The sequence below is a fragment of the Actinophytocola algeriensis genome (genome assembly GCF_014203735.1).
Classification (GTDB): Bacteria; Actinomycetota; Actinomycetes; order Mycobacteriales; family Pseudonocardiaceae; genus Actinophytocola; species Actinophytocola algeriensis.
In genome coordinates this window covers 55,247-110,169 of the sequence record NZ_JACHJQ010000003.1, presented here as the reverse complement: position 1 = coordinate 110,169, position 54,923 = coordinate 55,247, and the positions used below count along the sequence as shown (strand labels likewise).

General features: G+C 69.3%; 60 protein-coding genes and 2 tRNA genes (2 of these 62 running past the window's edge). 28 read left to right on the top strand and 34 right to left on the bottom strand.

Annotated features, from left to right (window positions below; genetic code table 11):
• Positions 1 to 356 carry the 3' portion of a methylated-DNA--[protein]-cysteine S-methyltransferase gene (locus tag FHR82_RS12825; protein WP_184810611.1) on the top strand. The gene continues 130 nt to the left of window position 1, outside the view, so the window shows 356 of its 486 coding nt (coding positions 131-486); the start codon falls outside the window, past its left edge; it ends in the stop codon at positions 354 to 356.
• Between the two features lie 220 nt (positions 357 to 576).
• On the opposite strand, the gene FHR82_RS12820 is transcribed toward FHR82_RS12825, so the two are convergent.
• Positions 577 to 1,107: a bacterial proteasome activator family protein gene (locus FHR82_RS12820; protein ID WP_184811485.1), complete on the bottom strand. Its 531-nt coding sequence runs from the start codon at positions 1,105 to 1,107 to the stop codon at positions 577 to 579.
• 76 nt (positions 1,108 to 1,183) lie between these two features.
• On the opposite strand from FHR82_RS12820, the gene FHR82_RS12815 reads away from it, so the two are divergent.
• Complete coding sequence (locus tag FHR82_RS12815) at positions 1,184 to 2,392, top strand: cysteine desulfurase-like protein (RefSeq protein WP_184810610.1); 1,209 nt, start codon at positions 1,184 to 1,186, stop codon at positions 2,390 to 2,392.
• A gap of 32 nt (positions 2,393 to 2,424) precedes the next feature.
• On the opposite strand, the gene FHR82_RS12810 is transcribed toward FHR82_RS12815, so the two are convergent.
• Positions 2,425 to 3,408 carry an NAD(P)H-quinone oxidoreductase gene (locus FHR82_RS12810; RefSeq protein WP_184810609.1) on the bottom strand — a complete coding sequence of 328 codons (984 nt, stop codon included), beginning with the start codon at positions 3,406 to 3,408 and terminating at the stop codon, positions 2,425 to 2,427.
• A 147-nt stretch (positions 3,409 to 3,555) separates the two neighbouring features.
• On the opposite strand from FHR82_RS12810, the gene FHR82_RS12805 reads away from it, so the two are divergent.
• Together FHR82_RS12805 and FHR82_RS12800 are read left to right on the top strand one after the other, a co-directional pair.
• Positions 3,556 to 5,106 (top strand): M28 family metallopeptidase, encoded by a 1,551-nt coding sequence (locus FHR82_RS12805; protein WP_184810608.1) that lies wholly within the window; start codon positions 3,556 to 3,558, stop codon positions 5,104 to 5,106.
• 473 nt (positions 5,107 to 5,579) lie between these two features.
• A tRNA-Ser gene (locus tag FHR82_RS12800) sits at positions 5,580 to 5,664 on the top strand.
• Positions 5,665 to 5,816: 152 nt separating this feature from the next.
• On the opposite strand, the gene FHR82_RS12795 is transcribed toward FHR82_RS12800, so the two are convergent.
• The 3 genes from FHR82_RS12795 to FHR82_RS47385 form a co-directional block, all read right to left on the bottom strand.
• Complete coding sequence (locus FHR82_RS12795; RefSeq protein WP_184810607.1) at positions 5,817 to 6,797, bottom strand: hypothetical protein; 981 nt, start codon at positions 6,795 to 6,797, stop codon at positions 5,817 to 5,819.
• A 79-nt stretch (positions 6,798 to 6,876) separates the two neighbouring features.
• Entirely contained in the window at positions 6,877 to 7,284 is a 408-nt protein-coding gene (locus FHR82_RS46010; protein ID WP_311771046.1) for a tyrosine-type recombinase/integrase, read from the bottom strand.
• Between the two features lie 421 nt (positions 7,285 to 7,705).
• Positions 7,706 to 7,927: an excalibur calcium-binding domain-containing protein gene (locus FHR82_RS47385; RefSeq protein ID WP_311771132.1), complete on the bottom strand. Its 222-nt coding sequence runs from the start codon at positions 7,925 to 7,927 to the stop codon at positions 7,706 to 7,708.
• A 31-nt stretch (positions 7,928 to 7,958) separates the two neighbouring features.
• Here FHR82_RS47385 and FHR82_RS47380 point away from each other — a divergent pair, with 31 nt between their 5' ends.
• The gene (locus FHR82_RS47380) at positions 7,959 to 8,138 is read left to right on the top strand and encodes a hypothetical protein (RefSeq protein WP_311771146.1); all 180 of its coding nucleotides are present in this window, start codon (positions 7,959 to 7,961) and stop codon (positions 8,136 to 8,138) included.
• Positions 8,139 to 8,897: 759 nt separating this feature from the next.
• On the opposite strand, the gene FHR82_RS12780 is transcribed toward FHR82_RS47380, so the two are convergent.
• The gene (locus FHR82_RS12780; RefSeq protein WP_225944010.1) at positions 8,898 to 9,560 is read right to left on the bottom strand and encodes an SRPBCC domain-containing protein; all 663 of its coding nucleotides are present in this window, start codon (positions 9,558 to 9,560) and stop codon (positions 8,898 to 8,900) included.
• Position 9,561: 1 nt separating this feature from the next.
• Positions 9,562 to 9,969: an ArsR/SmtB family transcription factor gene (locus FHR82_RS12775; protein WP_184810604.1), complete on the bottom strand. Its 408-nt coding sequence runs from the start codon at positions 9,967 to 9,969 to the stop codon at positions 9,562 to 9,564.
• A 532-nt stretch (positions 9,970 to 10,501) separates the two neighbouring features.
• On the opposite strand from FHR82_RS12775, the gene FHR82_RS12770 reads away from it, so the two are divergent.
• The 3 genes from FHR82_RS12770 (at position 10,502) to FHR82_RS12760 (ending at position 13,347) form a co-directional block, all read left to right on the top strand.
• The gene (locus FHR82_RS12770) at positions 10,502 to 11,071 is read left to right on the top strand and encodes an RNA polymerase sigma factor (protein ID WP_184811483.1); all 570 of its coding nucleotides are present in this window, start codon (positions 10,502 to 10,504) and stop codon (positions 11,069 to 11,071) included.
• Position 11,072: 1 nt separating this feature from the next.
• Positions 11,073 to 11,897, top strand: coding sequence for a CU044_5270 family protein (locus FHR82_RS12765; protein ID WP_225944909.1), 825 nt, complete (start codon positions 11,073 to 11,075; stop codon positions 11,895 to 11,897).
• A 223-nt stretch (positions 11,898 to 12,120) separates the two neighbouring features.
• Positions 12,121 to 13,347, top strand: coding sequence for a PQQ-dependent sugar dehydrogenase (locus FHR82_RS12760; RefSeq protein ID WP_184810602.1), 1,227 nt, complete (start codon positions 12,121 to 12,123; stop codon positions 13,345 to 13,347).
• 9 nt (positions 13,348 to 13,356) lie between these two features.
• Here FHR82_RS12760 and FHR82_RS12755 read toward each other — a convergent pair whose 3' ends face one another.
• Positions 13,357 to 13,626, bottom strand: coding sequence for a hypothetical protein (locus FHR82_RS12755; protein ID WP_184810601.1), 270 nt, complete (start codon positions 13,624 to 13,626; stop codon positions 13,357 to 13,359).
• Between the two features lie 209 nt (positions 13,627 to 13,835).
• On the opposite strand from FHR82_RS12755, the gene helR reads away from it, so the two are divergent.
• Positions 13,836 to 16,013 carry an RNA polymerase recycling motor ATPase HelR gene (gene helR, locus FHR82_RS12750; protein ID WP_184810600.1) on the top strand — a complete coding sequence of 726 codons (2,178 nt, stop codon included), beginning with the start codon at positions 13,836 to 13,838 and terminating at the stop codon, positions 16,011 to 16,013.
• Between the two features lie 124 nt (positions 16,014 to 16,137).
• Here the strand turns inward: helR and FHR82_RS12745 are convergent, their stop codons facing one another.
• Positions 16,138 to 16,569, bottom strand: coding sequence for a MarR family winged helix-turn-helix transcriptional regulator (locus FHR82_RS12745; RefSeq protein ID WP_225944908.1), 432 nt, complete (start codon positions 16,567 to 16,569; stop codon positions 16,138 to 16,140).
• 156 nt (positions 16,570 to 16,725) lie between these two features.
• Between FHR82_RS12745 and FHR82_RS12740 the strand changes: the two genes are divergently transcribed.
• Positions 16,726 to 18,426 carry a bifunctional metallophosphatase/5'-nucleotidase gene (locus tag FHR82_RS12740; protein WP_184810598.1) on the top strand — a complete coding sequence of 567 codons (1,701 nt, stop codon included), beginning with the start codon at positions 16,726 to 16,728 and terminating at the stop codon, positions 18,424 to 18,426.
• A 53-nt stretch (positions 18,427 to 18,479) separates the two neighbouring features.
• Here the strand turns inward: FHR82_RS12740 and FHR82_RS12735 are convergent, their stop codons facing one another.
• Positions 18,480 to 19,205 carry a class I SAM-dependent DNA methyltransferase gene (locus tag FHR82_RS12735; RefSeq protein WP_184810597.1) on the bottom strand — a complete coding sequence of 242 codons (726 nt, stop codon included), beginning with the start codon at positions 19,203 to 19,205 and terminating at the stop codon, positions 18,480 to 18,482.
• A 254-nt stretch (positions 19,206 to 19,459) separates the two neighbouring features.
• Between FHR82_RS12735 and FHR82_RS12730 the strand changes: the two genes are divergently transcribed.
• Entirely contained in the window at positions 19,460 to 20,032 is a 573-nt protein-coding gene (locus tag FHR82_RS12730) for an RNA polymerase sigma factor (RefSeq protein WP_184810596.1), read from the top strand.
• Between the two features lie 73 nt (positions 20,033 to 20,105).
• On the top strand, positions 20,106 to 21,134 hold the full coding sequence (locus tag FHR82_RS12725; protein WP_184810595.1) for a hypothetical protein: 1,029 nt from the start codon (positions 20,106 to 20,108) through the stop codon (positions 21,132 to 21,134).
• 4 nt (positions 21,135 to 21,138) lie between these two features.
• On the opposite strand, the gene FHR82_RS12720 is transcribed toward FHR82_RS12725, so the two are convergent.
• Positions 21,139 to 21,609 (bottom strand): helix-turn-helix domain-containing protein, encoded by a 471-nt coding sequence (locus FHR82_RS12720; RefSeq protein WP_184810594.1) that lies wholly within the window; start codon positions 21,607 to 21,609, stop codon positions 21,139 to 21,141.
• Positions 21,610 to 21,765: 156 nt separating this feature from the next.
• On the opposite strand from FHR82_RS12720, the gene FHR82_RS12715 reads away from it, so the two are divergent.
• Together FHR82_RS12715 and FHR82_RS12710 are read left to right on the top strand one after the other, a co-directional pair.
• Complete coding sequence (locus tag FHR82_RS12715; RefSeq protein WP_311771044.1) at positions 21,766 to 23,214, top strand: FAD-binding protein; 1,449 nt, start codon at positions 21,766 to 21,768, stop codon at positions 23,212 to 23,214.
• Between the two features lie 43 nt (positions 23,215 to 23,257).
• Positions 23,258 to 23,333 (top strand) — tRNA-Lys (locus FHR82_RS12710).
• A gap of 64 nt (positions 23,334 to 23,397) precedes the next feature.
• On the opposite strand, the gene FHR82_RS12705 is transcribed toward FHR82_RS12710, so the two are convergent.
• The 16 genes from FHR82_RS12705 to FHR82_RS12630 form a co-directional block, all read right to left on the bottom strand.
• Complete coding sequence (locus FHR82_RS12705; protein ID WP_184810593.1) at positions 23,398 to 24,576, bottom strand: tyrosine-type recombinase/integrase; 1,179 nt, start codon at positions 24,574 to 24,576, stop codon at positions 23,398 to 23,400.
• Positions 24,576 to 24,761 (bottom strand): helix-turn-helix transcriptional regulator, encoded by a 186-nt coding sequence (locus FHR82_RS12700; protein ID WP_184810592.1) that lies wholly within the window; start codon positions 24,759 to 24,761, stop codon positions 24,576 to 24,578. Before FHR82_RS12700 ends, FHR82_RS12705 begins: the two co-directional genes overlap by 1 nt.
• Positions 24,758 to 26,107 carry a replication initiator gene (locus FHR82_RS12695; protein WP_184810591.1) on the bottom strand — a complete coding sequence of 450 codons (1,350 nt, stop codon included), beginning with the start codon at positions 26,105 to 26,107 and terminating at the stop codon, positions 24,758 to 24,760. The genes FHR82_RS12700 and FHR82_RS12695 overlap by 4 nt, the downstream gene beginning before the upstream one ends.
• Before the next feature lie 85 nt (positions 26,108 to 26,192).
• The gene (locus FHR82_RS12690; RefSeq protein WP_184810590.1) at positions 26,193 to 26,810 is read right to left on the bottom strand and encodes a DUF2637 domain-containing protein; all 618 of its coding nucleotides are present in this window, start codon (positions 26,808 to 26,810) and stop codon (positions 26,193 to 26,195) included.
• 21 nt (positions 26,811 to 26,831) lie between these two features.
• Positions 26,832 to 27,116, bottom strand: a complete 285-nt coding sequence (locus FHR82_RS12685; RefSeq protein WP_184810589.1) for a hypothetical protein — start codon at positions 27,114 to 27,116, stop codon at positions 26,832 to 26,834.
• Between the two features lie 4 nt (positions 27,117 to 27,120).
• Positions 27,121 to 27,318: a hypothetical protein gene (locus FHR82_RS12680; RefSeq protein ID WP_184810588.1), complete on the bottom strand. Its 198-nt coding sequence runs from the start codon at positions 27,316 to 27,318 to the stop codon at positions 27,121 to 27,123.
• A 3-nt stretch (positions 27,319 to 27,321) separates the two neighbouring features.
• The gene (locus FHR82_RS12675; protein ID WP_184810587.1) at positions 27,322 to 27,723 is read right to left on the bottom strand and encodes a hypothetical protein; all 402 of its coding nucleotides are present in this window, start codon (positions 27,721 to 27,723) and stop codon (positions 27,322 to 27,324) included.
• Positions 27,723 to 27,935 (bottom strand): hypothetical protein, encoded by a 213-nt coding sequence (locus FHR82_RS12670; RefSeq protein ID WP_184810586.1) that lies wholly within the window; start codon positions 27,933 to 27,935, stop codon positions 27,723 to 27,725. The genes FHR82_RS12675 and FHR82_RS12670 overlap by 1 nt, the downstream gene beginning before the upstream one ends.
• Complete coding sequence (locus FHR82_RS12665; protein WP_184810585.1) at positions 27,935 to 28,090, bottom strand: hypothetical protein; 156 nt, start codon at positions 28,088 to 28,090, stop codon at positions 27,935 to 27,937. The genes FHR82_RS12670 and FHR82_RS12665 overlap by 1 nt, the downstream gene beginning before the upstream one ends.
• Before the next feature lies 1 nt (position 28,091).
• Positions 28,092 to 29,480, bottom strand: coding sequence for an FtsK/SpoIIIE domain-containing protein (locus tag FHR82_RS12660; RefSeq protein WP_311771043.1), 1,389 nt, complete (start codon positions 29,478 to 29,480; stop codon positions 28,092 to 28,094).
• 91 nt (positions 29,481 to 29,571) lie between these two features.
• Positions 29,572 to 29,775: a hypothetical protein gene (locus tag FHR82_RS12655; RefSeq protein WP_184810583.1), complete on the bottom strand. Its 204-nt coding sequence runs from the start codon at positions 29,773 to 29,775 to the stop codon at positions 29,572 to 29,574.
• Positions 29,775 to 30,038 carry a hypothetical protein gene (locus FHR82_RS12650; RefSeq protein WP_184810582.1) on the bottom strand — a complete coding sequence of 88 codons (264 nt, stop codon included), beginning with the start codon at positions 30,036 to 30,038 and terminating at the stop codon, positions 29,775 to 29,777. The genes FHR82_RS12655 and FHR82_RS12650 overlap by 1 nt, the downstream gene beginning before the upstream one ends.
• A complete protein-coding gene (locus tag FHR82_RS12645) occupies positions 30,039 to 30,224 on the bottom strand; it encodes a hypothetical protein (protein ID WP_184810581.1) in 186 nt (61 codons plus the stop codon). It lies immediately after the preceding gene.
• Positions 30,224 to 30,403: a hypothetical protein gene (locus tag FHR82_RS12640; protein WP_184810580.1), complete on the bottom strand. Its 180-nt coding sequence runs from the start codon at positions 30,401 to 30,403 to the stop codon at positions 30,224 to 30,226. Before FHR82_RS12640 ends, FHR82_RS12645 begins: the two co-directional genes overlap by 1 nt.
• A 216-nt stretch (positions 30,404 to 30,619) precedes the next feature.
• Positions 30,620 to 30,973, bottom strand: a complete 354-nt coding sequence (locus tag FHR82_RS12635) for a hypothetical protein (protein WP_184810579.1) — start codon at positions 30,971 to 30,973, stop codon at positions 30,620 to 30,622.
• Positions 30,974 to 31,107: 134 nt separating this feature from the next.
• A complete protein-coding gene (locus FHR82_RS12630; protein WP_311771042.1) occupies positions 31,108 to 31,878 on the bottom strand; it encodes a GntR family transcriptional regulator in 771 nt (256 codons plus the stop codon).
• Between the two features lie 180 nt (positions 31,879 to 32,058).
• Between FHR82_RS12630 and FHR82_RS12625 the strand changes: the two genes are divergently transcribed.
• The 4 genes from FHR82_RS12625 (at position 32,059) to FHR82_RS12610 (ending at position 35,515) form a co-directional block, all read left to right on the top strand.
• Positions 32,059 to 32,673, top strand: coding sequence for a YdcF family protein (locus FHR82_RS12625; protein ID WP_184811480.1), 615 nt, complete (start codon positions 32,059 to 32,061; stop codon positions 32,671 to 32,673).
• Positions 32,674 to 32,693: 20 nt separating this feature from the next.
• Entirely contained in the window at positions 32,694 to 33,233 is a 540-nt protein-coding gene (locus FHR82_RS12620; RefSeq protein ID WP_184810578.1) for a GNAT family N-acetyltransferase, read from the top strand.
• Between the two features lie 317 nt (positions 33,234 to 33,550).
• Positions 33,551 to 34,183: a Uma2 family endonuclease gene (locus FHR82_RS12615; protein WP_184810577.1), complete on the top strand. Its 633-nt coding sequence runs from the start codon at positions 33,551 to 33,553 to the stop codon at positions 34,181 to 34,183.
• A 660-nt stretch (positions 34,184 to 34,843) separates the two neighbouring features.
• Positions 34,844 to 35,515 carry a YdcF family protein gene (locus tag FHR82_RS12610; protein ID WP_376706419.1) on the top strand — a complete coding sequence of 224 codons (672 nt, stop codon included), beginning with the start codon at positions 34,844 to 34,846 and terminating at the stop codon, positions 35,513 to 35,515.
• Positions 35,516 to 35,634: 119 nt separating this feature from the next.
• On the opposite strand, the gene FHR82_RS12605 is transcribed toward FHR82_RS12610, so the two are convergent.
• From FHR82_RS12605 to FHR82_RS12590, 4 genes are all read right to left on the bottom strand, one after another.
• The gene (locus tag FHR82_RS12605) at positions 35,635 to 35,850 is read right to left on the bottom strand and encodes a hypothetical protein (RefSeq protein ID WP_184810576.1); all 216 of its coding nucleotides are present in this window, start codon (positions 35,848 to 35,850) and stop codon (positions 35,635 to 35,637) included.
• A complete protein-coding gene (locus FHR82_RS12600; RefSeq protein ID WP_184810575.1) occupies positions 35,847 to 38,108 on the bottom strand; it encodes an N-6 DNA methylase in 2,262 nt (753 codons plus the stop codon). The genes FHR82_RS12605 and FHR82_RS12600 overlap by 4 nt, the downstream gene beginning before the upstream one ends.
• A gap of 219 nt (positions 38,109 to 38,327) precedes the next feature.
• Positions 38,328 to 39,152, bottom strand: coding sequence for an MBL fold metallo-hydrolase (locus FHR82_RS12595; protein ID WP_184810574.1), 825 nt, complete (start codon positions 39,150 to 39,152; stop codon positions 38,328 to 38,330).
• Positions 39,153 to 39,165: 13 nt separating this feature from the next.
• Positions 39,166 to 40,020, bottom strand: a complete 855-nt coding sequence (locus tag FHR82_RS12590; RefSeq protein WP_184810573.1) for a LysR family transcriptional regulator — start codon at positions 40,018 to 40,020, stop codon at positions 39,166 to 39,168.
• A 69-nt stretch (positions 40,021 to 40,089) separates the two neighbouring features.
• Between FHR82_RS12590 and FHR82_RS12585 the strand changes: the two genes are divergently transcribed.
• On the top strand, positions 40,090 to 40,593 hold the full coding sequence (locus FHR82_RS12585) for a hypothetical protein (protein ID WP_184810572.1): 504 nt from the start codon (positions 40,090 to 40,092) through the stop codon (positions 40,591 to 40,593).
• Here FHR82_RS12585 and FHR82_RS12580 read toward each other — a convergent pair.
• Complete coding sequence (locus FHR82_RS12580; RefSeq protein WP_184810571.1) at positions 40,577 to 41,170, bottom strand: TetR/AcrR family transcriptional regulator; 594 nt, start codon at positions 41,168 to 41,170, stop codon at positions 40,577 to 40,579. The two genes, FHR82_RS12585 and FHR82_RS12580, sit on opposite strands and share 17 nt — an antisense overlap.
• Before the next feature lie 44 nt (positions 41,171 to 41,214).
• On the opposite strand from FHR82_RS12580, the gene FHR82_RS12575 reads away from it, so the two are divergent.
• The 5 genes from FHR82_RS12575 (at position 41,215) to FHR82_RS12555 (ending at position 46,250) form a co-directional block, all read left to right on the top strand.
• Positions 41,215 to 41,763 (top strand): GNAT family N-acetyltransferase, encoded by a 549-nt coding sequence (locus tag FHR82_RS12575; RefSeq protein WP_184810570.1) that lies wholly within the window; start codon positions 41,215 to 41,217, stop codon positions 41,761 to 41,763.
• Between the two features lie 76 nt (positions 41,764 to 41,839).
• Positions 41,840 to 43,180 (top strand): GH1 family beta-glucosidase, encoded by a 1,341-nt coding sequence (locus FHR82_RS12570; RefSeq protein WP_184810569.1) that lies wholly within the window; start codon positions 41,840 to 41,842, stop codon positions 43,178 to 43,180.
• On the top strand, positions 43,177 to 44,382 hold the full coding sequence (locus FHR82_RS12565) for an MFS transporter (RefSeq protein ID WP_311771039.1): 1,206 nt from the start codon (positions 43,177 to 43,179) through the stop codon (positions 44,380 to 44,382). The genes FHR82_RS12570 and FHR82_RS12565 overlap by 4 nt, the downstream gene beginning before the upstream one ends.
• Before the next feature lie 48 nt (positions 44,383 to 44,430).
• Entirely contained in the window at positions 44,431 to 45,999 is a 1,569-nt protein-coding gene (locus FHR82_RS12560) for a class I SAM-dependent methyltransferase (protein WP_184810567.1), read from the top strand.
• On the top strand, positions 45,996 to 46,250 hold the full coding sequence (locus FHR82_RS12555) for a DUF6752 domain-containing protein (RefSeq protein ID WP_221463768.1): 255 nt from the start codon (positions 45,996 to 45,998) through the stop codon (positions 46,248 to 46,250). Before FHR82_RS12560 ends, FHR82_RS12555 begins: the two co-directional genes overlap by 4 nt.
• 6 nt (positions 46,251 to 46,256) lie before the next feature.
• Here FHR82_RS12555 and FHR82_RS12550 read toward each other — a convergent pair whose 3' ends face one another.
• On the bottom strand, positions 46,257 to 46,661 hold the full coding sequence (locus tag FHR82_RS12550) for a VOC family protein (RefSeq protein ID WP_184810566.1): 405 nt from the start codon (positions 46,659 to 46,661) through the stop codon (positions 46,257 to 46,259).
• A gap of 165 nt (positions 46,662 to 46,826) precedes the next feature.
• Between FHR82_RS12550 and FHR82_RS12545 the strand changes: the two genes are divergently transcribed.
• The 4 genes from FHR82_RS12545 to FHR82_RS12530 all read left to right on the top strand — a co-directional run bounded on the left by FHR82_RS12545 (position 46,827) and on the right by FHR82_RS12530 (position 54,700).
• Entirely contained in the window at positions 46,827 to 47,099 is a 273-nt protein-coding gene (locus FHR82_RS12545; RefSeq protein ID WP_184810565.1) for a GlsB/YeaQ/YmgE family stress response membrane protein, read from the top strand.
• 102 nt (positions 47,100 to 47,201) lie between these two features.
• Complete coding sequence (locus FHR82_RS12540) at positions 47,202 to 47,780, top strand: hypothetical protein (protein ID WP_184810564.1); 579 nt, start codon at positions 47,202 to 47,204, stop codon at positions 47,778 to 47,780.
• 12 nt (positions 47,781 to 47,792) lie between these two features.
• Complete coding sequence (locus FHR82_RS12535; protein WP_184810563.1) at positions 47,793 to 49,790, top strand: SPFH domain-containing protein; 1,998 nt, start codon at positions 47,793 to 47,795, stop codon at positions 49,788 to 49,790.
• Positions 49,787 to 54,700, top strand: coding sequence for a DNA repair ATPase (locus FHR82_RS12530; RefSeq protein WP_311771038.1), 4,914 nt, complete (start codon positions 49,787 to 49,789; stop codon positions 54,698 to 54,700). Before FHR82_RS12535 ends, FHR82_RS12530 begins: the two co-directional genes overlap by 4 nt.
• 64 nt (positions 54,701 to 54,764) lie before the next feature.
• Here FHR82_RS12530 and FHR82_RS12525 read toward each other — a convergent pair whose 3' ends face one another.
• On the bottom strand, positions 54,765 to 54,923 hold the 3' portion of the coding sequence (locus FHR82_RS12525; protein ID WP_225944009.1) for a cytochrome P450. Its footprint extends 975 nt past the window's final position; 159 of the gene's 1,134 nt are visible here — the last part of the coding sequence; the start codon falls outside the window, past its right edge; its stop codon occupies positions 54,765 to 54,767.

Here is a 54,923-nt window from a genome sequence, read left to right as displayed (position 1 = left end):
ACGACCGCCACACCCACGACGTGATCGAGCAGCTGACCGCGTACTTCGACGGCGGCCTGACGGACTTCGACGTGCCACTCGCCATGCACGGCACGGAGTTCCAGCGTCGCGTGTGGACAGAGCTGACGACGATCCCGTACGGCGAGACCACCACCTACGGCGAGCTGGCCGAACGCCTCGGCAGGCCGAGCGCGGCCCGCGCGGTCGGCCTCGCGAACGGCAAGAACCCGATCAGCATCATCGTCCCGTGCCACCGCGTCGTCGGCTCGACCGGCAGCCTCACCGGCTACGGCGGCGGGCTGCCCCGCAAGCGTTACCTGCTGTCGTTCGAGAAGGGCACGCCGGTCCTCCTGTAGCCACCGGAGGCGCGGTGCGCGTGGATGTACAGCCGCGCACCGTGCGCTGGAGGTCCGCGCCGAGCGCGTCCAGGTCCGGGCAGAGCCTGGCACTGGCGTTCAGGAAGACCATGGGGCGAGCGCCGACCCCTAGGTACGACGGCTGGTCGCGGTCCGGCCCGGCCACGACGGTAAGCCCGGCGCACGGGACCGGTCCCCGGCAGAGACGTCAGGGGTGGCGTCAGAGGTACTGACCGGTACCCCGGATGCCCGGCCCTTCCTGCACGTCGCCACCCGAGCCCGGCGGGAGGCCGCGGCGCATCTGCTCCAGCTGCACCCGCGCGGCCATCTGCTGCGCGAACAGGGCGGTCTGGATGCCGTGGAAGAGCCCCTCCAGCCAGCCGACGAGCTGGGCCTGCGCGATCCGCAGCTCGGCGTCCGACGGGGTGTTCTCCTCGGTGAACGGCAGCGACAGCCGCTCCAGCTCCTCCTGGAGCTCCGGCGCGAGCCCGTCCTCCAATTCGGAGATGGACCGCATGTGGATCTCCCGCAAACGATTGCGGGACGCCTCGTCCAGCGGTGCCGCCCGGACTTCCTCCAGCAGCTGCTTGATCATCGTGCCGATACGCATGACCTTGGCAGGCTGTTCCACCATGTCGCCGACCGACTCGGCGTTCTCGCCGTCCGCCAGCGTGGCGGCGCCGACGGGCGCACCGTCGGGGCCCATCACGACCACGTGCTGCGGCTGCTCGTTCTCCTGGCCAGGGTTCATCTGCACGAGTCCGAGGGTAGCCGTCACGAGCACCCCCCAAACGAGCCCCCCGCGTGGCTCCGTACGGTGTTGAGCCATGGCGTTCGACGTCGCTGCGATTCGGGGCTGGTTCCCCGCGTTGGGTGATGGCTGGATCCACCTGGACGCCCCAGCGGGTATGCAGGTGCCGGAGCAGGTCGCCACCGCCGTCTCCACCGCGCTGCGCGCGCCCGTGTCGGGGCCGGGTGGCGTGTTCCCCGCCTCCCAGCGCGCGGAGGCCATCGTCGACGCCGCCCGCCGCGCCATCGCCGACCTGGCCGGCTGCGACCCGGCCGGCGTCGTGCTCGGGCCGAACCCCGCGGTGCTGCTGCAGCGGCTCGCGGAGGCCGTCGGCGGGGGCTGGGTCATCGGCGACGAGGTGACCGTGTCCCGGCTCGACCACCAGCAGAACATCGCGCCGTGGCTGCGGGTCGCGCAACGCGCGGGCGCGACCGTGCGGTGGGCCGAGATCGACATCGAAACGTGCGAGTTGCCCGCGTGGCAGTACGAGAGCCTGATCACGCACCGCACGAAGGTCGTGGCCGTGACCGCCGCGTCCGGGGTCGTCGGCACCCGCCCGGACCTGAACAAGATCACCGCGCTCGCGAAGGAGACCGGGTCGCTGGTCGTGGTCGACGCCTCGTCGGCGGCGCCGTTCGTGCCGCTGGACATCAAGGCCATGGGGGCCGACGTGATCGCGGTGAACGCGACCGCGTGGGGCGGGCCCTCGGTCGGCGCGCTCGCGTTCGCCGACCCGTCGCTGCTGGACCGGCTGCCGGCGTGCGCGCTGGGCCCCAACCAGACGGGGCCGGGGCGGATGGAGCTGGGGCAGCACGCGTATCCGCTGCTCGCGGGCCTGGTCGCGTCCGTGGACTACCTCGCGAGCCTCGACGACGCCGCCACCGGCAGCCGCCGCGACCGCCTGCGGACCTCCGTCGGTTCCGCCAAGTCCTACCAGGCGGGCATGCTCGGCAAGCTGATCTCCGAGCTGCGCGGCCTGCTGCACGTGACGGTCATCGGCGACGCCATGCGCCGCATCCCGGCGCTCGCGTTCACGGTCACCGACGTCAAGGCGTCCACCGCGATCGTGCACCTGGCCGACCGCGGCATCTGCGCGTTCGCCGACGACGTGCCGAGCGGCGTGTTCGCCGCGCTCGGGGTGTCCGAGGTCGGCGGCGCGGTGCGCGTCGGTCTCGCGCACTACACGACGTCGGCGGAGATCGACGCGCTCGTCGAGGCCGTCGCCGCGCTGACATCGATCAGCTAGCCGATCAGCCGGTGCCGGTCAGCCGGCGCCGGTCAGCCGGGCATCTTCAGCACGAGCTTGCCGAGGATGCCACCCTCCTCGAGCTTGCGGTGCGCCTCGCCGGCCTGCTCGACCGGCAGCACCTCGTGCGTGATCGGCTTGACCTCGCCCGCGTCGATCAGCGGCCACAGCTTCTCGACCAGCTCCTGGCAGATCGCGGTCTTCTCGGCGACCGGCCGGTAGCGCAGGGACGTCGCGGTGACCGTGCCGTTCTTCGCCAGCAGCTTGCCGATGTTCAGCTCGCCCTTCACCCCGCCCTGCATGCCGATGACGACGAGCCTGCCCAGCCGCGCGAGCACGTCGACGTTGCGGGGCAGGTACTTCGCGCCCATGTTGTCGAGCACCACGTCCGCACCGCGGCCGTCGGTGGCTTCCTTGACCGCCTCGACGAAGTCCTGCTCGCGGTAGTTGACGAGGATCTCCGCGCCCAGCTCGGCACACCGCTCGAGCCGCGCCGCGGAACCCGCGGTCACGGCGACCCGCGCACCGACCGCCTTCGCGACCTGGATCGCGTGCGTGCCGATGCCACCAGCGCCGCCGTGCACGAGCAGCGTCTCGCCCGCGGTCAGCCCGGCCACCATCACCACGTTCGACCACACCGTGGCCGCGACCTCGGGCAGCCCCGCCGCGGTCACTACGTCCACAGTGGACGGAAGGGGCATGACCTGTCCGGCGGGCACCACGACCTTCGTCGCGTAACCGCCGCCCGCGAGCAGCGCGCACACCTGGGCCCCGACCTCCACCCCGGTCACGCCGTCACCGAGCGCGGCGACCGTGCCGGCGCACTCCAGGCCCGGCACGTCCGTCACCCCGCGCGGTGGCGCGTAGTTGCCTTGCCGCTGCAGCAGATCGGCGCGGTTGACGGCGGTGGCGGCGACGTCCAGGACGACCTCGCCTGGGCCAGGCCGCGGATCGGGTTGCTCCGTCCAGGCCAAGACTTCCGGACCGCCCGGTTGCGTGATCGTGATCGCGTGCATACAAGAACGGTAAACGGTCGTGCATAACAGTCCGTGTGCAGGGCTTGACCAGTGCGGAGTTCCCGACAAAGCTGCGCACGCCGGGCGTGGCGATCGAGATCGGGACGATCCGCCCCGGTGTCTGAGCCTAAGACGAGAGGAACCTTCATGCCGTCCGCAAAGACGACACTCCGCGCCGGGGTCGCGTTACTCGCGGCCGCGACCGGCGTCGGTCTCGCAGCCGTGCCCGCAGCGGCAGGTCCAGCGGCGCTGCCCGCCGTGCCCGATGGGCCAGCACTGGCCCGCCAGCTGGTCAACAAGGTCAAGGTGTCGAACACCAACCGCCACCTGATCGCACTGCAGCGCCTCGCCGACCGCAACGGCGGCAACCGTGGTGCGGGCACCGACGGCCACGCCGCGTCAGCCGAGTACATCGCCACGAAGCTCGAGGCGGCCGGGTACACGGTCGAGCGGCAGGAGTTCCCGTTCGTTTACGACGAGACCCGCGGTGCGTCGCTCACCGTGGCCGGGACCGCATTCCCCATCATTCGGATGAGCTACAGCGAGTCGACGCCCGCAGGCGGCGTCACGAGCACGCTGCACGTGGTGCCGCCGGACGCGACCCCGGGCTGCGAGGTGACCGACTACGCGGGCGCCGAGGGCAAGGTCGCGCTGATCAGCCGCGGCGCGTGCACGTTCGGCGCGAAGGCCGCCGCCGCCGGTGAGGCAGGCGCCGTCGCCGTGGTCATGTACAACAACACTCCCGGTGCCCTGAACGGCACGCTCGGTGAGCCGCTGCCCGGCAGCGCGCCCGCCGGTGGCGTCACGCAGGCCGAGGGCCAGGCCCTGGCGGCGCAGCACGGCGCCGAGGTCAGCATCGACCTGCAGGGCTTCATGGAGGACCGCGTCTCGTACAACGTCATCGCGGAGACCCAGACCGGCCGCCACAACAACGTCGTCATGGCAGGCGCGCACCTGGACAGCGTCGCCGACGGCCCCGGCATCAATGACAACGGCACCGGTTCCGCGGCGCTGCTGGAGACCGCGCTGCAGCTCGGCGGCTCCCCGAAGGTCAACAACGCGGTGCGCTTCGCGTGGTGGAGTGCCGAGGAGCTCGGCCTCATCGGGTCGGAGTACTACGTGAACAGCCTCGACTTCGAGGAGCAGCTGAACGTCGCGCTGTACCTGAACTTCGACATGATCGGCTCGCCGAACGCGGGCTACTTCGTGTACGACGGCGACGACTCCGACGGTGTCGGCTCGGGTGCTGGCCCGTACGGCTCGGCCCAGATCGAGCAGGCCTTCGTCGACTACTTCGACTACACCGGCGTCCCGCTCGAGGGCAAGGACTTCGACGGCCGCTCCGACTACGGTGAGTTCATCCTCAACGGCATCCCCGCGGGTGGTCTCTTCACCGGTGCGGAGGTCGTGAAGACCGAGGACCAGGCCAACAAGTGGGGCGGCATCGCGGGCGAGGCCTTCGACAAGTGCTACCACCAGGCCTGCGACAACCTGGGCAACGTCGATCGGGTGGCCCTGGACCGCAACTCGGACGCCATCGCCTTCGTGCTCGGCTCCTACGCCATCAGCACCGAGGACATCAACGGCGTCCCGCCGCGCAGCGCCCGCGCCAAGACCCGTGCCGCCGCCGCCCGCGCCGCGGCCGCGTCGGTGGCAACCGCGGAGCCGGACGACCACCACCACGGCGTCCTGATCTGAGTTCTCGCGCAAGAAGGGGCCGCACCCACATGGGTGCGGCCCCTTTGTCGAAGTTCAGTGATGGCCCGAAGCACCCGGACTGGCGTGGACCCTCTCCGGACAACCCGGGAAAGCTGCCCTGACGGAGGGGTCAACATCGTCGAGGCGCGCGGGAGGTGCGTTGTGCGCATTCGAACGCCCGAACCCCGGCGCTGCTCCGCAATCACGACCGAGCCGATGCTGTCGGCTCACCCGCGGGGTCGCAGCGAGCTGCGGACCACCACGCCCGTAACCTGCATTACCACGGCACCACCTGCCCTTTCCCAGCGGGCCTACTCGGCCGGCCGTGTCTCCAGCATGCACCCGTGTGCCCCGCGTCACAACCCCAGTCGAGGCCCCTGAACTGGTGAAACTGTCAGTCACTGTCCGAAGCGGACAGTGACCGGGCAAGTCCTCGAAACCGGGCCGCGCGGGCCCGCTACCCTGCTGTGCAGGGAGGCGTGGCAGAGCGGCCGAATGCACCTGTCTTGAAAACAGGAGTCCTTCACGGGACCGGGGGTTCAAATCCCTCCGCCTCCGCTCTCTGACCAGCGGATACAGGTAGATGCTGAGCTGTGGGTGCGCCGCAGTCTCATTCGCAGTCTCATTCGCGACCTCGTCACGCTGACTTGCGGCTGGGTGAACGGCAGCGTTAGGTGCGTCCGCACCTGACCGCCAGGTCTGCGGTTTGATCAGTTAGTCGACTGTCCGGTGAGCCATCGCTGCATGTACACGTCGATGGCCTGCCGGCGTCGCTTGCTCGCGTGTACGGCCGACTCGGGAGTGTGCCCGTAGAACCGTGCGTACGCTTCCGTGACGATGATGGACGCGTCGATCGCGGTCATCACTGCTGCTCCGATGCCGGGAACATCCGGCCCCAGTTCCAACTCCAGGTCCAAGGGCGACGAGACAACAGCCGAACCGAGCGTGGTTGGGTTGCTGTGTACGACGCCTGAAGTGGACCTGTATGAGGCCGGTCTCTCAGGAAAGTGTTTGGCCATCATGGTCGTAAAGTTTGGTTTGTAGGGTTCGCGCTGAACCGGGTCGCCGATCTCAAGTCGCGTGGGTTTATCGCTTGCATTATATGTAATTCTGATGCCCGCCGATTCAATCATGCGCAGAACGACATCTCGGTGTTTGCTGGCAGAATCGAGTGTTATCGGAAGATCGGGCCTAGCCGCCATAACTTCACGTGTTTCAGTAACCTTCGCGTCAGCGTCGGCCAGAAGAGGCGCGGCGGCACGTAATAGGCGAGCCTCGTAGCTTGCGCTTTCGTCCAGTAGGTGGGCAATTCGTGCTGCGCCCTCGCAGGCGACTCGGGTGAGCGTCTGATGGCTGTATAAGGCGATAGAGTCAGCGTTTAGTATGTGAGTGATTGCCCAGAGATGATCCATTACGTTGACAATTGTCAGCCTGGACATGCTCATTGCCTGCTGCCATAGCCGTCGTCGGTGGGCGCGCTGCGAGTGCTGTGGAGCGTTCTTCCAGTTCTGCGACTCTCGGAGATAGTGACAGCCTGCTTGTGGAGCCGACGCATACTCCTCGACATGGTGCTTAAGGTCTTCGAGTTCGTTTGTCAGGGCCATGCACGATTTGACCGCTAGAGTCGGCTTTACCGCATCGGAGTGGCTTGGAGTAGCTGGCATATTCGGATAATAGGCGTTGCGGTCCATGGCGGTGGCCGATGGAGCCGCAGGAACGGCGGGCGTTGGGTGACGTGGCCGTCGCCGTAACCCGCCGAACCTGCGTCCTCTATTTAGTTCCCCACAACAGCGTGTTGACCTGCGATGCGCTGCTGTTCTGGATGGTCGTCGTGACGTGTGAGTACCGCTTGGCGATCTTCGAGTTGGACCAGCCCATGATGTCCATGACGGCCGGTAGTGGCACGCCGAGCAGCAGTAGGACGGTCGCAGCCGTGTGCCGGGCATCGTGCAGGCGCGCGTCTCGGACATCGGCCTCCGCCAGGAGGGCCTTCCACTCGTTGTGGTCGGAGCGAGGGGCGAGTGGCTTCCCGTTGGGCTGTGTGAACATGAAGTCGCTCTCGTACCACAGGTCACCTGCGAGTTCCCGCTCGTCGGCCTGCGTGGCCTCGTGCTCCATGAGCAGGTCGAATAGCTGATCGGGCAGTCGAATGCCGCGGCGGCCTGCTCGCGACTTCACGTCGACGTCAACGACGCCGCCCAGCCGCTGCGGGCAGTACCTGGCGTGCCTCGTGCAGTCAGGCGGGCACACAGGCGGACACGCCTTCTTGTGCGTCCGGCACGTCGGGCGGCACGGCTTGACCTTGTGATGGCCAGCCGCGCACACCACTGGGTCCAGGCACCCGTGCCGGTAGGTGCTCTGTGACCCCAGCGAGTGTCGTGTCCGATCAGGACATGGCGTGTCACCGAGCGGGTTGCTCAAGCGTGTCGTACCAACCCGAGTCGACGTCTACGTCGTTCACGCCGCCCTGGTTGAGAGCCACATCAGGGCGATCAGCGCCAGTGTGGCCACGAGCAGACCTCTAACCCAGTAGCCCAACCGGGTCAGCCAGAAGCGCACTTCGCTCATGCCCTGGTTTCAGCCTTCATGACCTTGTCCCTTATGTCGCTTCGCAGGCAGTGCCATCGCCGTCTCGGTCCAGGCCGGCGCGGTAGCCGGGCTCTCCGCGGTGGAGAGGGGCGGCGCCTGCCGCTCGGGCCGCGTCGCAGTTCTTGTAGTAGGCGTCGGCGGGTTCCGCTGGTGGCGGCTCGGCAGGGGGAGGCGGTTCGACAGGCGGGGGTTGGACCGGTGGCGGTTTGGGTGCTGGCGGCTGGACGGGCACGACGGGTTCGGTCGGCGGCGAGGGTGGTGGTGTGGTGGTTGTCGTCGTTGTGGTGGTCGTGGGCGCTGGCGTGGTCGTCGTGGTGGATTCGGGTGTGCTCGGGCTGGTGCCGGATTCGTTGTCACCGCACGCGGTCAGTGTGGCGAGGAGAACAGCGGCCAGCAGTGCGCGCTTCATGCTGGTGACTCGCCACGCCATGCTGTCTCGTTAACGGCTGTCCAGTTGTTGTCATGGGTTTGACGAACCTCGATGGCCCGCGCCGCGCCCACCTCCGACGAGAGGGTCTCAATCGGGGTCTCATTCAGCCTTGTTCAGACCGGTTCGGCAGAGACCGTTAGAACCTTCTGACCTGCGGATTCGTACCTATCCGGACACCTCTGACCGGGGTTGCGTGGATCTTGGAAACAGGAGTCCTTCACGGGACCGGGGGTTCAAATCCCTCCGCCTCCGCAGCTGTGACCAGGCAAACGTGGGTTACCAGAACAAGTGAACCGTCCCGCGGTTCGTGAGGGTCTCATTTGAGCCCTTGCTTGCGCGCCTGCCAGCGAACAGGCCGGTGAGTACTTCGCGATTCTCGCTGGCCTCGAAGAACCGGCGCAGTCGACGAGTTGACGTCATTGCGGTGCGGCGCAGCAGCGTTCCGCGCTCGCCGAGGTCCGAGTTCACCAGAGGGCGTGGCGCTGCACCGACTTGAAGCCACCGAGACCAACGACTTCTATGAGTTGATTGTCGGGCGACACCGCAAGTCCTCCACGATCATCGCCAGCCGCCGGGGAACCGCTCGAGATTCTGACCATGATGGCCGATCCGCTGCTGGCACAGTCGGCGATGGACCGGCTGTAATCGGTCGCCTACGAACTCGTCGTCGAGGACGAGTCCTACCGGAAGGGGCAGAAGCCACGGATCGGCAAACCAGCCCACTCAGATTGACGGTGCCACGCCCTCGGCGTCCTGTTCGTCGCCAGGGGATTCACCGAACATCACCTCGATCCGCCAAGTCCGGCGCGTAGAACTTCGTCGTGGCCTCGACCGCGGCCGCGACCTGTTCCGGGGGGCCACCGGCGGCGAGATGAGCCTGGCCCCACGCTGCGGCGCTGCGCCGGCTGAACTCGCGCCCCTCGGGCGACTTCTCGAACTCGGCCAGGTCCACGATCTCGTCGCCGGCCAGGAACCGGGTCAACGCGAGCAGACCCCAGTCCCAGCCGACACCGCCGGCGCCGGGACCGTACGTCGGGAAGGAGGGCTCGCCGACGACCGCCGCGTGGATCAGCGCGAACTCGGTGTCGCCGGTCGCACCCTGGGTCAGGCGCACCTCGACCTCGCTCGTGCCGGGCCAGGCGTCGGCATCCGGGCCGTAAAGCCAGGACACCTTCAGCCGCCGCGGTCGCTCGCACCGGAGGATCTCGCCGTGCTCACCACCCTCCAATTCGAACTTCCCGCCCGGCCGGAGATCCCCGGTGACCGGCTTCAACCAGCGGCGCAGCCGCTCGGCGCTGGTGATGGCGTCCCAGACGTCTTCGATCTCCGCGTCGTATCGGCGCCGGAGCTCCACCGTGTACGCCTCGCCGGCTGGAACGCTGCCCTCGCCCATCACCCGGTGCACGGCGGCCAGCTCGTCCAGTACGTCCTTCATGTCATGTCCTCTCGGTGGGTGGATCGGTCCTGCCCGGATCGGTGCTGAACCCGGCCGGTGGGGCGAGCGCCCCACCGGCCCGGATCCGGCGTGCACGTCGGCCTCGGGCCAGCTCGGTGCCGAGGGCGTCGAGGCGTTGTTCCCAAAACCGGCGGAACCGGTCCAGCCACGCGTCGACCTCGCGCAGCGGCGCGGGCTCAACTGCGTAGAACCGGTGGGTGCCCTCGGCCCGGACCGACGCGAACCCGCTGTCGCGCAGCACGCGCAGATGCTGGGAGACAGCGGGCTGGGAGATTCCGAACTCGGCCCGAATGACGTCCGTGACCGCCCCGGAGGCCTGCTCGCCGTCGGCCAGCAGTTCCAGAATGCGTCGGCGCACGGGGTCGCCGAGAACGTCAAACGCGTGCACGACGAGAGAACGTACCGGCTTAGACTTATATAAGTCAACGCTATAATTCAGTGGTGAGTCGGGTTCTGCGAAGAGTCCGGGGCGAACTGGGTCAGCTACCGCCGGCGCTCCTGGGCCTACGACGCCGAGCCGCTCGGTGGCCCGGCGGACGATCCTGGCCCGGCTCTGGGCCTCGCCCTGAGCAGGAACCGCTGCGGTCGGTGTGAAGCGGCACGAGTCGCGGCTCCGCGACGGGAGGACCGTCAGCGGGCCAGTCGAGGCGCAGCACCGTTCGCCGCAGCGCCGCCCGTCACCGTGGCGGATCGCGGCCACGCCGACCCGGCGGGAGATGGCCGCGATGAGGCACATAGGCCTGTTCGGCGCACTCCGGTGCAGGCGCACGGTTCAGCGTGAGGGATTCGACGGCGTCCTGTTCTTGAACGAGGACCGGTTCATTTCTGAAATTGCCACATCGAACATCGGATGCCGTGTGAACTCGTTTCCTGTCGGTCGCGAATAGCGGGTGACCCTGCTGCCTGCGGAAGAGGAGCTCATGCCCCCACCCGACGAGGACGACGCGGCGATCATCAGGCGGTCGCTGCGGGAGCCCGAGCGGTTCGCGGCGATCTTTGATCGGCATGCCCCCCACATCATGCGCTACCTGGCACACCGGGTGGGGCGGCAGGTTGCCGACGACCTGGTTGCGGAGACCTTCCTGGTGGCGTTCGGCATCAGAGGGAAGTACGACCTCGACCGGCCGGACGCTCGGCCCTGGCTGTACGGCATCGCCACGAATCTGGTGCGGCGCCGGCAGCGGGAGGATGGGCGGGAGTACCGGCTGCGCGCCGCGATCGTGCCCGAGCCGGACGCCGATGGGCACGCCGATCGGGTCGCCGAGCAGGTGACAGCCGCGGCGATGAACCAGTTGCTGGGTGCGGCGCTCGTGGAACTGTCGAGCGGTGACCGCGACGTCCTGCTCCTCGTCGCCTGGGAGGGCCTCACCTACGACGAGGTCGCGCAGGCTCTCGACATCCCCGTCGGCACCGTCCGCTCTCGTCTCAATCGCGCTCGCAGGCAGACCCGCGCCGCGCTCACCGCAAAGGAGTCCGTCAACCGTGGATGAGATGACCCTGCTCGGGAACGTGGTCGACCAGACCCCGCTGCCGACGGCGACCGACCTCGCCCCGGCCCGGCAGCGGCTGATGGCCGCCCTGACAGCCGAGCAACCGAGGAAGAGCAGGAAAAGGCTGATCCTCTCTGGTGCCACCGTCGTCGGGCTCGCCGCCGCCATCACGGGAGTCGTCGCGTTCGGTGGTTTCGGGGTCGCGCCGCCCGAGGCCGATGCCGTGGAGTTCCTCCACCGGGCCGCCGACGTCGTCCGCGAACTACCCGCCACTCCTCCTCGGCCCGACCAGTTCGTCTATACCCGCGGCGAAACGACCGACGGTGCACGCGAAGCCTGGCTCTCGGCCGACGGTGAGCACGACGGGATGATCCGGGCACAGGGCGAGGACACCCCGCTGCCCGGCTGCAAGGACGGTCGCCGGCGGGTCATGCGCGGCGACGTGGACATGGGCATGACCGAGCCCTGCGACGTGTGGCCCGCCTACCGCCGCCTGCCGACCGATACCGCCGGGATGCGTGCGTACCTGGAGGGCACGCCGAACGACTTCGACATCCTGCTCCACTTCGCGATCCAGGAGACCTATGTGTCGCCCCAGGCGATGGCCGCGTTGTTCGAGGTCATGGCTGACTTCCCCGGTCTGGAGATCGTCGAGGACGCCACCGATGGTGCCGGACGGCACGGGGTCGGCCTCACCTGGGCACAGCCCGCCGACCAGAACGAGGTGACCCTGGTCTTCGACCAGGAGACCCATGTCTTCCTGGGGACCGAGGACACCGCTGTCTTCGTGCACGCGATCGTGGACGCCGTCGGGCAGCGGCCGTAAGCGCTGGACGGCCGGGTGGGGTCGTGAAGTGACGACGGCAGACGGGGCGCTCCCCATGCATGGGAGCGCTCCCAGCTCTGGTGTCGAACGTGGTCGGGTTCTTGTCGGTTTGTCAACAAATACTCGATCTCTGTCCTTCGAAGGCTGGATGTTGGCGGAAACTCGCGCTACGGTTGGGAGCGCTCCCAGATCGTCTCCCGCCCTGCCCCGAGGAGTCGAAAACATGTCGCGACGGCGTTGGCGTCCGGTCACCATGTTGGCCGGCCTGCTCGTTCTGGCCCTGTCCGCACTCTTGCTGCCATCGGTGATGGCGGGCGGGACCCCCGCAGCGGGCGCTCCCCATGCCCGCTCGGTGCCGCTCACCGAGTTGACCGTGGTCACCGAACAGGTGGCGTCCGGCCTACGGCGGCCGATCGCGATCACCGGGCTGCCGGACGGCCGGATGCTGATCGCGGAGAAGAACGGCACCGTCCGCGCCTACCACCCCGACACCGGGCTGGCGGCCGAGCCGGTGCTCGACCTGACCGACCGGATCGACACGTCGAACAACGAGCGCGGCCTCCTCGGCATCACGCCTGCGCCGAACTTCAGGCGGACCGGGATTCTCTACGTGGCCTACACGAGCCTGCCTGCCGGCGCGCTGACCCTGGCGCGCGTGCCCATCGGCGCTCCTGAGCGGGAGCAGGTGCTGCTCACCCAGGCACACGCCGACTACGGCAACCACAACGGCGGACAGGTGGCGTTCGGCCGCGACGGCTACCTCTACTGGTCCCTCGGCGACGGCGGCCACGCGAACGACCCGTTCAAGGCCGGCCAGGACCTCGGCACCCTGCTCGGCAAGATCGTGCGGATCGACGTCAACCGCACCTGCGGGACGCAGCCGTACTGCGTGCCCAGTGGCAACCCGTTCGTCGGCGTGGCGGGTGCGCGGCCGGAGATCTGGCTCTACGGGCTGCGCAACCCGTGGCGGTTCTCCGTCGACCCGGTGGACGGCTCGCTGTGGATCGGTGACGTCGGCCAGGGCCTGGTCGAGGAGGTCAACCACATCCGCCCGTGGCAGGGCGGGGCGAACCTCGGCTGGTCGTGCCGGGAGGGCACCCCGGTGTTCGACCAGCAGCAATGCCGGGCGGGCATGCGGTACACCGACCCGGTCTTCGAGTACGAACATTTCCTCACGGAGAACTGCTCGGTGACCGGCGGCGTGGTGTACCGGGGGTCCGTGACCCCGGAGGCGTGGGGGACCTACATCGCGAGCGACTACTGCTCGACCCTCGCGTTCGCCGTGCGGCCCAAGCCCCGCGGCGGCTACGAGACCGCCACGATCGGCAGGTTCCCCACCCAGCCGACCGCGATCGGCACCGACGCGCGCGGCGAGCTGTACGTGCTCAGCGACCTCCCGGGATGGCTGAGCAAGGTGCGGTTCGAGCGGGTCCAGCCTGCGAACCGCTGACGGTGGTACTCACGCCCGACGGCCGATCCGCTGGTACGCGGTGACGCCGTCGGGCAGTTCCCTGACCTTCTCGTACCGGTGCTCGCCCGCCGAGTCGAGCCACACCGTGCCGTCCGCCTGCCACATGTCCGACAGCCCGTAGTGGCGGTCGCACCACTCGCGCCGCACCGACATCACCGGCGGCGCGTCCACCGCGAAACGGCGGCCCTGCTCGTCGAAGTCGATGATCGGTTGGCCGACCTTCTCCGCGGCCCACGCACGTGCCTCAGCAGGGAACATCGCTGCCTCCTCGGGTGTCCTGTCCATCGAAGGTAGGTCCCGTTCGCGGGGACCACCAAGGGGACGAGACGAGGTAGACAGCCCACCGGAACAGCGCTCGAAAGCGTGCTGACTTGACAGCCGGTGGACAATAAAAAATCGGCGTGCTCTTCAGAAACCAACGAAGAACTCACCGAACCTGGAATCAGATTAAACGCTGTGAGGGGCCTGTGTCAAGTCAGGGGTACGAAGAGGAACTGCGGTCCGAGCAGAGCTACGTGGCCGGGCTCTACGAGCGGCTCGACGCCGAGCGGATACGGGCGAAAGACCAGTTCAAGGCCGCCTTGCGGTACGACGGCGGCACGCCGATGGACCGGGACGACAAGGTCCGGTCGACGGCGCGGGAGGTGCGGCGGCTGGACGTCGCGGACCACGGGTTGTGTTTCGGGCGGCTGGACGCCATTTCGGGGGAGCATTCCTACGTCGGGCGCATCGGGCTTTTCGACGAGGAGAACGACTTCGAACCCGTTCTGCTCGACTGGCGGGCGCCTGCCGCGCGGCCGTTCTACACCGCCACCGGGGCCACCCCGGAGGGCATGCGCAGGCGGCGGCAGTTCCTGACCCGCGGGCGCCGGGTGGTCGAGTTCACCGACGAGGTGTTCGGGCGGCCCAGTGACGACGTGCACGGGGACACGGCGCTGCTGGCGGCCGTCAACGCGCCCCGCGGCGAGGGGATGCGGGACATCGTCGCGACGATCCAGTCCGAGCAGGACGAGATCATCCGGCTCGAGCACCCCGGGGTGCTCGTGATCGAGGGCGGTCCCGGCACCGGGAAGACCGTCGTGGCGCTGCACCGCGTCGCGTATCTGCTGTACACGCAGCGTGAGCGGATGGAACGGCACGGCGTGCTCGTGGTCGGGCCGAACCCGGCGTTCATCAACCACATCAGCCGGGTGTTGCCGTCGCTGGGTGAGTCCGACGTCGTGTTCATGACACCCGGGGAGCTCGTGCCCGGCCTGCGCGCGACCGCCGAGGACGGTGAGGAAGCCGCGCGGCTCAAGGGGTCGCTGAAGATGCTGGACATCCTCAAGGCGGCGATCGCCGACCGGCAGCTGTTGCCGGAGCAGCCGGTGGAGATCGGGCTGCGGGAGGCGCCGCTGCGGATCGACGCCGCGACCGCGGAGTGGGCTCGTGACGAGGCGCGGACGAGCGGGCTGCCGCACAACGAGGCGCGGGCGACGTTCACCGAGATCATCACGTACGTGCTCACCGAACGGGCGCTCGGCCGGATCGGTCGCGGCTGGCTGACCAGGGACGACAAGGAGGCCTGGGAGCAGCTGCGGGTGGAGCTGGTCAAGGAGCTGGCGGAGGACGAGCTCTTCACCGCGACCATCGACCGGCTCTGGCCGGTCCTCACGCCGGAGACGCTGCTGGCGTCGCTGTACGAGTCGCCGGAACGGCTGACGGCGGCGGGCGGTGACCCCGTGCTGCTGCGTGCCGACGGCGCCGCCTGGACGGTGTCGGACGTGCCGCTGCTGGACGAGCTGGTGGACCTGCTGGGCCCGGACAAGCCGGCCGACGACACGGCGGAGCGGGAGCGGAAGGCGCAGGCCGAGTACGCGGCCAGGGTGCTCGACAGCATGATCGGCCGCGCGGACTCGATGGACGACGAGGACCACCTGTACGCCACGGACCTCCTCTACGCCGAGGACCTGGCTGACCGGTTCGTCGAGGTCGACACGCGTGACCTCGCGGAACGCGCCGCCGCGGACCGGGACTGGACCTACCGGCACGTCGTGGTCGACGAGGCGCAGGAACTGTCCGAAATGGACTGGCGGGTGCTGATGCGGCGCTGCCCCGGCCGGTCGTTCACGGTGGTCGGGGACCTGGCCCAGCGGCGGTCACCGGCGGGCGCGACCTCGTGGGGTCAGATGCTGGAGCGGTACGTGCCGGGTCGCTGGGTGTACCGGTCGCTGACCGTGAACTACCGCACCCCGGCGGAGATCATGTCCGTCGCGGCCGCGCTGCTCGCCGAGTTCGCCCCGGACGTCCAGCCGCCGGAGTCGGTCCGCGCGAACGGTGTCGCACCGTGGGCGCGGAAGGTCACCGAGGACGAACTGCCCGCGGCCATCGAGGAGTTCGTGCGGGACGAGGCGGATCGCGAAGGCACCAGTGTCGTGATCGGACCGCCCGGAGTGCCGGGCACGGTGACCGCGTCGGAGACGAAGGGCCTGGAGTTCGACGCCGTCCTGGTCGTCGACCCGGAACGCATCCTCGCCGACGGCCCGCGCGGCGCGGCCGAGCTGTACGTCGCGCTCACCCGCGCCACCCAGCGCCTCGGCGTCCTGCACCAGGGTGCGCTGCCGAGCGCGCTGACCGGCCTGGCCGAAACGCAGGTCACGCGGTGACGGAGAGCGGCCGGTCCTGACCTCCCGGGACCGGCCGCGATGCCGACGGCCCGCGATACCCGGACGACGGGGACAGGCCGCTTGGATCTTTGTGCGAAGTCACTTCTAAGCCCGGGGAGGCGGACTAGTGCTCCGGGTGTCCCAGGTGGTCCAGCACGCGTTCGAAGATCTCGGCCAGTGCCGTCTGGTCGCCTGCCGTCAGCAGGTCGACCAGGTGGGCACGCACGCCGGCCACGTGCGTCGGCGCGGTCTCCCGTAGCCGGGCGCGGCCGGCCTCGGTGATCTCGGCGAACACGCCGCGCGCGTCGTCGCCGCATTCGACCCGCCGCACCAGGCCCGCGGTCTCCATGCGGCCGATCTGGTGGGAGAGCCTGCTCTTCGACGACGCGACCTCACCGGCCAGCTGCGCCATCCGCATCTGCCCACCGTCTTGTTCGGACAGTCGGACCAGTACCTCGTAGTCCGCGAGGGCCAGCCCGTGGCGGTCCTGCAGCTCCCGGTTGAGTTGCTTCCGCAACAGTTCACTGGCGATCACGTACGCGCGCCAGGCCCGCATCTCGCCGTCGTCCAGCCAGCGCGGGTCTTCTGCAGTCGCGGTCACATCCACCAGGTTAGATCCTCCTCCCTTCGGGGCTGGCAAACACCGGCTGCTTTGTGCAGACTGCCCACCGCACGCGCCCGACGGGGACATCGGGCGCCTGGACGGAGGATCATGAGGGCACTCACCAAGCTGACCGTCGCGGGGGCGGTGGCGCTCACGTGCGCCGGACTGGCCGCCGCGCCGGTGGCCGCCGCGCCGAGCTCCACCACGGACGTCCGGCTCATCACGTTCAACGACTTCCACGGCAACCTGCAGCCGCCGGCCGGCTCGTCGGGCCGGGTCACGCTGCCCGACGGCTCCACGGTCGACGCGGGCGGTGCCGCCTACCTGGCCACGCACGTCAAGCGGTTGCGCGGCGAGGTCAGGAACTCCGTCGTGTTGTCGGCGGGTGACAACGTCGGTGCGTCACCGCTCGACTCCGCCCTGTTCCACGACGAGCCGACCATGGCGCTGCTCAACGAGCTCGGCGTGCGGGCCTCGACGATCGGCAACCACGAGCTGGACGAGGGCTACCAGGAACTGCTGCGCATGCAGCTCGGCGGCTGCCACCCCACCGACGGCTGCCAGTTCCGCGACAGCTACCCGGGTGCGAAGTTCCCGATCCTCGGCGGCAACGTCTTCTTCGACAACGGCGTCAACGCCGCGCTGCCGTTCACCGTCACGGTTTCCGGTGGCGTGCCCATCGGCATCATCGGTGTCACGCTGAAGGACCTGCCGCTCGTCGTCACGCCGGAGGCCGTCGAGGGCCTGGAGTTCGGCGACGAGGTCGAGGCGATCGACAAGTCGTCGCGGTTCCTGGACCTGCTGGGCATCAAGACGCAGGTCGTGCTCGTCCACCAGGGCGACAACACCGAGGGCGGCGGCCCGGACGACTGCAAGACGGTGCCCGGCGCGGCCACCGAGATCGCGCGGGCCGCGTCGCCGTCGGTCGACGTCGTGTTCACCGGCCACAGCCACCAGCAGTACAACTGCACGGTCACCGACCCGGCGGGCAAGCCGCGCACGCTCATCCAGGGCGCGTCGTTCGGCAGGCTGCTTTCCGTGGTGGACCTGAAGATCGACAAGCGGACGCGGGACGTCGTGCGGGAGTCGACCAAGGCGCACAACGAGATCGTCACCAGGACCGTCACGCCGGACCCGAAGGTGGCCGCGCTGGTCGACGAGGCCAAGACGAAGGCGGCGCCGATCGCGAACGAGCAGGTCGGCACGATCACCGCGGACCTGGTGCGCGCGGCGCCCGCGTCCGGTGAGTCCCCGCTCGGCGACGTGATCGCCGACGCGCAGCTCAGTGCGACCGAGTCGAACGACGCGCAGCTCGCGATCACCAACCCCGGCGGCATCCGCACCGACCTCACCTACGCGGGTTCCTCGGCGGGCGAGGGCGACGGGGTCGTCACCTACGGCGAGGCGTTCGCGGTGCAGCCGTTCAGCAACATCATGCAGACGATGACGCTGACCGGTGCGCAGCTGAAGACCGTGCTGGAGCAGCAGTGGCAGCCGCAGCCGGACGGCTCGGTCCAGGTGCGGATCCTGCAGATCTCGTCGACGTTGCACTACTCGTGGTCGCGGTCCGCGGCGGTCGGGTCGAAGGTCTCGGACATCACCGTCGCGGGTGAGCCGGTCACCGACGACGCCACCTACCGCGTGTCGGTGAACAACTTCCTCGCCGCGGGCGGTGACGGGTTCGCCGAGTTCGCGAACGGCACCGACATCGCGGGTGGCCCGGTCGACCTGGACGCGTTCACGGCGTACCTGGCCGCGAACCCGGGCATCGCGCCTCCGGCGGCGGACCGGATCACGGTCCTGCCCTGACGTACTGACACACGAACGTGGCCCGCGGTGCAGACGCGGGCCACGTTCGTGTGTCAGGGCTTGCGGTAGACCGACACGTGCAGCTCGGACTTCGGGCCGAACGGCGTGCCTTTCCAGTCACCCCAGCGGTCTTCACGCTCCAGGCCCGCCAGCTGGGCCATGAGGTCCATCTCGTGGTGGGTGACGGTGCGGCCCCCCATCGGGTAGAACCGGGTGCCCTCCGTGCCGATGATCATCCACGTGCCGGTGTAGTTGCCGGTCACCGGATCGGTGGTGCCGCCGGAGAGCGTGACCTGGTCGGCCTCCACCTTCACCACCGAGAGCTTCCCCTGGTCCTGCGATGGCGGCTTCACCACCACGGTCTCGAGCACGAACCGCCCGCCCGGCCGCAGGTGCCGTGCCGCGTTGCGGAACAGTTCGACCTGTTCCTCCTGCGTCTCGAGGATGAAGATCGAGTTGAAGGCGATGAACGCGACCGCGAACTCGCGCTCCAGCGACACCGTCGCCATGTCGGCCTCGACCACCGTCACCGCGGCCGACTTCTCCGTCAGCTTCGCCAGCATCTCCGGCGAGATGTCCACCCCGGTCACGTCGACACCGCGCTCGGCCAGCGGGACCGCGAGCCGTCCCGTCCCCACCCCGAACTCCAGCGCGGGCCCGTCGGACGCGAAGCCGGCCAGCGCCGCCACCGCGCCCTCGTCGTCCATCAGGCCCTTGTGCCACTCGTCGTAGTTCTCCGCCCAGCGCGCCCCGTACAGGCGCGGATCGAATGTCGCCATGGGTCGAATTCTTCCGGAGAACCGTTGGCGCGCAAAGGATTCGGCCCAGGACGAAACACCCGAGGCGGTGCCGTCGAGCCGGGGGATCCAGGCCTGTCCGGGCGGCTCCGCCGGGGTCGGCCCGTCCGGCGACGTCCGCGTACCGCGCTCCGTTACACCCGGGTTGATAACGGTTTGAGCGTCGATTTCGCCTGGTCCGCGTTGCTAGGCTGCAGCAGTTTTCACATGACTGGGGAATTGGGGTGTGAGATCTCGTGAGCTCACGCGTTCTCCCTGATGACACGGCTGAGCCGGACTCGGAGCGCGGGACGACCGAGACCCGGACGAGGTCGTTCGAGCAGGTGTACCGCGACCACGCAGCGCGCGTGTTCCGGTACTGCCTCTCGCAGGTGAGCAACCGGGGCGACGCGGAGGACCTGGCGGCGGACGTGTTCGCCGCGGCGTTCCACGCCTACGCGGGCGCCGACGTGCCACTGGAGGCCGAGCCGGCCTGGCTGTTGCGCATCGCGCGCAACGCCGTGATCGACCACCGGCGCAAGCACTCCAGGCGGTCGGCGCTGGTGGCGCGTTTCTTCGGCGGCGTGACGGAGGCCGACCCGAAGGTCAACGTGGAAGGAGAGGTCGTGATGCGGGACGAGGTGCGCCAGGCACTCGCCGCCATGGCCCACCTCTCCGACAAGGACCGCACGATCCTCGGCCTGCGGATCGCGGCGGGCCTCACGTACGCCGAGGTCGGCGCGGTCGTCGGCCTGTCCGACCACGCGGCGACGATGGCGTGCAAACGGGCACTCGCCCGGCTCCAGCGGCACCTGGGGGTGTCGTTGTGAGCGGAGCCCGCGGAACGAACCGGAACGCGCGGGGCGACCGCGCGCGGCATCCTCGAGCCTGCGAGGGGGAGCCGTGAGCAGAGAGATCGACGAGAAGGAGCTGCGGACACTCTTCGCCGAGATCGAGGCGCCGCCCGGACTGGACGAGTGGCGTGAACGCATCGCCGACGTGCACGTGGAGGAACACGGGTCCGACGAGGGCGGTGTCGTCACCCAGCTGCGGCCCCGCCCCAGGAAGAGGCACTCACTGGCCACCGCGGCCGCGGTGATCGCGGTCGTGGGCCTCGGCGGTGCGGTCGTCATGAGCAGGCTCCTCACCGACGCGCCGCCCACCGACCCCACGATGATCATCGACGGCCCGGGTAAGACGAGCAGCTCACCGACATCCGAACCGGACACCTCCGGGACGTCGACCACGCCGCCGGGCACCCCGGCCGGTCCCGAGCCGTCCTGGGGCCCGCTGACCGGCGACCCCGCCGTCTCGAACACCGGCGTCCCGAGGGGCGCGACGCTGCGCGACCACCAGGGCGACCTGCGCATCACGACCGCCGGGCAGGTGGTCGAGGACCTGCGCGTCAGCGGCGCGGTGATCGTCGAGGCGCCGGGCGTGACGCTGCGCCGCGTGGTCGTCGTCGCCCCGTCCGGCGTGCCCGCGCTTGTGCAGCTCGCCGGCGACCTGACCGTTGTGGACAGTGAGTTCGTCGGTGGCGCAGCGCTCACACAGCGCGCGAGCGGGCTCGTCGTGCGGCGCAGCACGGTCGACTCCGGCGCGGTGCTCACGAGCGGCGCCGAGGTGTACGACAGCTACTTCGCCGAGTCGGACGTGCGGGTGTCGGCCGGTGCCAGCGGGGTTGTGCTGCGCCACAACGTGGTGGGCCGCGTGTCGATGTCCGACCTGGACGGTCCGATCAGGAACGTGACCGTCCAGGACAGCCTGCTCACCCAGGTGAACGCACCGACCGGGCCGGGGTCGGCGGGCATCCACGTGCTGGCCAACCGGTTCCTCGGCGGTGCCCCCAGCACCGGGTGGCACCCGTCTGCCGCCGACTACCGGTGGTCGGGCAACGTGTTCGAGGACACCGGCGCGCCCGCGGGCCCGTGATCGTTCAGACGGCCACGGCGTCGGTCACCGCGTCGGCCTCGTGGATGCCGAGCGCGGTCAGCAGCCGCTCGAGCACGACGTCCGGCGCGGCGGTGTGCGGAAGTCCGCGCAGGTCAACGGGTTGCGAGCCGGTACGTCGTGCCTGCGCGACCAGCTGACGCAGGTTGTCGGCCGCGGTCACCTCGCCGCTGTCGGTGCCCCCGCGCCACGCGGTGATCGGGGTCGGCGTGCCGATGCGGGCGGCGTGCACGAACGCGGCGCGGTCGGCGCCGGTCAGGCCGAGCGCGTCGGCGAGCAGGCGCACCGACGCGCGCCGCGGTCTGCCGACGCGGCCCCGCTCCAGGTTCTGGATACTGCGTGGGGACAGGCCCGACCGCGCGGCGAGCCCCTCCTGTGTCAGGTTCGCCATGTGCCGCCACCGCTGCACCATGTCCGCGAAGGTCTCGTCCGCCGTGCCCACCAGGTCCCTGCCCATAGCGCCCTCCCGAACTCGCTTCTCACTGGGTAAAACGCGCGAGCCGGCGAAACCTCACACCCTGGTTCGGACCACTGTGGATCAGCGCCGAGAAGTACGGGTCCATCCGGCAAACGGGTGAATGTCCATGGTCGTTTCTGGGTTAGGGTGCCGCGCGTGCGCAAGTTGCAGATCAGCCGCCGGGCCGTACTGGCCGGCGCCACCGCCACCGCAGCCGCGACGGTCGTCGCGTTCGACCCGGCCGGCCTCGGCTGGCTGACCGCCGCCGACGCGGACACCGAGGACGCCATCCGCGTGCCGGGCCTCGACGGCGAACTGGTCGTCGACGAGGAGTCCCGCACCGAGGCCGCCGACGACTACGGCCACATCGTGCACCGCAAGCCGATCGCCGTGCTGCGCCCCGGTTCGGTCCGCGACATCGCCACGGTCATCAGGTTCGCGAACCAGCACGGCCTGAAGGTCGCGGCGAGAGGCCAGGGCCACTCCACGTTCGGCCAGGCGCAGGCGGGCGGCGGCATCGTCATCGACTCGCGCACCCTGGCGACCATCCACCGCATCGGCACCGGCCAGGCCGTGGTCGACGCGGGCGTGCAGTGGCTGGACCTGATCAAGGCCACGCTGGCGGCAGGCCAGACCCCGCCGGTCGCGACGGACTACCTGGGTCTCTCGATCGGCGGCACCCTGTCGCTGGGCGGCATCGGCGGCGCCACCTCCCACCACGGCATGCTGGTCGACAACGTGCTGGCGCTCGAGGTGGTCACGGGCACCGGCGACATCGTGCGCTGCTCCCCGGCCATCCGGCCGGATCTCTTCCACGCCGTCCTCGGCGGCCTTGGCCAGTTCGCGGTGATCGCCAGGGCCACGGTCCGCCTGATCCCGGCCGCCACGACCGCACGCGTGTACCACCTGTTCTACCCGGACCTGGCGTCCATGACCGCCGCCCAGCGCACGGCCCTCGCCGACCGCCGCTTCAGCTACCTCGAAGGCCAGCTCACCCCGACCGAGACCGGCTGGTCGTACATGCTGGAAGGCGTCATGTACTACACGCCGCCTGCCGAACCGGACGACGAGGCCCTGACCGCGGACCTGGCCCCGGCGTCCACCGAGATCACGGACATGCCGTACTTCGACTGGCTGAACCGGATCTACGACCTGGTCCAGCAGCTGATGGCACTCCGCCTGCCCGGCCCGTGGATCAACGTCTTCATCCCCTCCGAGGCGACGGACGAGTACGTCACGGAGGTCCTCGCGGAGACCACCCCGGCCGACGCGGGCGGGGTCGTCCTCCTGTACCCCGTGGCCAGGGACCTGATCCGCCAGCCGTTCGTCCGCCTCCCCGACAGCCCCGTCGTGTTCCTGCTGGCCCTGCTCCGCGCGGTGAGCCCCCCGAACGACGCGGAGACCCAGCGCCTGATCGCGGTGAACAGGTCCCAGTACGACCGGGTCGTGGCGGTGGGCGGCACCCACTACCCGGTCGGCGCCATCCCCATGACCGAAGCTGACTGGCACACCCACTACGGCGACGAGTGGCCCGCCTTCCGCACCGCCAAACGCCGCCACGACCCGAACAACGTCCTGACCCCAGGCCAGGCGATCTTCCGATAACCCTGACGCCCGGCCGCCGACCCGCTCGGTAGCATGACCACACGGGCCGTTAGCTCAATTGGTAGAGCTGCGGACTTTTAATCCGTAGGTTCTGGGTTCGAGCCCCAGGCGGCCCACCAAACGGCCTGGTCATGAAGGCCCTTCACCCACGGTCCATGATCGCGCCCCCAGAAAACCCCCGGTTTACTCCTGACCGAGGGCGGCATGCAGGGCGTCCGCGCCGTCCCGGCTGACCGCGCCGCGGCCCATGTACACGTCCTGCGTCATCGACGGGTGCGCGTGGCCGAGGATGTCGGCGATCTGGCGCGCGGTGAGCCCTGCGGCGTCGAGCAGGGTGGCCACGGTCTTGCGGAACGTGCGGAAGGTGACCCACTCGTACCCGGCGCGCTGCTTGAACGGGTTCCACGCCCGGTTCCGGACGTTGCTGGCCTCACGGATGGTGCCGGTCGAGCTGGGGAAGATCGGCCCTTCCGCCGGTCGGCCGAGGGCGTCGTGCCGGTGGACGAGCATGCGCACGCACCAGTCGGCGAGCGGCACCGGCCGGACCGCGTTGTCGGTCTTGCCGCGGTTGATGATCCGGCCCTTCCCGGTGGCCCGGATGACGTTGCCCGCCATGGTGAGCTGCTTGGCGTCGGCGTCGAAGTCCTCCCAGTCGGCCGCCAGCGCCTCGCCGGTCCGCTCACCGGTGGCGAGGAACAGCCGCACGAGGTCCGGCAGGTCGGCGGCCACCGCGGCCTCGTCGGCGTCGAGCTTGCCGAGCAGGTCGAACACCTCGTCGGCGGTCATGGCCCGCGGCTTGGCAGGCCGGTTCCGCGCCTTCTTGGACTCGATCCGCCCGATGTCCCGCGCCGGGTTGGTCTCGAACGCCCCAGCCCGCACACCGAACAGGCACACGTTCCGGATCACCGACTTCACGATCTTGGCCGTGCTGGCGCTCGTTCGGTCCCGCGTCGTCTGGCACACCCGGTCGAGCACCACCGGCGACGCCTCGATCTCGTGCGCCCGCAGCTCGCCGATGTCCGGCAGCACGATCGTCGTCAGCCTGTTCTTGTACGTGTCGACCGAGCCCCACGAGTTGAACCCGCGGTCGGCGTCCCGCTCGTAATAGGCCAGCCACCCCATCGCGATCTCGCGGAACCGGCTGTTCGGCCCGAACTCGCCTGCCGCCACGGGAGCGCGCCAGTCCCGGATGGCTTCCTTCAGCCGCCGTTCCGCGTGCGGCCGAGACGCGCCGTAGCGCTCGACGGGGTAGACCTTGCCGTCGTAGTGCCGGTAGCCGCACCGAGCCCGGAACTTGCCCGGCTCGACCTCGTACGTCGTGATCTTGCCGTGCGTGCCCACCGGAAGCGGCGGACGAGGCATCAGGCCACCTCCGCAGGAAGCTTCTCGAACCACTCGATCACATCGGCCGCGCGGTAGCGGACGTACTTGCCGACACGGCGTCCGGGAGGCCCGTAGCCCTTGGTGCGCCACTGGTAGAGGGTCTGTTCGGGGATGCCGAGGTATTCGGCGACGTCCTTGATGCCCCACAGCTTCGGTGCGTTCATGCTGCTGGTTCCTGTTCTTGTCGGTGCTTGCTGAGCCGTGCTTGCCGTGTCCGGTCAGCGATGGCGGCGGCGAGTTCGCGTTCTGCATCGTCGGCGTAGCCGGTGCCGGTGAACTCCCAGTCGTTGATCACGGTGATGTCGTCGAAGTCCTCGGGCGGGATGCCGAGCGCGGTCAGCCGTTCGGTGAGGCGGTGCGCCTGGCGGTCACCGCGGAGGGTCTTGAACGTGGTGGAGTAGGCGCGGGACTTGGTGAGGAAGTGGCCGCGGAACCCGAGCATGTGCGCCCAGCGGCGCAGGTTCAGGTCCTCGTAGGACTCCAGCTCCCCGAGGTCCCAGGCGGTTTGGATCATGCGACGGTGGTGGTCGGAGATCCGCAGGTGGTCAATGTCCAGTTGCGACCTGACCGGACGGTCGGCGGCTTCGGTCTTGCCGGTGCCCTTGGTGGCGTACTTGGCGATGTAGCCGGAGAGCCGTTGTTCGCTGATCTGCCCGTCGTCGTCCTCCACATCGGACGTGCGTCGGATCGGGCGAATGTCGACTTGTCCGCCCCAGGCGAGGGTGAGCGCAGCCCCGTCCGGCCGGTTGGTCTTGACCGCGATCGCGCCAGCAGCAGCCCGTACCGCTTCGTCGAGCAGTTCGGCCGTAGCCCACCCGGGCGGCAGGCTGATCGCGCCGTCAGGACCGTCGAGGCGCACGACAGCGTGGAAGTGGACGAGCCCGCGACGCTGGTACTCGGCGACCTTGCCGTACGAGACGCGGGCGACGTGTTTGAAGTCCCGGACCCGAATCCCGGCACGCTTGGCGATCTCGCGCCGGAGGCGGGTGACGAACCGGTGCCACAGGACGCCGGTGTGTGCCTGCCAGAGCACCGCGCCGACGTAGTCGTACCCGTCGGCGTCGAGCGGCCCGCCGATCCGCGGGTCGTGCTCGTGGTGCCGTTCCCCGCACGGGCACCGCAACGGCCGCCCGGCACTGGAGAACGCCCGGTTGTGCACCTGACCGAACGAAGGCGGCGTGAGGGTGACAAACGCGCGAGGCCGGTCGGTGACCGACTCCGGTACGCCTTTCGAGCCACCGGAGAGCCCGGCGCGGATGAGGTGGAACGCGTCGGCGGCGTAGCGGTCCGAGCAGGTCGGGCACACCCCGGCGCGCCGGTTCCCGCAGGGCACCCACGCGGTGCCGCCGTACTCGTCGACCACCTCACCGGTCGGGGCGTGCATGAGCGTCGAGCCTCCGGCGAGCCGGATCGGCTTGGCGCAGCCGCCGATGGCCTCGACCCGGGCACGCCAGTCGCCGTAGTCCGCGGCTCGCAGTCGTTCACGGATGCGGTCGTCGACCGTCCACATGCGGATCACCTCCAAGTTCGTTGGGCACAACCAGGAGGCGGGACACAGCCGGTGTGGCCGCGCCCCGCCTGATGGGAGTGCGGGGTCAGTCGTGCAGCGAGTGCCCGTTGGTCGCCGGGCGATTGGCGAGCACACGCCGCGCCAAATCCGCCGGCACCCGGGCAACGCGCTGGATGTCCTCGATCGAGGGTTCGCGGCCCTCATCCCGTGCCGCAGTCACCGCGGCGTCGATACGAGCCGTGATGTCGGCAGGCAGCCGCACTCGAGGAACGGCCGTCGATGCTTCCTGCGCTGGTTTGGCCGCGTCGGTCGCCTCAGCAGGCGCGGGTGGTTCGGTGGGTGTGTGGCGCATGAGGAGCTTCACGACCGCGAGGAAGCCGAGCGCGGGCATCGCAGCGACCAGCCACCCGGCCGGAGACGGTTCGGCCTCAGCGACCTGAGCGGTCATCTGGACCAGGACCCCGAACACCAGCACCGCAGCCGGGAACTTGAACGAGTGGCCCGCGGCGCGGTCGTGGTGGATCTCGAACCCGGCCACTACCGCCATGCCCTCGATGACCACCGCGGTCGCCCACGCGAGCCAGCCGGTTTGGCCGTGTGAGACGGCCCAGTCGTGGGTGTGGGTGAACCCGGCTGCCGCGCCGATCCCGCCGAGGACGACCGCGACGCCGATCCGGATCACGTCGGCGAGTTTGCCGCGCATGGCGCGTTCTCCTTTCTCGTGTCAGTAGGTGGAGGCCAGGTGGATGGCGGTGACCGCGTCCGGTGCGGTGAGGCCGAGTTCGGCGGCCCAGCCCTGCACGTGTGGCCAGTGCTGGTGTGCCGGGCCGGTAGCGCCGTCGGTGACGCACGCCGCGAGCACGAGCGCGGTCACCGCCTGGTTGCGTGTGACGGTGCGGTCCGGCAGCCACGACACCCGCCATTCCCCGTACGGCCGCTGGTCGTCGACGGCACGGGCGGAGTGACCGGCCGCGCAGGTCATCACCGCCCCGTCGTTGGTGATCTTCATGCGCTCATCCCCACGTGAGCGAGTCACGGGCAGCGCTGATGCCGCGCCACAGGTCGTAGGCCTCAGCCAGCAGCCGGACCGCCATGCGGGAGTGCGCGCCGGGGAGGCCGTTGACGGGGATGTCCTCAATGACCTTGATGACCTCGTCGAGGCGGTGTAGCGCGTCGTCGTACCGGGACGCCGCTGTATCGATCGCGGACATGTGTCAGTCCTTTCCGGAGTGAGTGCGGTAGGAGGCGAGCGCGCCCCACCGGTTCATCAGGGCGTGGCCGCGTTTGGTGAGCCGCAACGGCGTCACCGGGCGGCGGATGGCGCCGTGCCGACAGGACACGGTGTCGCGGATCGGGCGACGTTCCACGTAGCCGCCTGCCGCGAGCGAAGCCAGCACGTTCTCCTCAGCCGCGAGCCGGACGCGGGTGTCGTCCTCGAACACCACGTACCGGTCTCCGTCGTCGAGCAGCCCGTACCGGCCGTGGTGCACGTCGGCGAGAACGTCGGCAGCGACCGCGGGGGTGCCCGTCGAGCGGGACCGCCGTTGTCGGGCCGGTGCCGTGCTGGAGGGTGTTGGTTCGGGGTTGGTGCCGAACAGTCCGAGCTGGTCGGTCATCACAGCCACCACCAGTGGCCGCGGGCTTCGAACACCCACTCACGGGCCAGGCCGCGCAGCGCGAGCAGCTCGACCGCGATCGCGACGACCACAGCCACGACGAACGGGCCGGTGCCAAAGCCCCAGATCCAGCCGACCACGATCACCGCGAGCCCGAGCAGGAGCGTGACCCGCAGCCACGTCCCGAACATCCGTCCTGTGGCGCGCAACATCACGCCACCCCTTGCCGGGAGAGCCGTGACCACGCCACGGTCACCAGGAACGCGACCACGAGCAGCGCCGTGGGCGAGATTCCCATCTGGGCGAAGGTGACCGCGGCCAGTCCGCCACCGATCACGAGCCGTACGAGGGTTGCCACGATGTTCATGTCAGGCCACCACTTCCAGGTTGGCCCGCCCACTCGGTGTGGTGGTGCGGACGAAGTTGACGAGCTGATCGATCTCGCGGTCGTCGACATAGGCCGCGCGCACCCGCATCGGGACCCGCGTACGTGGACGGACGACGTAGCCGATGCCCGCGGTCTCCGGCACGTTCGGGATCTCGTCGGCGAGTGCTCCCCGCAGCCGGGCGTCTTCCCCAAGCACGCCGTCGACCTGCCCGGCCGCGGTCAGCCGCAGGCACACCCGCACGGTGAACAGGTCCCGCACCGGCACCGTGTCCTTGGTGGGCTCCTGGACGAACCCGACCATGTGGTGACCCGAGGAACGGCCCTGCGACCCGACCACCGCCAGGTTGCGGCGGTTGTCCCGGGCATAGTCGCCGTAAGCGAGCAGTGCGCCCATCTCGTCGAGGATCAGGAGGTTGACCGGCGTTTCCACCGAGACTGTGAGGGTGCGCTTGCCCTTGCCGCCGAGATCCTGCTGTGCGGTCTTGAGGTCGTCGACGTAGTCGGCGATCAGGTCGGCGCAGTCCTCATCGGTGGCCGCGTAGCGGTGAGCGATCGGCGCGAGCTTGGCGAACTCCATCTGCTTGGGGTCGCAGACCCACAGCCGCACCAGCCCGTCCCGGATCAGCGGAGCGAGGGTGCGCAGCAGAGACCATCCGATGCTGTTCTTCCCCGCACCAGTCGCACCCGCGACGAACCAGTGGTTCCCGTTCAGGGACTCACGCCAGTCGCCGCCGAACTCGTCGTCCCCGAGGTAGATCGAGGACAGGTCCACCGCATCGGAATCCGCCGGCATCTCCGGCGCATCGATGACCTCCGTGAACGGCTCCGCGTGCTGCACCACCAGCCCGACCACCCGCGGCTTGACCTTCTCGATCCCGATGCGCTCCACGTTCAGCGCCGAGCACAGCTCCTCCACCCGGTCGGTGAAGGACCGGGCCGACTGACCGCGGGCCAGCTCCACCCACACCGTGTCCACGGTCGGCGAGTGCGCCCGCACCTTCACCACACGCGGGAAGTGATCCGCGCCGGTCTTGCGGTGAGTGGTGAACAGCTCGCAGTCCTGCATGGCCTTGCGCCACCGGCCACCCCGGTAGGTCCACCACCGACGCCGCGCCGACCGCACCCGCGGCGTGACGACCCGGTCGAAGCTGTCCGGGTGCCCCCGGTACCATGCGCCAGCCGCCGCAGCCGCCGCCCCGGCCCCGACACCCATGGTCACCGGCCCCAGCTCCGCGCAGCCCCAGCCGAGCGCGCCCGGCACCAGCAGACTCCCCGGATGCCGCACCGCCCACAACGCCGCACGCCACTCCGCACCCGGCCGACGCGTCGACTCCTGCTTGCCCGCGTTCCCGCGGCTTGCCTTGCCCACGATCCGTTCACCTCCCATTCCGCGGGCAGCAGAAGGCCCCGATCACCCGTGAGTGATCGGGGCCGATCCCTGCCCGTTCTGTGTTGTCCGGCTAGCGCTTGCGCCGCTTCTTCTCCGGCTCGATCACCGACCGCGCGTCCGTCACCGCCACCGTCAGACGTGCCATCTCCCGCGCCATCCGGTCGTGGTTGGCCTTGAACGCCTGCCGTCGCGCCGGAACACCGCGCATCGCCTGCCGCAGCATCGCCATCGCGTTGCCCAGGTCATCCAGAGCCCGGTCCACCTGATGCGCCATCAGAGCCTCCACTCCCGCGAGACCAGCTCCGCCTCGTACTTCTTCGACTTCGCCCGCAACCGCTCCAGCTCCTCCGTCGCGGTCCGCTTCAGCCCGGCCAGCTCCTCCCGCGTCGGCACCGTCCACCCCGAACTCCCCGAGGGCTTGCGCACCTTCGCGATCACCGGGGTCAGGTTGTCCAGCGCCTCACGGACCATGTCCATCGCGGACACGAACGACGCGTACTTCTGCCGCGCCTTCCGGTTCACCGCATCGATCTGCATCTACGCCACCCTCCGTATCGACGGGTCCGTCGTCGAGGCCGCGAACTTCGCCGCAGCCGTTAGATCCACCGCCAGGAACCGGACCGCGTTCCGCACCACGTCCCGCACTTCCCGATCCGGCTCTGCCGCCACGAACTCCCGATACGCCGCGTTCGCCGCCTCGATAATGCGTTCGATCTCGCGCATCATTCCCCGCCTTCCCGCACGATTACCCGTGCGATCCGCAAACCCGCCAGATAGCCCTGCCGCCACACCGGCGACACCAGCAACTCCTCATCCGGGCACGACTCCATCCGCGCCCGCTCACGCTCCAGCCGTTCCGTGATCCGCTGCCGTACCACCACCGGCCGGACTCTCCGTGTCACCACCAACCTCCCTACCTGCCAACAGAAAGCGCCACGAATGCCCCCGCACCAGTCGCAACGACCAGCGCGGGAACAAACGAAACCCTTCCTCTCCCGACACGTCTTGCAGCGCCGGAAGAAGGCATAGATCGGCCCACTGTGAAATTGACAAAGAACAGACAGCCCAGAAAAACGGCTTAAAGGAATTCGCTCGAATTAGCTATTCGACGGGAAGTTTCAGGCGACCGGCTTGATTGCGGTCGCGCGCCACGCAAGGCCGGACATCATCCGGCCGTCCAGCTCGTTCTCCCAGTGCGACACCCGCGGGTTCACCAGCTCGACGAGGTCACCGTCAGTCACCTCGTCGCCCGGATCCGTCTCCAGCGTGCACTTGATCTCCGCACCCTTACCCGCGTAGCCGGACGCGTTCGGCCGCGGCTTCACGAACAGGACCACCACGAACTGAGTCGCACCGTCCCGGTCAGTCACGACCTCCGGCTGACCGTCCTTGCCCTCACGGGTCTTCACCGTCGGAGCCTCCGTCACCAGCACCTTGTGGCCGGACAGCTCCACCGGGATGTTCCGCAGCATCACAACCTCCTTCTGTACAGAACTCACTACATCCAGTGAAGCAGTGGGACGGTCGCGAAGCAAGATAGTTCTGTACAGAGGTTGCAAACGCGAATCTGCGTGCGCTCGGAAAGGTGTCGTGGTCCCTTCCCTAGTCAACTGGAGGAGAAGCCGTATTCAAGTATGTAGGAGCTGGAGTCCAGCACCATCTCATTGACCTCGACGGCTTGCCCGCCTGCCGTGTAAGCAGTACGGACAACCAGGATCACTGGCGTTCCTTGCGCGAGATCGAGCAGCTTCGCCTCTGCCTCACGCGGCATCCTGGACCGAAGCTCTTCACGGAAGTCGACCGGCTTGCATCCGAGTTCGGCTAGACGTGCGTACACGCCACCGTCGCCGGTGTTCTTCTCGGCAACCTGTGTGCCGCGCACGATGGGCTCTGGGTAGTACGAAGTCGCGAACTGGATCGGCACGTCATCGACCAGGTACCTGCGTCGACGTACGACTGCCTTTTCGCCGTCCTGCAAGCCGAGAACGCTCGCAACGTGGTCAGGTGCGTCGACCGTGGCGATCTCTATGTGATCGATGCTGGTCGGCCGTTTGGCGTCGTCGGTCTGCCAGATCGAGCGGCCTGCGTTCCAGCCTGACTCAGCCAAGCGCGCGGGAGAGCGACGACGGTACAAGCGGAACTCGCGAACGAACGTGCCCGCTCCACGGCGAGCCACGATCAAGCCTTCGTTCTTGAGCACTTCGAGAGCGCGGCGAGCGGTGGGCTGCTCCACGCCGTAAGTGCTCATCAGCTCGTTCTCGCTGGGTACCTTGCTGCCAGGAGCCAAGTCCCCCGTATCGATCTCAGCCCGAAGGGCGTCCGCAATCGCGCGATAGCCCATGCCGCCGCGTGATGTCGCTCGATCCACCTGCACCACCTCCTCTCCACGGCCCGTTCTGTACAGCACCGAGGTTACTAGCCACGTAGACCACTTAAAGTTCCGGACCCGGACATCTGCGTGTCTCAGCCTTGCCAGACGGTTACCCTCCGTGTTAGAGGAGGAACCGTGATCGACGTCATCCCCGCACTGATCCGCGACGACGTGGAGACCTTGTGGATGTATCACCGGCTGGGCCATGAGTTGCGGCATACGAAGGTCGGCATCGGTCTCGGCAGTCATGACATTGGTGTCGCGGTACGGACTGCCGAGTTGTACAAGCGGAGCCTCTTCTCTCTGATGGTGTTCAGTGGTGCCAACGCGCCGACGACCATCGACCGCTTCCCGCGCGGCGAGGCTGTGCACTACCGGGAACGTGCGCTAGAAGAAGGCGTACCCGACGAGGCGATCCGAGTCGAGCCGAAGGCCCGGAACACCGGCGAGAACATGACGTTGACGCGCGACCTGCTGGCCGCCGAGGGCATCACACCGAAGTCGGTCATGCTCATCTCGCGCCCGTACCAGGAGCGCCGCGCGTTCGCGACCTGCCGCAAGCTGTGGCCCGAGGTTGAGGTGGTGTGCACGTCGCAACAGGTCGACCTCGACACCTACGCGGCAGGTATCGGCGACATCCCCCGGATGATCAACGTCATGGTCGGCGACACCCAGCGCATCCGGCTCCACGCGGAACACGGCTACGCCATCCCGCAGGACATGCCGGACGAGGTGCAGGCCGCGTACGAACGTCTCGTCGCCGCTGGCTACACCGCCCACCTCATCCCCGAAGCAGCCTGACCTACGCCCACCGAGCGCAGATGAGCACAGTGACCGTCAGACGGGCAACCGCAGCGTCCGCGGACGTCGTGGCCGACATGTGGGTGAGGGCTGCTGCTGCTCTCGCACGCGCCGGGTTGGATCAGTGGCAGTACCCGGTGAAACTGCACAACATCCATGCGGCCATTGCTGCCGGAACCTGTTGGCTCGCAAGTGATTCGTTTGGTGCGATTGTCGGGACGATCACCCTGGATCAGGACGCCGATCCCGAGATGTGGCCTCCGGAAGACCGCCCTGCGGATGCGTTCTATCTGCACCGCATGATCACCGAACCGGCCGCGAAGGGCGTCGAACTCGGCTCCGCTCTCATCGATTGGTCCGCACGTCGTGCCGTTGAAGCGGGCCGTAAGTGGATCAGGCTGGATGCGTGGCGCTCGAATCCGGGGTTGTGGAAGTACTACGCCGACCGTGGGTTCGAACTCGTGCGAGTCGTCCCTCATCCCTCCGGCTCCGGCGCGTGCTTCCAGCGAGACGCGACCATCCAACTCGGACATGGCCCGACAGTCCGCACAGCCGCGTAGTCCTGCGTGGACTCGCGCCGGATCGCTGCTGTGTTCAGACTTTCTCTACTTGTTCAAGGCGGGCGCCTGTCGGCGCCCGCTGGCCCGCTGTGCTCATGGCCGACGCGGCATTGCGCGCTGGGCGTGCGGCTGGCGCCGGTCCCAGCGCGCGCCGGTCGGCCGGAGGCGGGCCAAACCAGCGCCACGGGGGCAGGCCGCGGCGTGGAGTGGCCTGTCACGTCCGGCCGTCGTCCGTCGAGCATGGGGCCGGGGGAGCGTCGTGATGAGCGTCGAGTAGGGTACGCTGCGTTATCTCGTCGTTATAGGGACAGGGGAGCATGGCTAAACCTTCACCACTGCACAATCTCGTTGCGCGCAACATGGCGAATGTGCTTGACAGTCAAATTCCGTCAGGTTGGGCAACGGCGACGGATTTTGATTTGAAAATGCCGTCTGGCGATTGTCGCTCGCCAGACTTTGCCATCGTCCGCGAGGAGGCCGCTACCGCAAAACGCCCTCTGCGGCTAGACGAGGTACTCCTGGTTGGCGAGGTGGTATCCCCGTCATGGAACTCAATCCACAAGGATATCTACCAGTACCCACGACTCTTCCTTGAAGCTGGCTTGGTGCACTACTGGCACATCCACCTGGATCCAGTATTTGCGATATATGCACATAGGTTGGGTCGCTCCCAAGTGCGGCATCACACGCCGATATCGCTTGACGTGCTCAATCGGAACCCGGGGCGTTTCATATTCGACCCGCAGGAGCCCTTTCCGTTCCAGATTGACCTGGCCCAATTGATTCACTCACGGGCGTCGCTACTCCGCGCGATGTCGAATATTCCGGCACATGACCCGGAAGCTGATTACCCCGCGGCGGAGGTGACAGTCAAGGTTGATCGCGTCGACGGAATCCTGGTCCCGTTGGCGAGGCCCGGAGCACTCGTGTCTCGGCCTTTGGCGCAGTGAACTTGAAATGCCCTCGCCGGGCGGGCAGGTCTCCAGGATGGTCGAGAAAATAGCCCCGCTGCGGTTCGTCGGGGGACGTCCTGCCATCCCGTCGACCTCCACAAGGGCTATCGCACCGTGTCAAGGGGCCGCTTCCGAGGTAGGGTGCGGTTGGTGACGAGGTGGCCCCTTGACACGGTGCGATCGGGCTTCGCCAGGTCGACGGGATGGCAGGAAGCCCCCTCCTTGTGGGTGGTCACCCCAGGGACAGGTGCAAGATCGTTCCCCTGGTCTACTCCCAGAAAACAACCACAGATGACCGCGGTGGACGCTCCACATTGCCCGTTCCCGATTGTTAATATCGCAGGTGGCGCGAGGCGTCGGCAGGCGACAGCAGGAGACCGGCGAAGCTGATCATCAAACCGTAGGTTCTGGGTTCGAGCCCCAGGCGGCCCACGACCTCTGGCCGACCCTGCTCGCTTGCTGTCGCAAGCTCGCTGGGTCGGTCGTCATTATTCTGCGGGGGCGACCCCCGCAGGCCCCACGGTGCGGGCGGTCCCGACCCAGCGTCGTCCCTTGTGCGTAGTCGGTTGTGCGTGTCCGGTTGTGCATGGTGCTGGCGCGTGGTGGTTGGTGCTGGTCGCCGTGGGCCCGCGGTCCGTGAGGCTGGTCAGGGAGGGCATCGTGCCGGACGTGATTCCTGCGGCGGTTCACGATGACGTCGAGACCTTGTGGGTCTATCACCGGCTGGGGCATGAGTTGCGGCACGCGGAGGTCGGTGTCGGGCTCGGTAGTCATGACATCGGTGTCGCTGTGCGGGTCGCCGAGTTGTACAAGCGGAGTCTCTTCTCGTTGATCGTGTTCACCGGTGCCAACGTGGCGACGACCGTCGATCGGTTTCCGCGGGGTGAGGCTGTGCACTACCGGGAACGTGCGCTCGCGGAGGGCGTGCCCGACGAGGCGATCCGGGTGGAGCCGAAGGCCAGGAACACCGGTCAGAACCTGGCGTTGACGCGTGACCTGCTGGCGGCCGAGGGCATCACGCCGAAGTCGGTCATGCTCGTCTCGCGGCCGTACCAGGAGCGTCGCGCGTTCGCGACCTGCCGCAAGCTGTGGCCCGAGGTCGACGTGGTGTGCACGTCCCAACAGGTCGATCTGGACACCTACGCGGCGGGCATCGGCGACGTCCCCCGGATGATCAACGTCATGGTCGGCGACACCCAGCGCATCCGGCTCCACGCGGAACGCGGCTACGCGATCCCTCAGACGATGCCGGAGGAGGTGCAGGCCGCGTACGACCGCCTTGTGGCCGCCGGCTACACCGCCCACCTCATCCCGGACATCAAGACATGACGAGGTGGGCGCGCCGTTGTCGAGTCCTGGTGTCAGGCCAAGGATGCTTCCGGCGCAACCTCGAGTCCGGCGAGGCGCTGGTCATGCTCGACCGGCACCTCGCCGGGCTCGCCGGATGATCAGAGGAGGATGGCCACCACCTGGATCAACGCCAGGAACATGGTCATGGTGCCCACGAAGGCCACTCCCGCAGACCGGACGACGGAGCCGGTCGAGGCCCCCTCCTTGACCTTCACCAAGGCGGCTGCCATGCCCGCGACGATGGCCAACAGGGTGACGACCAGCAGCCACGCCACGACCTGGCTGACCGCCGACGCGGCGGACGAGGTGTTCATCGGGAGGTCCTTCCGTTGTCCGGGGCCATCAGGTGTTCGCCGAGTGCGGTGCGGGCGGTGGTGGCGGCCTCGATGAGGTCGCGGTGGGCAGCGAGCTGCGCGTCGAAAGTGGCCAGTGCGGACCCGATGCGCCACTGCTCCTCCACTGGTGGAACCGCCACCGGAAGATCACCCAGCGCCGCGCTGCTGATCGACGGGATCGCCGCGCTACCAGCGCGTTCGTGCAGCCAGCGCTGCACATGGGGCAGCGACAGGTACGCCACCAGGTAGTCGGGACGCAGATGCGCGTCGATGGGGCGCAGCCGGAGCAGGTTCGGGGCGATCAGCCACCCGTCCTCCTGCTCGGTCACCACGGCCGTCGGGCCGATCGTGCCTGTCCGCACGCACAGGACATCCCCTGCCCGCACCGCGAACTTCTGCAGTCGCCGGGCCAGCTCCTCGGAAACCCCTTTCCCTGGCGTGCGGACTCGGCGATCTCGCAGGTGTTTCGGGTGGATCACCGGTAGTGGTCCCGTCGGTTCGAGTGCCGCGGCCGGCAGATGTGTGGACGACGGACCCGCCTGGATCCCACACAGGTCGCGGAGTCGCCGGGTCTGCCACGACGTCCGGTCCGGCCGCGCCTCGAGGTACGTCCGCTGTGTGTCGGCGACCTGGTGGTCGGCGTGCCGCGTGATGTCGGCTCGTGTCTCCAGTTCGGTGAACGCGCTCCGGAGGTCGACGCGGTCGCTCTGCTGCCGCGCCACGTAGCGCCGCGGCAGCAGCGCGTCGTCGTTGTCGTGTATGGCCTTCGCGGGCAGCCACGCGCTTAGACCGTCTGGTGCGGTGCCGCTGGTGCCGCCACGCCGGTGCTCGTACGCGGCCCTGATCAACCACAGGTCGTCGTCGGTCATGGTGCGCCGCCCTCGGGCGTTTCGGCTGCCCATGCCGCTCGCGTCGATGAACACGACGCCGTTCTCGTCCCCGCTTCTCGCGTCGGCGCGGAGGAACCAGACAGTCACGGGTACCCGCGTCGTCGCGAACAGTTCGGGTGGCAGCGCCAGCACGCAGTCGAGGTGACCCCTGGCGACCAGGTGGTGCCGGATCTCGCGTTCCGCCGGGCTTTCGGAGTCGCCCGCGCTGTTCGGCAGCACGACCGCCGCGCGACCGCCTTCCCGCAACGCCTCGAAGCAGAACTGCAGCCAGGCGAAGTTGTCCCTGCCCTTCGGCGGCGGGCCCAGCGGCCAGTCCTCGTCGTCGCGTACTCCCTGGCTCGTCATGTTGAAAGGCGGGTTCGTGAGGACCACGTCGGCGGTGCCGCGCACGTGGGCTCGCCGGTCCCGTGGCGATGCCGACGCCGTATGCAGCCGGGCGTTCCTGCCGTTGGCGGCGATGACGATGCCGGCGAGGCGCAACGCGTTCTCGTTGGGGCCCGTCCCCCGGAAGACGGTGCCGTGCCCACCGAGGGCGCCCGCCGCGGCGAGCAGTTCGCCACTGCGGCAGAAGGGGTCGTACACGACCTCGGGTGCCGTGGCCACCTGGTCGGCGACGAGGTCGACCATCAGCCGCGCCACCGCGGCGGGCGTGTGCAGCATCGTGCGCGCCGGTGCTGCGTGTTCGTACCGCTCGAGCAGGAGCGGGAACGCGTCGGGTCCGAGGCCGTCCGCACGCCGCACGACCTGGCTCACGTCGTCGTAGTTCTCCGGCACGATGTTCCCGACGGTGGCCGACATGCCCGGCCGGTAGCCGAGGCCCCGCAGGGTGGTGTCGGTCTCCCGTGCGATCCGCGCCAGCAGCCGCCTGCCCTCGGCCGCGCCGCGGTCCACCGGCTGGTAGTCCCGCACGGACCGCCATCGCGCAGGGGCACGCTCCTGCAGCAGGATCAGGCAGGCGACCAGGTCGAGGAACTCGGTCGCGGACAACCGGCCCGGCAGCTGCGCGGCCAGCAGGCCCTCGACGTCGACGGAACCAGCCCGCGGCGCGGTGCGGGGTACCGTCGGCCGCTGTTCTCGCGTGCGTGTCCCGAGGAGGCGGTCGGCCCGGTCGGCGAAGGTCGTCTCCGATGTTTCCCCCGGTCGCCGCGCCGTGCGCGGGATCCTGCGAGTCGCGAGCCACGACCGCACCTCGTCCCACCAGTACAGGACGGCGCCGCTGGTCGTGGCCGGCTCCGGGAAGGTGGGGTGCCGCGTCCACCGGGACACGGCTGCGGGGGACACGTCCGTCCTGTCCCTGATGTCCGCCGCGGACATCAGCGGGTTCGTGGTGTCGTCGTTCGGCTGCATGTGGCTCCCCCGGGATCTGTTCTCGTCGGTCATGACGAGGGCGACCGTAGGGAGACGGCACCCGGCGAGCAAGTGCGCATCGCAGTGCGCGAACGAGCGAATTGGCGCGCTGGCGGACACATCGTTCAGGCGCTACCGCGATAAACGCAGGTAGTAGACATCAGGAGTGCGCTCGACGAGTGCAATATTCTCGGCAACGAAGGTTAAGCAGTTAACCTCTCAGTCGATCGGCTGCCACGTTCCGTCGACGACCCGGCCGAACTGCACGTCGGCGAAGTGGACGCCGAAGCCGATCGTGTCCGGGGTGCTGAGTTCCTCGACGAGCCGGTGCCGGTAGGCCGCCGCCTGTGCGCTGTCGTGGTCGGACACGGCACCCCAGTCCGGGTCGAGCACCTGCACCGGTGAGTGCATGGCGTCACCGAAGGCGAGTACGCGCTGGTCGCCCGCGGTGATGGCGTACGTGGCGTGGCCCGCGGTGTGACCCGGCGACAGGAGCGCCCGCACGCCGGGGAAGACCTCCTCGCCGTCGGTCACCGTGCGGACCCGAGGGGCGATGGCGTCCAGGGTCGCGTGGTCGGTGTCGCCGGAGTGGACGCGGTGTGCCCACTCCGGTTCGGTGACGAGGACCGTGGACTCGGTGAACGCGGTCAGCCAGCCGGTGTGGTCGATGTGCACGTGGGTGAGCGCGACGGCCTCGATGTCGGACGGCCGGTGGCCCAGCCCGGCCAGGCTGTCCAGCAGCGCACCGCCTTCCAGGGCACCGATCTTGCTGCTCACCTCCGCAGGCAGGTCGATCTTGCCGACCCCCGCGTCGATCAGCAGGTGGCGGCCGTCGCGGGAGACCAGGAGCGCGCCGATGGTCGCGGTGAGGTAGCCGCCCTCGTCGAGGTACTCGGGGTGGGCGGCCCACGTCTCGTCCGTGGTCTTCGGCAGCCAGCCGAGACCGGGGAGCTGCACCACGCCGTCCGGCACGAACGTGAGGGTCGTGTCACCGAGGCTCAGCGTGCGCGTCCGCCCGGGGCGGCGCAGTCGTTCCGTGGTCATACCCCGACCATAATCAGCCCGCGCTGACGGACTCGCGGACCGCGGTCACCAGCTCCGCCAGCCGCGCGTCGTCCGTGCGGGCGGGCAGGTGGACCGCGTAGTACGGGACCCGTGGCAGATCGGTGATCGGGCGGCTCGTGAACCCGGCAGGCGGGCGGACGCAACCGTTCACAATGGACAGTCCGACGCCGAGGGTGACGAAGTGCAGTGTCAGCGGCCAGCCCTCGGCCTCGATGGCTAGCGTCCAGTCCACCTCCGAGGACCGCAGCGCGCGTTCCACGGTCTTGCGGTGCGGGCGGCTCGCGGGCGGCAGCACCAGCGACAGGCCGTCGAGGTCGCGCACGGTCAGCTCCGCGTGCTCGGCCAGCGGGTGCGCCGCGGGCAGCACCAGCGTCTGCGGGTACGACGCCAGCAGCACGGCCGTCACATCGTCCGGGACCGCCTCCAGCACGCCCACACCCAGGTCTGCGCGGCCCGTGCGGACCGCGGCGAGCATGCGGGTGCTGTCGCAGTTGATCAGCTTGAGCGGGCGGAACGCGCGGATCGCGCCGCCGAGCAGGTACAGGTACGCGCCCTCGCCCGCGGCCAGTGCCATCGGGCGCACGCGCTCGGTCCCTCGGACCTCGTCCAGGAACGCGGACATGCGTTTGTCCAGGTCACGGGCGAACCGCGCGACCGCATCGCCCTCCGGAGTGAGCGTCAGCGCGCGGCCGGCGCGCCGGTACAGCGGACGCCCGACGGTCGTGGCCAGCTTGCTCACCTTCACGTGCAGGGCGGGCTGCGAGATGTGCAGCTCCGCCGCGGCACGCGTGAAGTTGAGGTGGTCGGCGAACACGGCGAACGCCACGAGCGCGTCGGTCGGCACCATAACGTCAGACTATAGATCGAGTGCTGATCGATAGTTCTCCTCAAGCGCTGAGTCCGGGATCCTCGGGGTGTGAACAAGAACAGCCAACCCCGGCTCGGCGTCGACTTCGGGAGGGTCATCCACGGCGCCGCCGCTGCCGACGGCTTGCAGGACACCGTGTTCCTCGACGGCAGCTTCGACGAGGCGCTCGCGTCCCCGGCCACGGCCGGCGCGTTCGACGTGCTGCCGCGGCTCGTCGACGCGTTCGGCGGCCGCGTGTGGGTGATCTCGAAGTGCGGGCCGCGCATCCAGGAGCGCACGCTCGCGTGGCTCGACCACCACGACTTCTACGGTCGCACCGGCGTGCCGCGCGGCAACGTCCGCTTCTGCCGCAAGCGCGCCGACAAGGCGGGGCACTGCGCGCGGCTGCGGATCACGCACATGATCGACGACCGGATCGACGTGCACCGCGCGCTGGTCGACAGCGTCCCGTGCCGGTACCTCTTCGGCCGGCAGGAGGGTGCGCCGCCGGAATGGGTGCGGCACACCCTCACCTGGGCTGACGTCGAGGACGCCGTCATCGCCGATTTGTGAGACCTGACAAGAAGTTCTCCAGCAGCCCCAGTTGCCGGTCCGCGGGAAGGCGGACCGGGTCGAACAGGGCCTGCACGACCAGCCCGTGTGCGAACGCGGCCGCTTCGACGGCCACGTCCGCCGCGGGCGTTTCCCGTGTCAGCTCGCGCCTGGCCTGTGCGGCCTCGACACAGGCCTGCAGACGGCCGCGCCAGTTCTCGTAGCGGGTGCGCTGGGCCTCGCTGAGGATGTCGTCGCCAAGGGCCGCGTCCCAGAAACTCACCCAGACCCGGCTCATCGCGGCGGCTTCCGGGGTCAGGGGCAGCACGTTGACCAGTGCCACGCGCAGTGCGGCGAGGCCGGGTTCGTCGGCCTGCCGCAGGGGGCGGGCGTCGGTGCGCTCGGCGGCGATCTCGTGTGCGTAGCGGACGAGATCGCGTTTGGTGGCGAAGTAGTGCGTGAGCAGCCCTGTCGACGCGCCCATCTCGGTGGCGACCGCCCGGAGGGTGAGCCCGTCGAAGCCGTGGTTCGCCAGTACCCGCCAGACGGCTTCCGCGACGTCGGCTCGTCGTGTGTCGTGGTCACCCCTGGCAGGCATGGGGGTAGGGTACATAACAAACGTTTGGTACGGAGGTTGTGCCCATGCTGTCCCTGCCCCTGACCGATGACGCCGAGCTGCGGGCCCTGGAGCCGTGGCAGGCGCCGGAGTTCGCCGCGCACGTGGCCGCGGCGCGGGAACACCTGATGGAGTGGCTGCCGTGGGGCACGAGCGCGGCGTCCGACGAGGGTGCCGCGCAGCTGTTGCAGCGTTACGCGGATGCGCAGGCCCGGGGTGAGGGGCGGATCCTCGGCATCTGGGTCGGCGGGAAGCTCATGGGCGGGGTGCTGTTCCGGGTGTGGGAGCAGTCGAGGGGGATGTGCGAGCTGGGGGTGTGGCTCGCGCCGGAGGCCGTCGGGCGCGGGCTGGTCACGCGCGCGTCGCGGGTGATGATCGAGTGGGCCTTCCGGGAGCGGGGGATACACCGGGTGGAGTGGCGGTGCGCCACCGGGAACGCGCGGAGCAGTGCGGTGGCGCGGCGGCTCGGGATGACGCGGGAAGGTGTGCTGCGGGAGGCGTTTCCGTTGCACGGGGTACGGCACGACGTGGAGCTGTGGGCGATTCTCGCGTCGGAGTGGCCGACCAGGCGCTGACCCAACCGCCTCCGTTCGCGCGATGGCGATCTTGGGGGTTGACCCGGCACGGCATCGGCCACCAAGCTTCCTCGCCATGACGCTGCCGCGGTTTCCGGACGGGTTTCTCTGGGGCGTCTCCAGTTCGGCCCACCAGGTCGAAGGGGGCGCCGACCGCCGCGGGAAGTCCACTTGGGACACGTTTGCCGCCACGCCGGGCAAGGTGCTGAACGCCGACACCGGGCAGATCGCCACCGATCACTACCACCGCTACCCCGAAGACGTCGCGCTCATGGCGGAGCTCGGCGTGGGGGCGTACCGGTTCTCGATCTCGTGGCCGCGGGTCCTGCCCACCGGTAGCGGCGAGGTCAACCAGGAGGGTCTCGACTTCTACGACCGGCTCGTCGACGAGTTGTGCGCCAAGGGCATCGCGCCCTCGGTCACCCTCTACCACTGGGACACCCCGCAGCCGGTCGAGGACGCGGGCGGCTGGCTCAACCGGGACACCGCCTTCCGGTTCGCGGACTACGCCGAGACGGTGGTCGCGCGGCTCGGGGATCGCGTGCGGATGTGGATGCCGCTCAACGAACCCATGGTCGTCACGCTCTTCGGGTACGCCGTCGGTGCGCACGCGCCAGGGCGTGAGCTGATGTTCGAGGCACTGCCCGTCGCGCACCACCAGCTCCTCGCGCACGGGCTGGCCACGCGGGTGCTGCGGGCCGGCGGCGCGGGCAACATCGGCATCGCCAACCACCACGTGCCCGTCTGGCCCGCGTCCGGCAGCCCGGCCGACCGCGGCGCGGCCGACCTCTACGACGGCCTCGTGAACGACATGTTCGCCGCCCCGGTGCTCACCGGGCGGTACCCGACCGACGAGCTCGCCGCCGCCATGCCGGGGCCCGTCGCCGAGGACCTGGAGATCATCTCCACGCCGCTCGACTGGTACGGCGTCAACTACTACCTGCCGAGCAGGGTGGCCGCGCCCGGCGCCGCCACCACGCCGGCCGTGATCGACGGGGCCGCGATGCCGGACGGCCTGCCGTTCGACTTCCCCGTGATCGACGGCTACCCGGTCACCGACTTCGGGTGGCCCGTCGTGCCGGACGGGCTGTGCCAGACCCTCACCATGCTCGCCGACCGCTACGGCGACCGCCTCCCGCCCGTGTACATCACCGAGAACGGCTGCGCCTACCACGACGAGGTGCACGACGAGCGCCGCATCGAGTTCCTCGACGGCCATCTGCGCGCACTGCACCGGTCGATCGCCGACGGGATCGACGTCCGAGGGTACTTCGTCTGGTCCATTGTGGACAACTTCGAGTGGGCGGCGGGGTACTCGCAGCGGTTCGGGCTCGTGCACGTCGACTTCGACACCCTCGCCCGCACGAAGAAGGACTCCTTCCATTGGTATCGAGACCTGATCAAGGCCCAGTCGTGACGGAGCCGACGGCTCCCGTCGCACGGCGGTGGACCGCCTTCCTCTCCCTCGCGAGCCTCGGCCTCTTCACCGCCTTCTACGGACCCATCCAGGTCCTGCTCGGGCTCCAGGCGCAGGAGCTGGCGCCCGACCACAAGGAGATCGCGCTCGGCGTCGTCTCCGGCCTCGGCGCGGCGTGCTCCGTCATCGCCAACCCGTTGTTCGGCGCGATCTCCGACCGCACCACGTGGCGCGCGGGCAGGCGGCTGCCGTGGACCGCGATCGGCGCGCTCGGCGGGGTGGTGAGCCTCGGGATCCTCGCCGGGGCACCGAACATCGTGATCATGGCACTCGGCTGGTGCGCGGCGCAGTTCACGCTCAACGCCATGCAGGCCGCGCTCTTCGCCGCCGTGCCCGACCAGGTGCCGCACCGGCAGCGCGGCATGGTCGGCGGCTGGCTCGGCGTGGGGCAGACGCTCGGCATCGTCGTCGGGTCCGGGCTCGCGGCCGCGGTCGGCGGGGTCGCCGCGGGCTACCTCGTGTGCGCGGCGTTCCTGGTGGTCACGACCGTGCCGTACCTGTTGCTGCGCAAGGACACCGTGCTCGAACCGGTCGACCGGCCACGGCTGCGGGTGCGGGACTTCTGGATCAACCCCGTGCGGTTCCCCGACTTCGGCTGGGCCTGGTTCACCCGCTTCCTGCTGAACCTCGGCAACTCCGTCGCGATCGTGTACCTGCTGTACTTCCTGCAGGACGAGGTCGGCTACGACGACCCCGACAGCGGCGTCTTCATCCTCACCGCCATCTACGCGGCCACCCTGCTGTCCACTGTGGTCATCGGCGGCGTCTGGTCCGACCGGGTCGGCAGGCGGCGGGTGTTCGTGTGCTGGGCGGGCAACGTGATGGCGGCGGCGTCGCTGGTGCTCGCGTTCTGGCCGACCTGGCCGGGCGCGATCACCGCGGCGGCCGTCCTCGGGCTGGGTTTCGGCGTGTACCTGTCGGTCGACTTCGCCCTCATGACCGAGGTGCTGCCCGCCGCGACCGACCGGGGCAAGGACCTCGGTGTCATCAACATCGCGAACTCGCTGCCGCAGGTCTTCGCACCGGTACTGGCGGCACCCATTGTCACCTACCTCGGCGGGTACCCGGTCCTGTACGTGCTGTCCGCGCTGGTGGGAGTGGCCGGATCGGTCCTCGTGTACCGCATACGGTCCGTGACGTGAAAGCGGGATTCCACCTTTTGTTCACGCGCTGTTAGAGTTTTCCGAATCATGAGCGGAACACACAGTCGCCAGGACGTCACGGCGGTCGACCAGGACGGGGTCCGTGTCGCCGCCGACCAGAAGTCGGTCGTCGACGTGCTGTTCGACGACCAGTGGACGTGGTCGTTCAACGCCGAACGGGACACCCGGCTCGAAAACGGGCACCGGCTCGCACGCTGGCCGGTGAACCTGCGCCCCTTTCTGCGCGGCACGGGTGCGGTGACCGTCCGGGAGCGGTTCGGCGAGAAGGTCCTGTTCTCCGGCGACGTCGTGTTCGACGGCGCGGACCAGCGGGTGAGCATCGTCGACGGGCGCGGCAGACCGCTGATCGTCGACAAGGCCGGCGACATGCAGTGCGGCTTCTCCGAGCGCGGCGAGGCGACCCGTGAGGCGCTGCTCGACGCCATCGAGGACGTGCTGGCGCGCCTGCGCGACGAGGGCGGCGTGGACGCGTTCCTGGCGTTCGGCGCGCTGCTGGGCGCGGTCCGCGACGGGCACTTCATCCCGCACGACTCGGACGCCGACGTCGCGTACCTCTCGAAGCACACCAGCCCGGTCGACGTGGCGCGCGAGTCGTTCGCGCTGGAGCGCGTGATGATCCGCGCCGGGTACTGGACGTGGCGGTTCTCGGCAGGCGACTTCAAGGTGATCGTCCCCGACCCGGAAGGCGGCCGCGCGATCGACGTGTTCGCCGGCTTCGTCGTGGACGGCACGTTCTACCTGATGCCCGAGGTGCACGCGGAGGACTTCGACCGCGGCGTGATCCTGCCGCTGGGCGAGGTCGAGCTGGAGGGCCGCCGGGTGCCGGCGCCCGCCGATCCCGAGGCGCTGCTGGCGATCACCTACGGCCCGCACTGGCGGATCCCGGACCCGTCGTTCAAGTTCGAGACCCCGCACTGGGTGCGGCGGCGGCTCGACGGCTGGACGCGCGGCAACACGCTCAACCGCAACCACTGGTGGCCGTTCTACTTCGGCCGCGCGGGGTCGACCGTGTCCGAGCAGCCGTCGCCGTTCGCGGAGTGGGTGCACGAGCGGGAGGCCGCCGAGCAGGCGATCGTGGACATCGGCTCCGGCACCGGCCGCGACTCGCTGTGGTTCGCCAGGCAGGGCCGCGACGTGCTGGGCTTCGACTACATCCCGGCCGCGACCGAACGCGCCGGGAAGGCCGCGGTCGCCGACGGGCTCCCGGCCCGCTTCCAGACGTTCAACCTCTACGACCTGCGGCAGGTCCTCGCGGCGGGCGGCGAGCTGGCACACCGTCCCTCGTCACCGACGCTGTACGCCAGGTTCCTGGTGCACGCGCTGGAGGACGCGGGCAGGCACGCGCTGTGGCGCATCGCGAGCATGTGCCTGCGCCGCGGCGGCCGGTTCTACCTGGAGTTCCGCACCGACGAGAACGCGTCCGCCGAGAAGGTGTACGGGGAGCATTTCCGCAAGTACCTGCCCGGCGACCAGGTGGTCGAGGAGATCGAGTCCTGGGGCGGCGCCATCGAGCACCGCGAAGAGGGCTACGGGTACGCCGTCTACAAGGATGAGGATCCGCACGTATGCAGGCTGGTGGCAACATGGAAGCGGTGAAGTCGCGACTGCGCGCCGTGGTGGCGAAGCAGGGACGCCGGGTGGCCCGCATCGTCGGGGTGGACGACGAGATCCGCCGGCTGCACGAACGGGTCGCCGTGCTGGAGCGCGAGGTCCAGGAGGCCCGGCAGCTCAACCAGCGCATGGCGGAGCTGACCGACGTGGTCGCCGAGGTGCTGGTCCCGGCCGCCGACCGCGACGACAAGGTGCTGGCGGAGAAGCTGGCGACGTACAACCGCGAGTCGTTCTAGGCCGGGTCAGTCGCGGGTCGGCTGGCCGATGCCCAGCAGGTTGCCCTCGCTGTCGCGGAACCACACCGCCCGCTCGCCGGTCCCGGCGGACGGGTAGTTGCCCGGCACCTCGGTGATGCCGTTGACCGTCGGCAGGCCGGGGATCTCCACGCGCTCGAACTCCACGCCCCGGTCGCGCAGGGCGGCGACCACGGCCTCGATGTCGTCGACCGTCCACGCCATCTGGGTGTGGTCGCCCGTCGCGCGGCCCGAGGACGCGAACAGGGCGAACTTCGAATCGCCGCAGCGGTACAGCAGGCCACCCTGGCGTTCCTCCACCGGGTCGAGGCCGAGCTTCTCGGAGTAGAACCGCCGTGCGCGGTCCAGGTCCTGGGCGGGCAGGCGGGTGGCGGTCTCGAACCGGTTCAGCATGGGGCCGATCGTCGCGTACTCGGGGCCACCTCGTCGAGCCTCCCTGTTGCCACGTCGACGACGAACCTCCCCGCACGCGAGCACCCTGAGAAAGCTCAGGGAATTCACCCGATCCCGGCACGCGCCCGGGTGGCGATGCTGGTGGCAGGGAGAAAGGGGAACGCTGTGGAAATCACGGGACTCATCTCGGCCATCATCTTCGGCGCCGTCATCGGGGGGCTCGGGCGGGCGGTGGTGCCGGGCAGGCACCAGCTGTCGATGGTCGTCACCATTCTGGTCGGCATCGTCGCCGCCGTGGCCGGTACCGGGGTCGCGTCGCTCATCGGGGTGGCGGAGACGGCGGGCATCGACTGGACCGAGCTCGCGCTGCAGGTGATCTTCGCGGGTGGTGGCGTAACGCTACTGGCCCGTTCCCGACAGCACACGAACGCGAACTAAGCACGCAACTTCGGCCATTCCGGTCCACACTCGCCTCCTCACCTGGTTATAGTCCTGCCGACGGTTCGGTGGGAGACCGTCCGGGTGGGGAGGCACTGGCACATGGACGACTTCGTCGATGCCGCGTTGTCCTTTCCCGCCGCCGTTTTCAGCTTCCTGCTCGCGGCCGTACTGATCTACTGGCTGCTCGTTCTCCTCGGCACCCTCGACATCGAGATCGGCGACCTGGACGTGGGCGACGGTCTCGGGCTCGGTGGCGTGCCGGTCACCGTGACCGCCTCCGTGCTGGTGGTCGTCTCCTGGTTCGTCACCCTCGCGGGCGGGGTCGTCACGGCCGCGCTGGACCTCGGTTCGTTGGTCTCGATCCTGCTGGGCATCGGCGTGCTGGTGGTCGCGGTCCTCGCGGGCCTGTTCGCCGCCCGGCTCGTCGCCGTGCCGCTGCGCAAGCTGTACGCACCCGGTGGTGAGGCGTCCCGCAGCGACTTCGTCGGCCGCGAGTGCGTCATCCGCACCGGCCGCGTCACCGGCGAGTTCGGGCAGGCCGAGGTCAGCGCACTGGACGGGTCGACCGCGATCGTCCAGGTGCGACAGTCGGGCGAGCACCAGCTGGCGTACGGCAACCGCGCACTGATCTTCGATTACGACATGGACGGCGAGTTCTTCTGGGTCGCCCCCGCCTGAAAGGAAATCTGAGTGGAGACCATTCTCATCGCGGGCGGTGTGGCCCTCGTCGTTCTGCTGATCGTGCTGATCGCGATCAGCCGCCTGTTCCACAAGGTGGAACAGGGCAAGGCGCTGATCGTCTCCAAGGTCCGCAACGTGCACGTCACGTTCACCGGCGCCGTGGTCCTCCCCGTGCTGCACAAGGCGGAGACCATGGACATCTCCGTGAAGACGATCGAGATCACGCGCACGGGCCAGGAAGGCCTCATCTGCCAGGACAACATCCGCGCCGACATCCGGATCACGTTCTTCGTGCGGGTCAACAAGACCAGCGAGGACGTGATCAAGGTGGCGCAGGCGATCGGCACCCAGCGCGCCAGCGACCAGGGCACGCTGCAGGAGCTGTTCAACGCCAAGTTCTCCGAGGCGCTCAAGACCGTCGGCAAGCACCTCGACTTCGTCGACCTCTACACCAAGCGCAACGAGTTCCGGGACCGCATCCTCGCGGTCATCGGCACCGACCTCAACGGCTACAGCCTCGAGGACGCGGCGATCGACTACCTCGAGCAGACGCCGATGTCCCAGTTGGACTCGAACAACATCCTCGACGCGCAGGGCATCCGCAAGATCACCGAGCTGACGGCGATCGAGCACGTGCGGACCAACGAGTTCACGCGCACCGAGGAGAAGGAGATCACCAAGCAGAACGTGGACGCCCGCGAGGCGATCCTCGAGCTGGAGCGCCGCCAGGCCGACGCGGAGAACCGCCAGCGCCGCGAGATCGAGACCATGAAGGCGCGCGAGGAGGCCGAGACCCAGAAGGTCCAGGCCGAGGAGCGACTCAAGGCCCAGCAGGCGAACCTGCGCACCGACGAGCAGCTCGGCATCCAGGACCAGAACCGGGCCCGTGAGGTCGCGGTCGCCGAGAAGAACCGCGAGCGGGTCATCGCCATCGAGACCGAGCGCATCGAGAAGGACCGCCAGCTCGAGGTCGTGGCGCGCGAGCGGGAGATCGCGCTCGCCAACGCGGCCAAGGAGAAGGAGGTCGAGGTCGAGCGCCGCTCGGTCGCCGAGGTGGTGCGCGAGCGGATCGCCGTCGACAAGACCGTCGCCGAGCAGGAGGAGAACATCAAGCGCCTGCGCACGGTCGAGGAGGCCGAGCGGACGCGGCAGGCCACGATCATCGCGGCTGAGGCCGAGGCGCAGGAGCACCTGGTCAAGGACATCAAGGCGGCCGAGGCCGCGGAGGCCGCGGCCAAGCACAAGGCCCGCGAGGAGCTCACGCTCGCCGAGGCCCGGCAGCAGGCCGCCGACCTCGACGCCCGCGCCAAGATCCGCCTCGCGGAAGGCATCCAGGCCGAGGCCGCCGCGGCGGGTCTCGCCGACGTGCAGGTGCGCGAGCGCAACGCGGACGTCATCGAGAAGGAGGGCCGCGCCGAGGCGATCGTGATCCGGGAGAAGGCGCTGGCTGACGCGGACTCGATGCGCGAGAAGCTGAAGGGCGAGGCCGAGGGCCTCACCGAGAAGGCCGCCGCGATGGCCGCGCTCGACGACGCGTCCCGCGGGCACGAGGAGTTCCGCCTGCGCATCGAGTCGGAGAAGGAGGTGCGGCTGGCGGGCATCCAGGCGCAGCGCGAGGTCGCCGAGTCGCAGGCCAAGGTCCTCGCGACCGGGCTGGAGAAGGCCGACATCGACATCATCGGCGGCGAAAGCATGTTCCTCGACAGGCTCATGGGCTCGATCACGCTCGGCAAGAGCGTCGACGGGTTCATGAACGGCTCGGACGTGGCGAGCAAGCTGGCCGGTCCGTGGCTGAGCGGCGACGCGAACTTCGCCGACGACATCAAGGAGATCCTCTCCTCGTTCGGCAGTGACGACGTCAAGAACCTGTCGATCTCGGCCGCGCTGATGAAGATGATGAACGAGGGCGGCCCGAACGCGTCACGCATCCAGGAGATGCTGTCCGGCGTCCCTGTCGTGACACCGGCGCCGGTCGAGCGGGTGCCTGAGATCGCACCGCAGCCGTGACGTCGACTGTGTCCGCCCCGGCCGAGGAGGCCGGGGCGGGCGGTACCGCTCATGACGGACTCGACGCCCGCACCTACGAGGTGCTGCGGCAGCGGCTCGCCGAGCAGGCAGGTGAGCTCGCCCGGCGGGCCGAGGCCCTCAACGACCGGCGCCTCGAGGTGTTCGGCAGCACTGAGCTGCGGCTCGTCGGCTCCGAACGGATCCGCACCGAGAACAACTGCGTGCCACGCGACATCGTGTCCATCCCGGACGGGGATGGTGACGCGAGCGGGCTGATGTTGTTCGGCTACAACGTGTTTATCGGGCTCAAGCCCGAGACCACCATCGATGACGTGTTCTCGCTGCACCGCTTCACCCGCGAGGGTGAGGCGTTCCGGTTCGAGGACGCGCCGGGTGAACGGCCGGAGCTGCTGGGTGACGAGCGGTTCCGCCGCGACTTCACCGAGCTGTACCGGTACTACCGGGAGACGCGGCTGCTGCAGCTGCGGCCGGTGGAGGGCAAGCTGCTCGCGGTGTTCCAGACCGGGCCGCGCACCGAGGACATCAAGGTGCTGCGGTGGGCAGTCGGCGCGGACGGTTCATTGTCGTACGTGGACAACGCGGGCGAGCGGGACCACGTGTTCCCCGCCTCGCACGACTTCGAGTGGATCGAGACCACCCGCGACGACCACGTCCTCGGCCGCCACCCGCACGTCTCGATCGAGAACGACGTGTTCATCGAGACGGTCAACGGCAACCTGACCATCAAGGTCGAGAACAACACCGAGGCCGGCGAGGGCATCTACGTAGAGCCGGTCGACGAGCCACTGCAGAGCCTCGCGGACGCCGACATCCGGTACGCGCGGATCGGCCCGCTGATCCTGCTGCGGGTGCTGCCCTACAACGAGAAGACCGTCCGCCACCTGGTGTTCAACACGCGCACCAAGTCGGTCGTGCGGCTCGACGGGATCGGTCAGGCGTGCCAGCGGCTGCCCGAGGACCAGGGCATCATCTTCCCCGGCGGCTACTACCTGGCCACCGGTGTGTCCCGCACGTTCGAGAACACCAAGACCGACGACCTGGAGTTCGAGAGGGTCATCCGGTCGCCCAACGGCGAGGACGTGCTGTACGTCTTCCACGCCCGCCGCGAGGGCCGCACGCTCCTGCTGCCGTACAACGTGATCCGCAAGGAGGTCGCGAACCCGCTGCCGTGCCACGGCTACTCGCTGTTCGAGGACGGCACGCTGGTCGCGTTCCGCGCCACGTCGGAGGAACCGACGCGGGTGCACCCGATGCAGGTGTGGCAGACGCCGTACGTGTCGGACTCCTACGCCGCCGGGCAGCCCGTCGGCACCGGGCCGCTGGAGCGGGTCGGCAACGCCGACCTCGTGCGCGGCATCTCCGACTGCCTCTCGGTGACCAGGATGATCGGCGAGATGGCGCCGTCGACCGCGGTGTTCGAGGGCCTGATCGCGGCGTGCGCGCGGGCGTTCGACAGCTACCACTGGCTCGGTGACCAGGAGCTTGGCGACCTGCGCGGTGCGATCACCGACGTGCGGGCCACGGCCGAGCAGGTGCTGGCCGAGTTCGAGAACGTCCAGTCGCTGACCGACACCGCCGCGGCGGAGCTGACCAAGGCCGGCGACGAGATCGCGTCGCTGGTGCGCCGGGTCCGGGGCGAGGCGCCGAAGTCCGCCGACGAGTGGGTGGGGCAGCTCGCGTCGCTGCGCCGCGCGCAGGGCAGGCTCGTGACGCTGCGCGAGCTGCGGTACGTGGACACCGCGCGGATCGACGAGCTGGCCACGCTGCTGGAGTCCGAACTGGACAGTGCGGCGAAGCGGGCCGTCGAGTTCCTGCGCGGCGAGGACGCGTTCACCGGCTACCACGAGAAGGTCGAGGCGCTGGTCGCCGACGCGGCCGCGATCACGACCGTGGCCGAGGCCGGTCCGGTGGTCGAGCGGCTGTCCGAGCAGTCGGCGGGGCTGGAGATCGTCACCGAGGTCGTCGGGTCGCTCGACATCGCGGACGCGACCGTGCGCACGCAGATCCTGGAGCGGATCGGCGAGGTGCTGGGTGGCGTCAACCGCGCCCGCGCCACTGTGGACGGCAGGCGCCGGGAGCTCCTGGCGACGGAAGGCCGGGCCGCGTTCGCCGCCGAGTTCGCGCTGCTCGGGCAGTCGATCACGGGTGCGCTCGCGGTCGCCGACACCCCGCAGCGCTGCGACGAACAGCTCGGGCGGCTGCTGCTGCAGCTGGAGAACCTCGAGTCGCGGTTCAGCGAGTTCGACGACTTCCTCGGTGAGCTGACCGCCAAGCGCACCGACGTCTACGAGGCGTTCTCGTCCCGCAAGCAGGCGCTCGTCGACGAGCAGTCCCGTCGCGCGGACCGCCTGGTGGACTCGGCGGAACGCGTGCTGACCAGCATCAACCGCCGCGTCGCCACGCTGTCCACACTGGACGAGGTCAACACCTACTTCGCGTCCGACCCGATGGTCGCGAAGGTCCGCTCGGTCGCCGGGGAACTGCGCTCGCTCGACGACTCGGTGCGGGCCGAGGAGCTGGCGGGCAAGCTGAAGGCGGCCCGTCAGGAGGCTGGCCGGTCGCTGCGGGACCGCGCCGACCTGTTCGACACGGACGGTGGCCCGGGCGGCGAGATCATCCGGCTCGGCCGCCACCGGTTCGCGGTGAACACGCAGGCCATCGACCTGACGCTGGTGCCGAGGGACGGCGGCATGTCGCTGGCCGTCACCGGCACCGACTTCCGCACGCCGGTCCGCGACGCCGCGTTCCTCGAGACGAAGCCGTTCTGGGACCAGCTGCTGGTGTCGGAGTCGGCGGACGTCTACCGCGCCGAGTACCTCGCGACGACCGTGCTCGACGCCGGGGTGCCGGAGGACGCCGATCTCCTCGCGCTGGTGCGGACGGCGGCCGAGTCCCGGTACGACGAGGGCTACGAACGCGGCGTGCACGACCACGACGCGGCCGCGATCCTCGAGGTGCTGCTGCGCCTGCGGGCCGGTGCCGGGCTGCTCCGGTACCCGCCGGCGGCACGCGCGCTGGCCCAGTTGTTCTGGGCGTTCGGCGTCGTCGACGACACGAAGAAGGCCTGGACGACCCGTGCCGCGTCGCTGGCGCGCGCACGTGCGGCGTTCGGCCCGGTCGCGGCCATCGCGGCCCTGTGCGAGGAGCTGGCGGCGGCCGTGGCCGAGTTCCCGCTGGCCGACGGCGACACCTCGCTCGCCGCGGAGTACCTGTTCGAGGAGCTGGGCGCGACCCCGACCGGGTTCGTGACCAGTGCGGGGGCCAGGACGATCGTGGAGCGGTTCCGCCGCGAGCTGGGCGGCCGCCGCGAGTTCGACGACGACCTGCGCGCGCTCGGCGAGGACGTGGTGGCCCGCCACCAGCTCGCGACCGCCTGGCTGACCGCGTTCGTGTCCACATCGGACGAACTGCCGGTCGAGGAGCTGCCGGAGGCGGTGGCGCTGCTGCTGTGCGACCTGCCGAGGCACGACTCGTCGGCGGCGGTCTCGGCCCCGGTCGAGGGCCTGCTCGGCGCGCACCCGCGCGTGACCGGCCGCACGTTGACGCTGCGGCTGGACGAGGCCCTCGCGAGGACGCGGAAGTTCCGGCTGGAGCGGGTGCCCGCGTTCCGCGCGTACCAGAAGAAGCGCAACGAACTGCTCGACCGGGAACGCGTGCGGCTGCGGCTGGACGAGTTCAAGCCGAAGGTCATGAGCGCGTTCGTGCGCAACCGGCTGCTCGACGAGGTGTACCTGCCGCTGATCGGCGACAACCTCGCGAAGCAGCTCGGCGCGTCCGGCGACGCGAAGCGCACCGACCAGATGGGCCTGCTGCTGCTCATCTCCCCGCCGGGTTACGGCAAGACGACGCTCATGGAGTACGTCGCGAACCGGCTGGGCCTGGTGTTCGTGAAGGTCAACGGCCCGTCGCTCGGCCACGACGTGACGTCGCTCGACCCGGAGGACGCACCCAACGCCACCGCGCGGCAGGAGGTCGAGAAGATCTCCTTCGCGCTGGAGCTGGGCAACAACGCGTTGCTGTACCTGGACGACATCCAGCACACCAACCCGGAGCTGCTGCAGAAGTTCATCTCCCTGTGCGACGCGCAGCGGCGGATGGAAGGCGTGTGGGACGGCCGGACCAGGACCTACGACCTGCGCGGCAAGCGGTTCGCGGTCTGCATGGCGGGCAACCCGTACACCGAGCAGGGCAAGCGGTTCCGGATTCCCGACATGCTGGCGAACCGCGCCGACGTGTGGAACCTCGGTGACGTGCTGTCCGGTCGCGAGGACCTGTTCGCGCTCAGCTACATCGAGAACTCGCTGACGTCCAACCAGGTGCTGGCCCCGCTGTCCACACGGGAGCGTGGGGACATCGAGCTGCTGGTCCGGCTGGCCCGCGGCGAGGAGGTGCGGTCCGACCAGTTGTCGCACCCGTACTCCGCGGTGGAGCTGGACCAGATCACGTCCGTGCTGCGGAAGGTGTCGCGGGTGCAGGAGGTCGTGCTCGCGAACAACCAGGCCTACATCGCGTCCGCGGCACAGGCGGAGTCGTCACGGGTCGAGCCGCCGTTCCAGCTGCAGGGCTCGTACCGCAACATGAACAAGCTCGCGGAACGCATCGTCCCGGTGATGAACGACGCGGAACTCGAGACACTGATCGACGACCACTACCTCGGCGAGGCGCAGACCCTCACCTCGGGCGCGGAGGCCAACCTGCTGAAGCTGGCCGAGCTGCGCGGCAGGCTGACCCCCGAGCAGGCCCGGCGCTGGTCGGACGTGAAAGCCGCGTTCCTGCGCGACAAGGCCCTCGGCGGCGCGGAAGACGACCCGATGGTCCGCGCGGTGGGCGCACTCGGCCTGCTCGCGGACAAGGTGGCAGGGGTGGAGACCGCCCTCCGCGACCGGTAGCCCCCCAATGCCATGAAAGACGCTTTCAGGACGTCGAGTGCCCTGAAAGCGTCTTTCATGGCACTCACCACGTGACGGGGAGCGCGTCCACGCCGTAGATGCCGCGGCCGGTGCGCAGGGGCACGTCCTCCGGCGGGACCGCCAGCCGCAGCCCGGGGAAGCGGCTCAACAGGGCCGAGAACCCGATCCGCAGCTCGATCCGGGCCAGCTGCTGCCCGAGGCA

Coding starts and splice junctions, on each gene's coding strand:
- FHR82_RS12665 (WP_184810585.1), bottom strand. CDS start 28,090: ATGAACATCGTGGCAACCCTCGTACGGCTCGTGATCGGTGGCGGACTG.
- FHR82_RS12675 (WP_184810587.1), bottom strand. CDS start 27,723: ATGACCGACCAGCTCGGACTGTTCGGCACCAACCCCGAACCAACACCC.
- FHR82_RS12575 (WP_184810570.1), top strand. CDS start 41,215: ATGCTGTCCCTGCCCCTGACCGATGACGCCGAGCTGCGGGCCCTGGAG.
- FHR82_RS12795 (WP_184810607.1), bottom strand. CDS start 6,797: ATGGACCGCAACGCCTATTATCCGAATATGCCAGCTACTCCAAGCCAC.
- FHR82_RS12695 (WP_184810591.1), bottom strand. CDS start 26,107: ATGTGGACGGTCGACGACCGCATCCGTGAACGACTGCGAGCCGCGGAC.
- FHR82_RS12705 (WP_184810593.1), bottom strand. CDS start 24,576: ATGCCTCGTCCGCCGCTTCCGGTGGGCACGCACGGCAAGATCACGACG.
- FHR82_RS12635 (WP_184810579.1), bottom strand. CDS start 30,973: ATGCTGCGGAACATCCCGGTGGAGCTGTCCGGCCACAAGGTGCTGGTG.
- FHR82_RS12570 (WP_184810569.1), top strand. CDS start 41,840: ATGACGCTGCCGCGGTTTCCGGACGGGTTTCTCTGGGGCGTCTCCAGT.
- FHR82_RS12655 (WP_184810583.1), bottom strand. CDS start 29,775: ATGGCGCATCAGGTGGACCGGGCTCTGGATGACCTGGGCAACGCGATG.
- FHR82_RS12760 (WP_184810602.1), top strand. CDS start 12,121: ATGTCGCGACGGCGTTGGCGTCCGGTCACCATGTTGGCCGGCCTGCTC.
- FHR82_RS12685 (WP_184810589.1), bottom strand. CDS start 27,116: ATGAAGATCACCAACGACGGGGCGGTGATGACCTGCGCGGCCGGTCAC.
- FHR82_RS12780 (WP_225944010.1), bottom strand. CDS start 9,560: ATGAAGGACGTACTGGACGAGCTGGCCGCCGTGCACCGGGTGATGGGC.
- FHR82_RS12605 (WP_184810576.1), bottom strand. CDS start 35,850: ATGAACACCTCGTCCGCCGCGTCGGCGGTCAGCCAGGTCGTGGCGTGG.
- FHR82_RS12680 (WP_184810588.1), bottom strand. CDS start 27,318: ATGTCCGCGATCGATACAGCGGCGTCCCGGTACGACGACGCGCTACAC.
- FHR82_RS12770 (WP_184811483.1), top strand. CDS start 10,502: ATGCCCCCACCCGACGAGGACGACGCGGCGATCATCAGGCGGTCGCTG.
- FHR82_RS12755 (WP_184810601.1), bottom strand. CDS start 13,626: ATGTTCCCTGCTGAGGCACGTGCGTGGGCCGCGGAGAAGGTCGGCCAA.
- FHR82_RS12765 (WP_225944909.1), top strand. CDS start 11,073: ATGACCCTGCTCGGGAACGTGGTCGACCAGACCCCGCTGCCGACGGCG.
- FHR82_RS12645 (WP_184810581.1), bottom strand. CDS start 30,224: ATGCGCGAGATCGAACGCATTATCGAGGCGGCGAACGCGGCGTATCGG.
- FHR82_RS12540 (WP_184810564.1), top strand. CDS start 47,202: ATGGACGACTTCGTCGATGCCGCGTTGTCCTTTCCCGCCGCCGTTTTC.
- FHR82_RS12815 (WP_184810610.1), top strand. CDS start 1,184: ATGGCGTTCGACGTCGCTGCGATTCGGGGCTGGTTCCCCGCGTTGGGT.
- FHR82_RS12740 (WP_184810598.1), top strand. CDS start 16,726: ATGAGGGCACTCACCAAGCTGACCGTCGCGGGGGCGGTGGCGCTCACG.
- FHR82_RS12620 (WP_184810578.1), top strand. CDS start 32,694: ATGAGCACAGTGACCGTCAGACGGGCAACCGCAGCGTCCGCGGACGTC.
- FHR82_RS12590 (WP_184810573.1), bottom strand. CDS start 40,020: ATGGTGCCGACCGACGCGCTCGTGGCGTTCGCCGTGTTCGCCGACCAC.
- FHR82_RS12805 (WP_184810608.1), top strand. CDS start 3,556: ATGCCGTCCGCAAAGACGACACTCCGCGCCGGGGTCGCGTTACTCGCG.
- FHR82_RS12550 (WP_184810566.1), bottom strand. CDS start 46,661: ATGCTGAACCGGTTCGAGACCGCCACCCGCCTGCCCGCCCAGGACCTG.
- FHR82_RS12625 (WP_184811480.1), top strand. CDS start 32,059: ATGTATCACCGGCTGGGCCATGAGTTGCGGCATACGAAGGTCGGCATC.
- FHR82_RS12615 (WP_184810577.1), top strand. CDS start 33,551: ATGGCTAAACCTTCACCACTGCACAATCTCGTTGCGCGCAACATGGCG.
- FHR82_RS12650 (WP_184810582.1), bottom strand. CDS start 30,038: ATGCAGATCGATGCGGTGAACCGGAAGGCGCGGCAGAAGTACGCGTCG.
- FHR82_RS12560 (WP_184810567.1), top strand. CDS start 44,431: ATGAGCGGAACACACAGTCGCCAGGACGTCACGGCGGTCGACCAGGAC.
- FHR82_RS12720 (WP_184810594.1), bottom strand. CDS start 21,609: ATGGGCAGGGACCTGGTGGGCACGGCGGACGAGACCTTCGCGGACATG.
- FHR82_RS12700 (WP_184810592.1), bottom strand. CDS start 24,761: ATGAACGCACCGAAGCTGTGGGGCATCAAGGACGTCGCCGAATACCTC.
- FHR82_RS12580 (WP_184810571.1), bottom strand. CDS start 41,170: ATGCCTGCCAGGGGTGACCACGACACACGACGAGCCGACGTCGCGGAA.
- FHR82_RS12735 (WP_184810597.1), bottom strand. CDS start 19,205: ATGGCGACATTCGATCCGCGCCTGTACGGGGCGCGCTGGGCGGAGAAC.
- FHR82_RS12810 (WP_184810609.1), bottom strand. CDS start 3,408: ATGCACGCGATCACGATCACGCAACCGGGCGGTCCGGAAGTCTTGGCC.
- FHR82_RS12690 (WP_184810590.1), bottom strand. CDS start 26,810: ATGCGCGGCAAACTCGCCGACGTGATCCGGATCGGCGTCGCGGTCGTC.
- FHR82_RS12745 (WP_225944908.1), bottom strand. CDS start 16,569: ATGCGGGCCTGGCGCGCGTACGTGATCGCCAGTGAACTGTTGCGGAAG.
- FHR82_RS12600 (WP_184810575.1), bottom strand. CDS start 38,108: ATGCAGCCGAACGACGACACCACGAACCCGCTGATGTCCGCGGCGGAC.
- FHR82_RS12820 (WP_184811485.1), bottom strand. CDS start 1,107: ATGAACCCTGGCCAGGAGAACGAGCAGCCGCAGCACGTGGTCGTGATG.
- FHR82_RS12595 (WP_184810574.1), bottom strand. CDS start 39,152: ATGACCACGGAACGACTGCGCCGCCCCGGGCGGACGCGCACGCTGAGC.
- FHR82_RS12670 (WP_184810586.1), bottom strand. CDS start 27,935: ATGTTGCGCGCCACAGGACGGATGTTCGGGACGTGGCTGCGGGTCACG.